This window comes from Berryella intestinalis (assembly GCF_000814825.1).
Lineage (GTDB): Bacteria > Actinomycetota > Coriobacteriia > Coriobacteriales > Eggerthellaceae > Berryella > Berryella intestinalis.
This window is the reverse complement of sequence record NZ_CP009302.1, coordinates 345,515-403,185: the sequence shown is the minus strand read 5'-3', so window position 1 is coordinate 403,185 and position 57,671 is coordinate 345,515. Positions and strand designations below refer to the sequence as shown.

Below are 57,671 nucleotides of genomic sequence, written 5' to 3'. Positions count from 1 at the left end.
GATGCGCCCATCGCCGTCCCGAATGCCGCCGCAGCGGCGATGCCGGCGGCGCAGAGGAGGCGCGTCGCACGGGTACTCAGGTCGTTCACCATAGAAGTCTGACCTCTTTCGCCTTCGTTTCAAGCGTCCTCGGACGCTTCTCCCTTTGTCGAAGTTGCAGCCAATAACCTACCACGAATGAAATGAAACGACAAAACGGGAGGTCAATGCGACCTCCCGTTTCCAGCGAACCGATCTAGCGGTACTGCGATTCATGCTTGCGGAAGAAATCGAAGCGCGGAGGCAGCTCGCGCACGCGATGGGCGCCCGCCTCGCACTCGTCTTCGCCGCACAGCTCGGCCAAGCTTTCGAAGCGATGGTTCCAGCTGAAGAACGCCTCGGGGTCGAACTGCAGGTAATCGCAGATCAGCTCACAGCCGACAGGGACAATGGGGTGCATCAGCAGCGTGGACACCCACAGCTGGTACGCGCAGTCGGCCAGCACCTGGCGGCGCGGTTCGTCCGACGCGCCCTGGTCGAGAGCCTCGACCCTTTTGATGCCGTCCGCCCAGCGTTTGTTCGCCACGCGCAGGAAGCCGTCCATCAGCGACATGATCGAGTGGAGCTCCGCTTTCTCCATGAGAAGATCGTACTCGGCCATGACGGCATGGCACTCTTCGACGGCCTTCGCACTGGGGGCGCACAGCGGGACGGTGCCCCCGAAGCTTTTCTTCGCCTCGTACAGGCAGCTGCGGCCGAGACGGTTGAACACGTTGGTGAGCAGGGCTCCCTCTTTCAAGACGGGATCGGCGACGCGCGGGTCGTCCCTTTCCTGCTCGGTCGCCGTGAAGGGCTTGGGCTTGAACCCCACCGATTTCTGATCGAGGCCCAGCGCCAGGAAATGCGCGCGCAGCTGCTCGGCCGTGTAGTGCTCCAGAAGCTCGTCGGCGGTGGGGGGCTTGACGGAGCTCGACGAAGAGGCCTTCTTGTTTCCCAGCAGGACGTGATGGTTGGCCACGAGGGTCGTTTGGCGCAGAGGGACGCGCGGGTCGTCGGCGCCGAAAATGTCGCGATCGCGCAGCGCCTCCCACAGCGCGGGCTGGACCACGCCGTAGAAATACAGGTTGTCCTGCCCGATGAACTGGTACACCTTCGCATCGTCTGAGCACCAGAAGTCGCGCCAGCTGCCCTCGGGCAAACCGGCCTCGTCGTTGGCCGCAGCCGTGAACGAGATGGGCGCCCAGAGGCTCTCGGGCCAGCACCACACCGTGAGGCCCTCCACCCCGTCGATGACGGGGGCGGCGACGCCCCATTCGATATTGCCCGTGATGCGGAAGGGAACGAGCGCCTTGCCGGTGCGGAACCGCAAGCCCGCCTGCCGCATGAGGTCGCGCGCGCGGTCGCGGTCCTCGATGCACGAGAATTCGACCTCGAAGCTCTGCTTGCCGCGCTCGGCCTCCCGCAGCTCGAAAGACGGCAGCTCGTCGGCGACCGCGTCGAACTGGGCGCGCTCGTCGTTCTTCACGTAGATGATGGGAGCCCCTAGAAACTCCTTGATGGTCTGGGGGACGATCGCGCGGATGCGGTCGTCGGCCTCCAGCTCGGCCACGTGCTCGCGCAGGAAACGGGTGAACGCGGGCAGATCGAAATACCAGTTGTCCACCGGGCGCATCTCGGGCACCACGCCGGTCAGAGACGACCGCGGGTTGATGAGCTCTTCGGGAGAATAGCTGTGGCCCAGATCGCATTCGTCGGCATAGGCATGCTCTGATTTGCAGCCCTGAACGGGGCAGCGACCGACCACCTGGCGGCCGTTGAGGAACGTGTCGGCCTGGGGATCGAAGAACTGCAGCGTCGAGCGGCGCTGCAGAAAGCCCGCCTCGTGAAGGCGTCGGATGATGTTGTCGGTGAGGTCGCGGTGAACCTCTCCCGCGTGTCCGATTCCGCTGCCCTCGTAGATGGACGGCTCGACGTCGTAGGCCTTGAGCGTCGCCTTCTGCTTATCGTGGTTCATCTGCACGTACTCGTCGATCGTACCGTCGAACTCCCCCGCTTCGACCAGCTTGCGGTACCCCTCGTTGATAGGGGAGCCGAAGCAGTCCGTGCCGCTGACGAAGCGCACGTTGCGCTCGCCGATACGGTCTTTGAGAAAGCGCGCGTACGCATCGGCGGGAACGAACACGCCGGCGATATGCCCGAAGTGCAGCGGCTTGTTGCCGTAGGGCATGCCCGCGGTGACCACCGCGCGCTTCGGCCATACGACCTGGGTGAAAGGCGGATTGCCGTTATCGAGCGATGGTGCCATTGGTTGTCTGCTCCTCAAGAATAGTCGTCAGATCGCGCGCGGACAGATCGTAGCTGCCCGTCAGCAGGGACAGCAGGCTGGCCCTCGACGGGGGAACCTCGAGGTCGACCACCTGGTAGTCGCCCGATATCCCGGCCATGTCGGCTGCGTAGTCCTCGGCGTCCTCGAGCGTCCCGATCTCGTCGGCCACGCCGTTTTCAACCGCGGTCGTGCCGGCGAAGGGCAGCCCGGTTGCAAGCGATCGGGCATAGTCGAGCGAAAGCCCGCGTCCCTCCGCCACATTCTGGATGAACGTAGCGTTGATCTCGTCGACGAGCGCCTGATAGTACGCTTTTTCCTCATCGGTCAGCGGACGGAACCCGTAGCTGGAATCCTTGCTGGGAGCCGACTTGATGGAGTCGATCGAGATGCCCAGCTTGTCCATGACTTCAGACAGGTCGGTCACCTGCATGACCGTGCCGATGGCTCCGATCTCGGTCGTCTTCGCCACGAAGATGTAGTCGGACATCGCCGAGAGCTCGTAGGCGGCGCTCGCGTTTATGGCGGCGCTGGAAACGACGATGGGCTTGCTGAACTCCTTGACGTACTGCGCCATCTCCTCGCCCGCCGTGGCCGTGCCGCCGCCGGAGTTCACGCGCAGCACGACGGCCTTGATGCGGTCGTCTTCCTCGGCGCGGTCGAGCAGCGACTTGAGACCCTCGGGGCTTGAAGACGTGCCGTCGTAGCCGATGGCCCCGTCGATGTTGATGACGGCGACCGCGTCGCCCGAGATCGAATCGGCGGACCCGAACACGTGGGCGAACAGGCCGATTCCCACGGCGACGAGCACGACGAGCAGCGCAGCGACGATCGCCGCCGTGCGTCCGCGGCCCTTGCGCGGGGCGGCCTGGTACGGTGCGGATCCCTGCGCTCCGGGGTAGCCGTACGGCGAAGCGGCGTGGGGGGAGGCGAAGGGAGGAGCGGGAGGACAGCCCGCATCGGGGGATGTCCCGGAATATCCGTGCGGAGGCCGGGGGGCGAAACCTTCGGTCATGATCTCTCTTTCGGCGATGTTCGGCGTTCGTTTTCTGATCGCTTCATGTTACTACACCCGCACAAACGAGAGGCGCCCGGAAAAAACCGGGCGCCCCATCCGCATCGGGATCGCTTTCGAAGCCCCGAGGCCGAACTCAGCCAGCCGAAGCCGATGAAACCCTACCGAACGCATCCTCGGACACCGCCGCCGAGCCCCCGAACACGTAGGCCCTGCGGATATCTGCGGCCCGCTCCCTCACGAAAGAGCCCACCGAACCCGCCTCGGCGTCGTTCACCAGCGCGAGCACGGCGTTGTTCTTCCCGCACAGAGCGGCGCCGGCCAGCGCGTCCCAGTAACCGCCCGTCGTGGCCACGCCCATTCGGTCGGCCGTCATCCCCTCCGACAGCGCATGCTTCGCAACGAGGAGCGACGTTTCCACCGCCGTGGCGCCGGCGAAACGCTTCTCGACCGAGATTCCCGCAGACCGGATGCGATCGCACACCCGCTCGTCGATCGCCGCCGTGCCGCCCGCGACGTAAACGCTTCTGATGCCGCCCTCCCTCATCGCGGAGAGCGTCTCGTCGGAAATGTCGAAGGCGCCCTCGGTTAAGAAGATGGGGATATGCCGGGCATACGCGTAGGGAGCCGCCGCGAGGGCGTCCCAGTACCCGCCGTTGGTGGCGACGATGGCCCGGTCGCCCGCCACAGCACCGACCGAGCGCGCCTCCTCGAACACCTTGCAGGCGGTGCCGGTGGCCGTGTCGCCCGCCAAGCGCCGGGGACGCACGTTCGCGATGGAGGCTATCTGCCCCTCGACCTCATCGGACACGGCCGCCGTGCCGCCCGCGATGTAGATCTTGGAGGGCTTCAGCATCTTGATGAGGTCGGACGCCTGGGACGACAGGCTCGCGCCGTCGGTCATGACGACCGGCGCGCCCGATGCGCCCGCGATGCCGGCGGCCGTGAGGGCGTCCCAGTACCCGCCGTTGGTGGCGACGACCACGGTGCCTCCCGTCTGCCCGGACCAACCGTTCTCGACCACGGCCCTCATCGTCTCCATGGCGTCGATTCCCGCCAAGCGCTCCCATGCCGTCTGGTCGGGGACGATCGGATCGGGGTCGTCCAACGCGCCCTCGGTCGCGGTGACCGACACCAGCGCGGCGTCGCGCACCTCGCAGCGGATCGATCCGCCCTGCGCGGGAACCTCCCAGCCGTACGTCGCCGACGAAGACCACGAGCCCTGCTTCGCCACCGATCCGTCGGCGGCTATCTCGGTGAAGCGGTACTCGTAGGATTCCCCCGCACCGAAGCGGCCCTTCGCCGTCACAGACACCGTCGATCCCGGCTGGGGAGACGCATTGAAAGCGAAGCGGCCTTCGAGGGGCTTATAGGCCTTGAGGTGGGCCGAGAGAACCTCGGCGTCCGAAACGTCGTACCCGGCATCCCTCAGGGCCGAGACGGCCGCATTCCACCCGACCGAGTTCTTGGGCGCGTAGATCACAGGGCCGCGCGCACCGGGGAACTCTCCGGCGTTTCTGAGGGAAAGCTCGGAGAGCGTGGACGGAACCACCAGGACCGCAGGCGGCGCAACATCGTATATGCCGAAATCGGCCTTCACCATGCCCTCTCCCAGATACACGCTCTTGAGGGGCTGCTTGTCCGGCCCCGACTCGCTGGAAGAGGCGTAGGTGCCGTTTTTCCCGCCGCGCACGATGAGATGGGCGGGGTTGTGTCCGGAAAACGCCGTGCGCTTGATCTCGACGATATTCGACCCGAACTCCGCCACCTCGATCAGGCTGTTCGGAATGCCGTTCACGCGCTCCAAGCTGTCGGGGAAGTCGACGCGGGCCAGCGCCCTGCATCCGTTGAACGCCCCCGCTTCGATCTCCTTCAGCCCCTCGGGAAGCTTCACCGACGTCAGCGCGGCGTTGTTCTTGAACGCGCCCTTGTCGATGCGCACGGTCCCCTCCTTCACGGCGTACTCGGAAAACCCGTTGGACGACGGCGAGAATATCAGGTGCAGCCCATCGTCGAGCATGCGGTACAAGACGTTGCCCTCGACCGAGTACGCGGGGTTCGCATCCGACACGGCTATCTTCTCGATGCGGTCGCTTCCCTTGAAGGCGTCGGCGAACGAGCCCGTCATGGACGCCCCGAGGCGGACCGAGGTCAGGCGGTCGTTGTCCGCGAACGCCCCCTCGCCGACCGAGGCGACGGAATCGGGCAGATCAACGCTGGTCAGAGCGGAATTCGGAGCGAATGCGGAGGCGCCGATGCTGGAAAGGCGGCCAAGATCGCCCCTGAGGTCGACCGAGGCCAGCTGCGGGCAGTCCGCGAAGGCGGAATCCCCGATGCGCTCGGCTCCCCCGATATCCGCGCCTTCGATCGGCGTGCGGGCGAAGGCGGAGGCGCCTATGGACTCGAAGTCTTTCCCCAGCGCGATCTTCCCGGCTACGCGGCTGCCCAGAAACGCCGAGTCCCCGATAACGCGCAGCGATTCGGGGAAGGCGGCCGATGTGATCGACGCGCTCTCGAAGGCCCGATCACCGACGGATTCCACCCCGTCGGGAATCCTATAGGATCCGACGCGCCCTTCGGGGAAGGCGATGAGGCGCTTTTTATCCGCACTGAACAGCACCCCGTCGTCCGATGCCGTCTGCGCGGATCCCGCGCTCGCATCGATCCGCGTCAGCGCCGTATCGCCGGAAAACGCCCCCACAAGGCCGTCTGCGGCCACGTTCGCGCCGACGCGCACTTCGCGCAGCTTCGGCATGCCCGAAACCGCCCCCGACCCCAGATCCGTCACCGAGTCGGGAATGACCAGCTTGGATATGGACGACCCGGAAAACGCCTCGGCGCCGATGCGGACAACGCCGCCCAGCTCCAGCTCGGAAAGCCCCGCATTCCTGAACGCGCGCGGAGAGATCTCGGCCACGCTGGCGGGAAGCCCCTTCCCGGAGCCGTGCACGACCGTCTTCAGGCGATCGCAGCCCGAAAACGCCTCGGCTCCGATGACGCGCACGCCTTCGGCGATATCGACCTGCTTTATCTTGGAGCCGGCAAACGCCCGCTCGGGAACCTCGGCGAGCGAGGCGGGCAGCACGGCGCGCTCGATGCCCGATTCCGCAAACGCCTCGGCGCCCACCGAGGACACCTTCGAGGGAAGCTTCAGCTCGAAAGACCCCGTTCCCGCAAACGCGCGCGAACCGATGGAAGAGAGCTTGGCGGGCTCCTGCGGGCTATCCTCGAACCTCACCGAGGCAAGCGATGCGCAGCCCGAAAACGCGTTGTCGCCGATGGATTCGACCGATGCGGGAATCACCACGCTTTGCACCGCGCTTCCCTGGAACGCCCCGGCGCCGATGGATGTCACGGTCGAGGGAATGGAGACGACCGTGCTCGAACCGACGTAGGCGGTGAGCGCGCCGGTCTTCCCGTCGATGACGAACCCGTCTGCATCGGCGGCGCCGGGGGTTTGCGAGGCGTTGACCTGCTCGCTGTGGTTCAGACCGTAATCCCAGGCGAACAGGGGCACCGCTGCGGGGAATCGGTCGGCTCCCAAGCCGGCCGACTTCCATTCGCGCTTGAGATCTGCCACGGGGATGGAGAACGCGTAGGTGCGCACCCCGTCTTTCCGGCTTTCGATCTGGGAATCGTCGGCCAGCTTGCGGTAGAAGTACTTCCCGGTGGCCGGGTCGTGGAAGTCGATTCCCGCAAGGTAGGTGGCGTCGGTCGCCTTGAACGTGACGATTGCGGCATCCCCCTCCCCTTCGACCTTGTAATCGCTGATGACCGGAGGAGTGGTGTCATAGCTGAACGAGAACTCCTGAACCTGCTGCGCAGGACGGGGACCCGACGTAGTGGCCGTCTGCACCAGGCGGTAGGTTCCGTCCGCAAGCCGTTTCCCGTCCGAGTCGGTCCCGTTGAACGAGGGTATCTCGCCCATCTCCTCCTCGGCCGACGTCGCCCGCCCGTGCGCCGACGAGAACGACGACTTGGGAACGTAGCGCAGCGTCGTGCTCTTGACCGTCTTGCCGCCGGCGTCCACGTAGTCGTACACCAGCTGATCGACGCCGCGCAGAAGCCCGGTGGACGGGCAGAGCGCGTTGGGGGACGCGGGCACCGTCTTGTCGCCGACGATGTTCTGGCTGGACACGACCACGCGATCCAGGTCGATCAGGCTGTAATCGCCCTTCTTCGCCTTCGCCTGGGCTCGCTCGTCCAGAGGATTCACCCCCAGCGGATAAGAGGTCGGGCCGCTCATGAGGCGCGTGGCGAGCATGGCCGCCGAGGCGCTTCGGTCGCCCGCCTTGGCGTCGAACACCGGGGGCTTCGACCAGGTTCCGTAGAATCCCAGGAAGGGGACGGAAAGCGACGGGGCGTCGCCGGTGGGCTTCAGGAACGTGAACCCGTCGACGAACGTGCCGTTCACAGCCGGAGCCACCGCCTCCTTGAAGGCCTGCCCGCACGCGATGCGAACCTCGAGCGTGGCGGTAGAGCCGCCCTGAACCGTGATCGTCTTGTCAGACGCGCGATAGTCTCCCCCGTACGAGACGTCGATTCCCCGGCCCGCGTAGTTCACGGGGATCTGCGCGAAATTCCCATCTTTGATCTGGTCGGAAAGCGCCGCAGTGTCGGGTGCGTAGGTTCGGGGCTCGGTGCCGACGTTATGCAGCACCACCTTGAAGCTCCAAACGCCCTCGGCGCTTTCGCCCAGATCGGCCTTCGGACGCTGATCGTCGGAGGATTCGACCGCGAGGTACACGTCCGACTTCTCGGCGGCGGCGATATCGACCATGCCGGATCCCTGTTGGCGCGGCGAGTAGTAGCTGTCGGAGCCGTAGGGCACCGGGACCGCCGTGCTCATCATGAGCTGCATGGCCAGAGCCGATCGGGCGCGCTCGTCCATTCCCGCATACCGGCCGGACGCCTCGATATGCTGCCTGAGCACCGCCATGAGCCCCGCCACGTACGGAGCCGACATCGAGGTTCCTGACTTCACCCCGTAACGGCCGCCCGGGATAGACGAGTAGATGTTGCCGCCCGGAGCCAGGATCTCGGGCTTGAGGGACAGATCGGGCGTCGGTCCCCAGCTGGAGAAGTCGGTGACCGAGTACGTTGCGGGGGGATCGAGGGTCTTGCCCTTCTGAACCGTGACGGTCTTGACGGCCGCATCGCTCATCTTGCGGCCGTCCGCCTGCCCGACGCAGATCACGGGCATAGTGGCGTCGAGGCCCACCGTAAGCGAGCGAGCCTCGCCCTCCTTCGCCACCATGATGATGGCGGCGGGATCCAAAGCGGCAACCGCCTTCACGCGGGCCGAGGTCTTGAACTTGCCGCCCGCTTCGTCGAGGTCGCCGTCCCTCACGAGGGCGATCCTGCCCGCAAGGCTTGCGCCGAAGGTATCCCGGACGGCCTTCAGATCCCCTGGGTAGGCGTTTGCGCAATCGACGAACTCGCAGGTCCCGGACACCACCGCATCGAACCGCCTGCCGGTCGCCCCCAGGATGGTCTCGCCCTGGACGAACGGGACGACGGAGCCGTCGGCCAAGGTGACGTAGCTTTTCCCGATCGCATTGTTCGCCGCGGCGACGGAATAGGCGGATGCCAGGGTGGAGGGGTTCGACGCGATGCCGCTGTCGGGATTGGCGAGCGCGGGCAAGCCCGTTCCGTTGCTGTCCTGGGCCGCCGAGGAGTAGGAGTTGCCCTCGGAGACGCTTAGGACGGCCCCCTTGGCCCGCAGCGCTGAAAACGCGTCGCTGTACGTGCTGGAAGCCGCGGCCGAGAAGCCCCCGTTCGATCCCAGCGACATGTTCACGACGTCGGGATCGAGGGCCGCCGCGTCGTCGAGGGCGGCCAGAACCGCCGAATCGGATATGGAGTCATCGGTGTCGGAAGCCACCTTCATGGCCGCTATCTGGGCGTGGGGCGCCGTGCCGCGCACCTCTCCCGCATTGGCGGCCGCGATGCCGGCGACGTGCGTACCGTGATCGAGGTTGGAGCTTGTGGGCGTCGCGTTCGCGTCCTTGTCGGCGTAATCGTAGGCAAACGGGATCTTCTCGCTGACGTAGGTCGCATTGCGCCCGCCCGACACCATCGACGATCGAACGTCCCTCACCGTCTTCTCGGTGTATCTGAGCTTCGAATCGTCGAGGTCGCCCCTGAACGCGGGGTGGGCCGTCTCGACCCCGGTGTCTATGACGGCGATCAGCATGCCGTCGCCCTTCTCGTCCACCTTGTCGGCCCCCGACATCCTAAGGGCGGACCGGTTGTTCACCGATTGCTCGGGATCGCCCGCGTCCTGCTGCCCGAGGGGCGCCGCGGTCGGAAGCTCGGATGAATCGTCATCGGAGCCCTCGGCCGCAACCCGGTACGTCCTTTCCACGAATGCGTTTTTCACGCCCTCGATCGAGCGGATGGACGAAAGCAGCGAACGAGGGGCCTTGATGGTGAAGCCCTCGATGGCATGGCGGTACTCGACGAGGCCATCCTCTTCCCCGGTGCGTTCCTGCATGAGCAAAAGCCCGTCGGAAAGCCGCGGACTCGGATGGGGCACCGAAACCTGCGCGCCCGCATCGGACGCCGCATCGATAATCGCGCGCTTCACGCGATCGCGCGCCGACGTCTCGATGCTCAGAAACGAGAGCACCCCGGGCGGCTCGGCCGAGGAACCCTCCTCGAGCTGCACGACGATCGTCACCGCGTCGTCGTTCGAAAGAGGTGCCCCGTCCGAGGCCGGCGCGGCGGGTTCGTCAGCGGACCCGAGCTCGGCCGCCTCCCCTTCGCCCGCTTCCGAGGTCTCTCCCGCATACGTGAGCAGCTGCTCCGCGGAAAACGGGGCGTCCTGCACGACGGACCCGCCCCCCGACTCCTCGGCGACACCGGTTCCCGGAGGGAAGGCGAGCGCCGCTGCCGCAAGCGCTGCCACCCCGTTTCTTACACAGCCCTTGATCCTGTTCGAACGCACTGATGATCCCTTCTAAGACGAGAAAACTACCGTTGAAACCATGGACGCGAAAACGTTACGCACCCCGATCCGACCCCTTCAGCAGCGCGAGCACCGCATCGGAAACGGCCGCGGAGCCGCCGAACACGTACCCCGTGCGCATAGAGCCCGCATGGCTCCCGACAAACGTCGACACCTGAGCGGCCTCGCCGTCGTTGACCAGCGCGAGAACCGATCCGTTCTTACCGCACAGAGCAGCTCCGGTCAGGGCGTCCCAATAGCCGCCCGTCGTGGCCACGCCCATGCGGTCCGCCGTCATGCCCTGCGCTATCGCGTATTCCGCAACGAGCAGGGACGTCCCCACTGCGGTTTCTCCCGCGAAACGCTTTTCGATCGCGATCCCCGCCGCAGCCAGCTTCGCTTCGACCGCAGGGGAGACGGCGGCTTGGCCTCCGGCGATGAGGACCCTGTCGATACCGCTCTCCTTAAGGGTGAAGACGGTTTCGTCGGATATATCGGAACGCCCCTCTGTCAACATGATGGGTAGATGGCCATGATAGGAAAGAGGGGCCGCCGCAAGGGCATCCCAATAACCGTCGTTCGTCGCGATGATGGCCGTCGAACCCCAGGCCGATCCGTATGCGCTCATCCCTTCTCTGAAAATCGCACAGGCCGTGCCCGTAGCGGTTTCTCCGTACAGGCGAACGGGAGCCGCGCCGGTTACGGCGCGCACTTCGGATGCCACGTTCTCAGATACCGCGGCCGGGCCCCCGGCGAGATACACCTTCGATGGAGCGAGCCTTGAGAGCAGCGATCGCGTCTCATCGGACAGAGACGAGGGATCGGTCATGAGCACCGGAGCGTCCGACAGCCCCGCCAAACCCGAGGCGGTCAGAGCATCCCAGTAGCCGGCGTTCGTGGCTATGACGACGGTCGAGCCCGTCTGTCCCTTCCAGCCCTCTTCGACGATGGAGCTCATGGTGCCCATGGCGTCGTCGCCCGCCTTGCGCTGCCATGCGACCGGGCCGATCGGATCGTGCTCGCCGGGGTCGGCGCCATGAGCGTCCAGAGACGCCGAGGCCGTGAGCATGGTCGCATCGCGCACTTCGCATCGGATCACCGATCCGTCGGAGGGATCCGCCCAGTTGTACTCAGGCGACGTGGTCCATTCCCCCGAAGCCAGAAGCCTCCCGTCGCTCGCGATGACCGAGAAGCGGTACTCGTACCCTCCCTCGACGCCGCCGGCGGCCCGAGCCCGCACCGAAACCGACGAGGAGGCCCCCGGATCGCCCAGACGCTCCAACGCCACCGAGAGAGGGGCGTACTCTTTCAGATGGTCCGCCGCAACGCGGGCGTTTCCCATATCGATGCCGGCCTTGGAGAGCGCCTCTGCAGCCGCGTTCCACCCGGGCGTGCCCTTAGGGGCGTACACCGCAATATCGGCCGCACCCTGGAACTTCGTCGGATCGTACAGCTTCAGGTCGACCATGGTCGAAGGAACCACGACGATCCTGGGGGGCGCCTGCCTGCTGTACGTGAAGTTCGCCGACACCATCCCCTCGCCGAAATACGCCGTATCCGTGGGCCGCACGTTCGCGCTCGACTCGGCCGAATTCGCAAACGTCCCCTGCTTGCCGCCGCGCACGACCAGGTGCTTCGGGCTGTGGCCCGAGAATGCGTTTCCCTTGATCTCGACGATGTTCGAGCCGAAGTCCGCAACCTCGATCGCGGTGTTCAGGAACCCGTTCACTCTTTCGAGGCTGTCGGGAAACGACACCTCGCAAAGAGCGCTGCACCCGTTGAACGCGCCGGCCTCGACGGCTTTCAGCCCCTCGGGCAGCACGAGGCTTCGCAGCTGCTTGTTGTTCTTGAATGCGCTGCGGTCGATCTGAACCGTTCCCTTCTTCACCGTGTATTCGCGAAGCCCGTTGGCCGCAAGCGACGCGACGAGGTGCATCCCGTCAGGTTCGTTGCGGTACAGCACGCCGCTTTCCGCCAAATAGTACGGGCTTCCTTCCGAAACCGAGATCTCCCGAATCCCGCCGCAACCTGCAAACGCCTCGGTGAAGGACGCGGAAACGCCCTTGCCCAGATGCACCGAAGCCAAGGCGCTGTTGTTCGAGAATGCCGCAGGTCCGATCTCGACCGTGGAGTCGGGCAGCTTCACGGATCGAAGGGGGACGCTTGGGTTGAATGCCGAGTCTTTAACGGACTCGAGCCTGTTCAGATCGATGCGGAAATCGACGGAGACAAGGGAGGTGCAGCTTCCGAACGCCCGCTGCCCCACCGTTCTCGCACCGCCCAGGTCGACGCTTTCGAGGTCCGTGCCCTCGAAAGCGCGGGCGCCGATGGAATCGAGTTTCGCCGGAAGCTCCAGCTGTCCGGAAAGGGAGCTCTCGGCAAATGCGCCGTCACCCACCTGCACGACAGATTCGGGGAACTTCACCGACGAGAGCGCGCATCTCGCAAAAGCGCTGCGCGCGATATCCCGCGTACCCTCGGGAACGGCATAGGTTCCCGCGACGCCGCCCGGATAGGCGATGAGCCGCTTGCCGTCTTTCGAGAACAGAACCCCGTCTCGCGAAGATACCTCGGACGCATCGGGCGCGGCCGATATGGACTTCAGCGCACCGTCACCCGAAAACGCACCCTCAAGATCGGCGGCCGCAACGCCTCTGCCCAATTCGACGGAGCGAAGGCGAGGCATGGCGGAAAACGCATCCGAGCCTATGGACTTCACGCCGTCGGGAACGACAAGAGAGGTCAGAGCCGATCCGGAAAACGCCTTCGCCCCTATCGATTCGAGGCCCCGACCGAGATCGAGGGATGCGATCCCCGCATCGAGAAACGCCCTCGCCCCTATCGAGGACACGCTGTCGGGAAGCCCCGCCGACGTCCCTCCCGAAGAAGACCGGGTCACGCTGCGCAGGTTCGCACAGCCGGAGAACGCCTCCTCTCCGATGCTCTTCACTCCCTCCGCAAGCACCACCGTCTTCACCGACGAGTCTGCGAACGCACGGGTCGGAACATCGGCAAGCGACGACGGAATGCTCACCGACTGAACCGACGACCCGGAAAACGCCTCGATGCCGAGGGAGGACACGTTGCGCGGAAGCACTACGTCGGCCTCCCCCACCTTGGCAAAGGCCCGATCGCCGACAGACGTCAGCTGACTGGGATGGGCGGCGTCGTCTTCGAAGGAAACGCTGGCCAAAGCCGAGCACGACGAAAACGCATCCGCCCCGATGCTCCGGACCGTAGCGGGAATGATCACCGCTTCGATGGGCAGGCCTCGGAAAGCGCCCGCGGCTATGGAGGTGATTCCGGAAGGAACGGACACTACCGAGGCCGTGCCCGCATAACCGACAACCTCGTTGCTTTCCTCCCTGATCAGCAAGCCATCCTTTTCCACGACGCCCTCCTGGACCTGGGAGGGGGTCTTCAGGCTGTAGTTCAATCCGTAGTCCCAGGCGCACAGGGGCGCATCGGCGCGGAACTTATCGGATCCGAGCCCTGCCGCCTCCCACGCAGACCTCAGATCGGCCAGACTCACCTCGAACCTATAGGTGCGACCTCCCGCAGGGTCCTCGGTCTCGATCGCGTCGGTCGCGTACATTCGGTGGAAGTACCTCCCCGTAGCCGGATCATGGAAGTCGACCCCGGCGACGAAGGTTGCATCGGTCACCTTGAACGAAACCACCTCGCTTCCGGCATCCCCCGAAACCTCGTACTGGGAAACGACCGGAGGGGTCGTGTCGTAGTAGAAGCCGAACTCCCGAGTCTGCGAAGCGGGGTTCGGACCAGACGTTGTCGCGGTCAGCCTCAAGGTCATCTTCCCATCGGCCGTCTGCCTGCCGTCGTCGCCGATTCCGTTGAACGTAGCCGACCCAGAGCGCAGATCGTCCTCGGCAGCCGAGAACCGCCCCTTGCTGGGAACCCAAGCGGATTTCGACACGAAGCTGCGCCCGTATCGCTTAACCGCCTCTCCGGATGCGTTGCAGTACGCGTAGTCGAGCTTCGATGCGCCCCGCAACAGACCCGTCGAGGGAACGACGGCGCTCGGCGAGGCGGGAACAGCCGCTTTCTTCGAGACGATCTGGTTCGATATCACCAGCTTGTCGGCGTTTACCACGGAAAGGTCGCCCGCAGCCGCCTTGCGGAAGGCATCCGGATCGAGGGGGTTGATCCCCAAAGGATACGTTCCGCCCGGCATGTTCAGACGCGTGGCGTAACCGCTCGCCGCACCCGTTCCCTCGTAAATCGACCCATCGAACACCGGGGCCTTCGACCAGCTGCCGTAAAAGCCCATGAACGGAATCGAAAGCTCGACGCCGTCGGCCTCGACGGGCTTCAGAAAAACGAACCCGTCGACGAACGCGCCGTTCACGGCGGAGGCCATCGCGTCCCGATACTCCTGAGCGCAAGCCACCTCCACATCAAGCTCGACGCTGGATCCGGCGGGAACCGAGACGGTCCGGGACGAAGCATCGAAAGCGCTCCCCGAAAACCGAACGTCGATACCCCGCCCGGCGTAGTTCACCGGCTGCTGAGCGAACAGCTCCTCGGTGATCCTCTCTCCCAGAGCAGCTGCGGAAACCTCGAAGGAACGGGACCCCTCGCCCACGTTATGCAGCGAAAACGAGAAGGTCCAGAGCCCTTCGGGGCTTTCCCCCAACTCGGCCTTGGGACGCGAGCCCTCGGTGCCCTTCGCCGTCAAGTACACGTCGGTGCGGCGAGCCTCGGATGCGCTCACCATTCCGCTGCCCTGCTGTCGGGGCGAGTAGTACGCGTCAGTCGATGCGTACGCAACCGGTTTCGCCGTGCTCATCATAAGCTGCATGACCACGTCGTCGCGATCCGCCCGACCGACCGAGGAGAATTTCGGCGATGACGCGACGTACTGCTCCAACGAAGCCGAAACCCCCGCAACGTAGGGGGCGGCCATCGATGTGCCCGACTTGTATCCGTAGGCTCCTTTCAGAACCGACGAGTATATGTTCCCGCCAGGTGCCAGGATCTCGGGTTTCATGGAAAGCTCGGGGGTCGGTCCCCAGCTCGAGAAATCATTGACGGCATAGGACGTCGATGCCGGAAGCGCAGCCCCCGCGCGGTACGTCAGAGTCTTGTCGGAAGCGGAGAGCATCTTGCGCCCGTCGGCATCCGACACGCACACGCATGCGACGAGCGACATCGCCCCCACATTCAGCGGAGTCAGGTCGGCGTGCGCATCCGAGAACACGACGATGGCGGCAGGCCTCAGGTCGGCCATGTTCGACACGCGGCCCGCCGTGAGGAGGATCTTCCCCTGGTTGTCCGTCGTTCCGTCTTGGAATACGATGACCTTGTCCGAAAAACCGCCCGGCGTTTCGGCTTTCAGTCGCACGGCGTCCTCCGACGTTCCCCGTCCCCCGTCCACGTAGACGTGCTTCCCCTCGGATAGCGCGGCATCGAGCCTCTTGGCCACCGTATCGCTCATGGTCTCGCCCGCAACATACGCCACTTCGCTTCCATCCGACAAAGTGAAGTAGGCCTTTCCAACGGAATTCTCGGCGCTGGCCGCCGAGAGGGGACCCGCCAAAGAACCCGGCGTGGACGAGATCCCCGTATCGGGGGACCCGACGGGAGAAAGCCCCTTTCCCGAAGAATTGTGAGCTGCCGAAGAGCCCGAATTCCCCTCTGACGCACTGACGATGCAGCCCTGGGAGCGCAGCGTCGAAAACGCATCGTCGAACGTGCTGGAAGACTCCGAGGAGAAACCCCCGTTCGATCCGAGGGACACGTTCACCACATCGGGTCCGAGCACGGCGGCATCCTCCAGCGCGTCGAGGATCGCCGTTTCGGGGATCGCCCCGGTTAGATCGCGTGCGACTTTCATAACCAGCAATTGCGCATGGGGCGCCGTGCCGCGCACCTCGCCCGCATTGGCCGCTGCGATCCCGGCAACATGGGTGCCGTGGCTCAGCCCCACATTCGCGGGGGTTGCATCCGCATCTTTGTCCGCATAATCGTAGGAGAAGGGGATCTTCGAGCTCACGAAGGCCGCGTTCCTGCCTCCCCCGACCATATCGACTCTCTTATGGGCAACCGCCTGCTCGGTGAAAGCGAGCGAGACGCCGTCCATGCTCCCCGAGAACGCCGCATGGGACGTGTCGACTCCCGAGTCGATCACGGCGATGGACATGCCGTCGCCTTTCTCCGGAAGGGAATCGATCCCCGACATGGCCAGGGCCGCGCGATTGTCGATGGACTGGACCGGCCCCGCAGATCCTCTGGGCAGAGACTGGGTTGGCAGGGCCGCTCCGCCCTCGCCGGCATCCGTGACGGACGATTCGGAGTCGGTCTGGTCGAACCGATACTCGCGCTCGACGAACGCGTTTCTCACACCGGGAATCCCCTTGATGACATCGACCAGGCGAGCCGGGGCCCTCATAGTGAAACCCTGGATCGCATGCGTGTATTCGACCAGATCGTCGTCACGCGATTCCTGGGGGAAGAGATTCCATCCGTTCGAAGGCGCGGGGGATGCCGCAGGCATCGACACGGAAACGCCCTTGTCCGCCGCCGCATCGCCGATGGACGCCTTCACGCGGTCGCGCAAAGACGTTTCGAGACCCAGGAACCTCAGGACCCCATGCGGTTCGACCTCCTCTTCCTCGAGCTGGACGACGATCGTCACCGGATCGTCCGCCTCGGAGCCGTCGCCCTCGGACGCGAATCCGCCCTCCTCCGAGGAAGCGCCGTCGAAGGCGTCGGCCTCGTCTCCTTCCGAAGAATCCCCTCCCGCATACGTCAGAAGGTCGTCGATCGAATACGGGGAAGCCCCGTTTTCACCGCCGAGCGAGGCGGAAGGGCCCTCCGATCCCTCTCGAGACGTGACGGAGGGTTCGTCGGCCGACGCCGACATCGGGAGACAGGACAGGCAGAGCGCAACGGCCAGGAATGCCACCAGACCCCTTCTCGAACAAGCACGAATGCCCAACATTGACACGGGAAACCCCTTCACGATCGCGAAGCCGAACAAGGCCTCGAAGCTGAAAAGGGCCGACGATCGGCGTCGTCGGCCCGAAAACATCACGCGGAAGCGCTTAGCGGCCGACCGCCCTGTTCAGGGCGTCGAGCGTCTGAGCGGGAACGGCGGCGGTACCGCCGAACACGTACCCCGAGCGGATGGACGGGGCATTTGAGCGCACGAAGCCGTCGATGCAGTAGGGATCGTAGGAGAACCAGTCGCCTTCCGAGGTCGTGCCGGTATGGGGCACGAGCACGAGGGCCGCGCCGTTCCTCCCGCACAGAGCCGCGCCTGCAAGCGCGTCCCAGTAGCCGTTGCCGTCCGCCACTCCCATCTTGTCGGCGCTCATGCCGTTTTGCACAGCGAAATCGGCAATGGCCTGGGAGGTTCTCCAAGCGTCATCGCCCGCGAGCCGCTTGACGGCCGAGTTTGCGTCCACCTTCATAGCCAGCGCCAGAGCACTTTCAGTCGAACCGGAAACCGCGGCGGTGCCGCCGACGATGATCGCCTTGTCGAATCCCGCCGAAGCGATCTGGCTCAACGTCGAATCGGACAAGGTTCCCGAAGGATCGGTCAGAAACACCGGGGCCTTCTGGCCGTAGGCGAACGATGCGACCGAGAGCGCGTCGTAGTACCCGTTGATGGTCGCAATGACGCAGGTCTTCGATGCAGACGCGCTGCCTTTGGATCGAGACGAGACCTCTTGGGCGATAGCCCGAGCCGTAGCGGGCGCATCCGGACCGGCCAGGCGCTCGACGCGACCCGCAAGCCCTTCCATACCCTCGATGGAAGACCGGACGCTTTCCGATACGGCAGCGGATCCGCCGACGATGTAGACCTTCTTCGGTTTGAGGCGCGCGATCTCCGTCCTGGTCTGATCGGACAGCTCGCTTCCGTCGGTCAGGAGGATGGGGGCGCCGTCCAACCCGGCGAGCGCCGAAGAAGAAAGCGCATCCCAATAGCCCCCCATCGTCGCGACGATGACCGACTCCGGGACGCACCCGTCCGACCAACCTTCTCGGGAGATGGACGCCATGGTATCGAGAGCCGTGTCGCCTGCGAGGCGTTTCCAAACCTCCGAACCTTCGGGAGATTTTTCAACCACGCGCTTGGCCGCATCGAACGCCGCAACCGCGCCGTTCACTGCTTCGGCTGTCTTGCCGATCGACTCGGCAGTCGCCTCGTCAGAGCCCAGCACCTCGCGAGCCTTGGCGATGACGGCATCCAGGCGATCGACGTCTCCCTGCATCACCCAGACAGCACCCGGTTCCAAGCCGTTTCCATCGACTGAAACCACCGCGCCCTTGCGGGCGGCTTCCGCCTTGCCGATAGCCTCGACAAGCGGGGTCCGATCGAGCGTGAACACCAGCAATCCGTCGTTCGAACCGCGTGCGATGTTCTTCAGATCGCCGTCGGTGGAGTTGCTGGACGCAAGAATGACCAGCTGCCTTTCATTCAGCTGCTTAACCTGGCAGGCGTCGTCGGACTTGGATCCGCCCAGGTTGCGCAGAGACGTGCGCGCGCCTTCCTTGGTGAATTCGGCCACGAACGCGTCGTCGGCGCCGCGCGCCTTGTTCGCGAAATCGAAATCCGATCCGCTCGAGGTTCCCACCACGGTGTATCCCGCAGCCGTTTCAACCAGAGCGCTCGCCCCATTCGCCGCACTCGACTTCAGGGTGGAGACCCATTCGACCGCGCCTGTCGGTGCGCACTTCGCCACGAAGGAGTTCTCGTACTCGTTATCCTTGAGCGAGAACATCCCATCTTTGGACTTCGTGCTGCCCACGAACGCGAAGCCCCCGTCGGAAGTGGGGATGGCTGCGCTGAACGAATCGTCCTTCGATCCGCCGTAAGTCGTCACCGAAGTTACCTTGCCCTCGGCGCTCAGCCGGGCGCTGAACAGATCGAAGGTCCCGCCGAAGAACTCCTTGCCGGCAAAGTCGCCGTCGGACGCCGAATGCTGGCCGACTACCAGGTAAGTTCCATCGGCCAGGCAGCACAGGCCCGAGCCGGCATCGTTGACGCCGGCGCCGCCGACGATCGTGTGCCATTGCTCCGTTCCCTGGGCGTCGTATTTGACTACTGCGATGTTCACGACGCCCTTGAGATCGTCTTTGAACGACCCCTCGTAGGCGCCGCCCGAACCCAGCATGACCGTCGCAAGCGCAATGCATCCGCCATCATTCGTTGCCTTCACCTGCTGATACTGCATGGTGCCCGAGCCCTGCAGGCCTCTCATCCACACCAAGTTGCGCCCGGCGTCGTACTTGGCGGCAAAAGCGTTCCTACCGCCGTAGGAATTCCCCGGAGCGAGCGAGGAGAAGTCGTTGGCAGGAGGCGTGTTGTCCGGATCCTGATAGTAGCCGGATACGAAATAGCTGCCGTCATCGGCTCCATCGACGGAAAGGACCGAAGCACGGCTCGCACTCGAGAGCGTCTTGCTGTACATGAGCTCGCCCTCGGAGTTGTACTCGGCGATAAAGCCGCTTTGCTTCACGTCAGCGCGGTCGGAGGCGAAATCCCCCTCTTTCGACGTCGTGGACCCGACGGTCATGATATTACCGTTGGCGAGAACGTCCATATCGGAGGGGACGTCGCTACCCGCACCGCCGACGACAACCTTAAGGGAAGCAGGATAATCGGAAGCGGTCGCCTCGACCTCGGGGAACGTGGGCTCGACACCTTCGGTCATCGAGTCGTAGTCGAATTTGAGTCGGATGCCGCCGCCCATCATGCCCTGCATGTTGAACTTGAGCGGCGTGCGCAACTGGTCCTCGGTGAGCGTCATGGTAACCGTTTTCACCTGGGTTTTCGAGTCGTACGTGTCGCTGTCTGCCGCCACAAGGACCCCGTCGCCGTTGCGATCGTACAAACTAGAACCCAATGAGCCGGCGTATACGCGGTTGCCGGCAACATCGGCGTTGACGAAGTACACCGCGACCTTGTAGGCATTCCCCACCTTCTCAACGTAGGCGGTGTTGAACAGCAGGTTGTGCATCATGGATTCTCGGTCGAGCGTGAGGTGATAGGCCTGCACGGGAATGGTATAAGACGCTTGCGCCTGATGCAGGACATCGTCGTCGGAAAGTCCCGCAATGAAGCCCTGCGCTTTTCCATCAAGAGCGACCCCTTCGAAGTTCGAGCTCTTGAAGTGCCCGAACAAAAGGTGGGTCCCCTTGGTTCCAGCTGCTATGCCGCGTGCGGAATCGTCGGCATCGCCCCCGAACGCGGCTATCTTCTGAACGGTCCCGTCGAGGGCGAGCGAGGCCGTGTAGACGTCCTGGCCCCCGGAAGAAACCACCCGAGAGAAATCGCCCGTCGATCCCTTGAACTCGCCCGCTACCACGTACCCCTTCGGGGTTGCGCGAACGCTTTCGGCTGCGCTTCCCTCATCGGCCGAAAGCACCGTGGAGAACACCTTCTCGCCAGAAGCGTCGATGCGCATGACGAACGCCTTGTCCTTTCCCGTTTCCGACGAACCCTGGAAATCGCCGTCGCAGGATTTGGTACGGCCCGCAAGAACATAACCGTGGGCAGAATCGCCCGCAGCCGAGTCGCTTGAGATGGAGGCGAACTCGTCGGCAAGCGTTCCCCCGTAGGTCTTAAGCCACTGGCGAGCCCCGTCATGGGAGAACTTCGCGACCACGGCATCGCGCTTTCCCTTGCCAAGACCCGACAAATCGCCGTCATCCGCATCCGAGTAACCGGCAACCACCAACCCGTCGGGAGCAAGAACGACCGAAACGAAGTCTTCGAAGGTTCGATCGACGTTATGGGATCCCCCCACCGTCTTCTTCCATTCCACCTCCAAATCGGCGTTGAACTTCACGACCAGGGAGTCGCGATCGTCGGTCGACTTCACGCCCGACAAGTCTCGATCGGTCGAACCGGTATAGCCGACCGCGACGAAGCCCCCGTCCGGCGTTTCGATGACATCGCGGAAAGCCTCTTTGCCCGAACCTCCGAAATCTACCGTTTTGACCAAAGATCCGTTTGCGTCGAATTTGCACAGCAGCCCGTCGAAGTCGGCTTTGCCTGATTTCGCATGCCCTTCGAGATCTCCGTCGCTCGACGCCGTCATACCGACGGCGACGTACCCTCCCGTACTCACGGGCACGACCGCATTGAAAGAGTCGTTCCCCGACCCGCCGACAAGCGTTTGGGACTTTATCTTATGATCCGCTCCAAGCAGGATCAGCGCGGCATCGTTGCCGCCTTTGACTCCGCTTGCACCATCCACTCCCTTGGCATCGAACAGGCCCGCCGCGACGATCCCGCCATCGGCGAGCTGAAACGCATCGTTAACGCTGTCGACCGTAGAAAGCGTCTGCGTATCGACGCTGTTGGTTCCTCCCGAGCCGAAACCGACCGCCCAAATCGGTTCCGGAGACGCCGATTCGACGGCAAGGGCCGACAAAGGCGCCGAACACGCAAGCGCAAGCGCGACGGCGCAAGCCGCCCCGACCGCCGACGAAACCGAAGCGAAGCCGAGTCTGGGCAGGCTGCGCCCAACGGCGCCCTCACCCGAAGCGAAGCCGTTGCTTCTCTGCATACGATCCTCCCTTGAATGCCATGGAAACCCGGCGGCGACTCCCTTTCTCCCAAAAAAGGTCGGCGCCTATCGATGTTCGGCGAACCCTCAAGCCGGCCCTTGCTGCAAAGCCATAGCTAACAAGGTTCAACATCAAATAGTTAACCATGTTGAATATTGAATAGGGGCGATGATAGCGCAGAAAGTTACCAATGGCAAACGATTGTGCCCGAAGTTCTCTGTCTCCCTCGGGTACGGCGGGCGATACCCGAGCGCCGGGCAGCGCGCGTGCCGCGAAACCCGGCTGCAAGAGAGTCCCGAAACGAAGGCCGTAAACATCCGCGCCGAACGGAAAGATAGTTCCGAAAAAGAGAAAACCCCGGTGAGCATCGGGAAATCCTCGATGATCACCGGGGTGGGAAGCGCATCCGTTCGATCGGATGCAAAGCGGCAACGGCTTACAGCGACGAGACCTCGCCCTTCGACTGCTGCGCCTTGCGCGCGGTACGGAGCAGGAACTCCTGATTGGTGTCCGTCTGCTTGATGGATTTGATGAGGGTGTCCATAGCCCTCTCGGTGTTGTTCATGTTCGCGAGGATGCGGCGCACCGCCCACACCAAGGGAGCGACCTGCTGATCCATCAGCAGCTCCTCTTTGCGCGTGCCGCTGGCCACGGCATCGATCGCGGGGAAGATACGGCGGTCGGCCAGATAGCGGTCCAGCTTGAGCTCCATGTTGCCGGTCCCCTTGAATTCCTCGAAGATGACCTCGTCCATCTTCGATCCGGTTTCGACCAGGGCGGATGCAAGGATGGTCAGGCTGCCGCCGCCTTCGATGTTGCGGGCGGCGCCCAGGAAGCGCTTGGGAGGATACAACGCCGTGGAGTCGACGCCGCCGGACAGCACGCGCCCGGACGCCGGTTGCGCGAGGTTGTAGGCGCGCGCGAGGCGCGTGATGGAGTCGAGGAGGATGACCACGTCGGCGCCCAGCTCGACCATGCGCTTCGCACGCTCGATGACCATCTCGGCGCAGGCGATATGGTTCTCGGCCGGCATATCGAACGTCGACGAGATGACCTCGCCCCTGATGGAGCGCTGCATGTCGGTGACCTCTTCGGGACGTTCGTCCACCAGCAGGCACATGAGATGCACTTCGGGGTTGTTCGCCGTGATGGAGGCCGCGATATCCTTGAGGATAGTGGTTTTGCCGGCCTTGGGCGGCGATACGATCAAACCGCGCTGGCCTTTGCCGATGGGTGCGACCAAATCGATCACGCGAGCCGTATACGTGTGCGCCCCATGCTCCATGATCAGGCGCTCCTGGGGATACACGGGAGTCAGGTCGGCGAAGCGGGGACGCGATCCCAGCTGTTCGAGCGGGGTTCCGTTCACGGAGATGACCTTCTGGACGGCCGCGAACTTGTCGTTGGGGCGAGCAGGGCGGGTCTGGCCCACCAGCAGGTCGCCCTTGCGCAGGTGGTTGCGCTTGATGAGCGAGGCGCTGACATAGCAGTCTCCCTCGCCGGGGAGGTAGCCCGACGTGCGCAGGAAGCCGTACCCGTCGGACAGCACATCGAGGATGCCGGTGACTTCGAGGAACCCTTCGGCCTTCACGCTGGCCGCGAACACCAGTTCCACCAGCTCGGCTTTCTTCACTCCTGTCGCTTCGACGCCCAGCTCGGCGGCCTTCGCGCGCAGCTCCGCCACTTTGAGCTCGGCCAGCTCCTCGCGCGTCACGCTGGGAGCGATCTCACGGTCGTTGCGCTGGTGGCGGCGGTTGTTCTTCTGGTTGTTCGGGCGGTTCTGCCCGTTGTTCTGGCGATCGGAGCGGTCCTTGCGCTGGCCGTTTCGCTGGTTGGAGTCGCTCCCCCCGTTCGATTGGTTGCGCATGCCGCTTGACAGCGCTCCGGGACGGCGGCCCTTCTGCGACGTGTCCCGACGGTTGCGGCGATCGGCCGCCTCGGGCGCGAGATCGCTTCCCGTACCTTCGCGCGGATCAGCGCCCTGAGCGGCGGCGTCATCGGAGGGCTTATCCGATATCTTCGCGCGCGTCGTTCGACGGGGAAGGCGCGGGCGCTCGCTTTCGGCGGAAACGTCTTCGCTCGAACGCGCAGGGGCGAGCAGGGAATCGGCGATGCGGGAAACCGCGTCCGCTTCGGAAGCGCGGGTCGATGCGAGAAGGTCTCCTTCGGAAACGGTCTTCTTCACCACGGGCAGGCTGAGGTCGTCAGCCGCAGCCGAACGCCCTGACGGCGCTGCGGCAGTCTGCGGCGCATCCGCAACCGCGGTTTTGCGGGGGCGGCCTCGACGGCGCTTCGGGGCCTCGGCATCGGTCGGAGCCGCGGGCGCAGAGGCGGCTTTGTCACCCGCAGCCGAAACGGACGGCGCCTCGACACCGGTCGGCTCGGATCCAGCGGGCGCCTTCTTCGCGCGGGAAGCACGGGGTTTCTTGGCGGGAGCCTCGGTTGCGATCGGCTCGCTCTCGGAAGCGTCGCTCTTAGCTGCGGCGCGGCGACGGGGGCGCGGCGACGGGGAATCGGCGGCTTGCTCGTTTACGATCTCGTCGCTCATGCGTTCTGAACCTTCTCCCAGTCCTTAAGGAACGTTTCGAGGCCCCGGTCGGTCAGCGGGTGCTGCACCATCTTCTTCAGAACGGAGAACGGAACGGTGGCGATGTCGGCCCCCATAAGCGCCGCCTGCGTAACGTGGTTGGCGCTGCGAACCGACGCGGCAATGATCTCGATCTGCTCGCCGTTGACCGTAGACGGGGTGAAATCGTAGTTCCCGATCGCGGTGACCACGTTTTCCAGCTGGTCGAGGCCGTCTTCCGAAATATCGTCGAAACGGCCGATGAAGGGGCTGATGTAGCGAGCGCCGGCACGGGCGGCCAGAAGCGCCTGGGGAACCGAGAAGCACAGCGTCATGTTCACGGGAATGCCCTCGTCCGCCAGGATGCGCGTGGCGGCCAGCCCTTCGACCATCGTGGGGATCTTCACCACGACGTTGGGGGCGATGGCTGCCAGCTCGCGGCCATCGCGCACGATCTCGTCGCGCGTCATGGCGACGGACTCGGCGGAAACCGGGCCGTCGACGATGTCGCAGATGCGCTTGATATGGTTCTGGAAATCGGAAACCTTACCGCCGATCTTGGCATACAGCGACGGGTTGGTGGTAACGCCCGCAAGCGCCCCCCAGCTGGCCGCCTCTTCGATCTCGTTCAGATCGGCCGTGTCCAGGAAAAACTTCACATGTCCTCCTTCGGGATGCGTTGTTGTCAAAACCGGGTGCGCCCGGCATCGATACTGAAATGGAATAAGCCCGCAGACCAGGCGAAATCAACAAGGATGCTTGGGGATGACGTTCGGAGATGCAAGCCTATCTCGCGCACATGCGCCTCGCTTATGCATGCGGCACATAACGGTTGTTCATGGGATTTGGACGGGGCTATGGTAGCCCAAACGGAATCGTTGCGCAAGAAGGCTTCACGAACCGCACGCAGCGGCCTTGCTGCGACGGCGCTTATACGAGGGGCATCTCGGGGTTCTCGGCCCTGATGATCGTCTTAGCCGAGATGTCGGCGCCCAAATACCGCTCGACCAAGCCGACCAGCTCGTCGAGGGCGCGTTCCAAATCGTCGATACGCTCGGGATCGACGCATTCGATGACCAGGAAGGCGTTGCGCGATTCGTCGGACAGCGCGGTCCGCACTCCGTCGCGCCAATTCCAGCAGCGGCAGATCGCGCCGGCTTCGTCGCGATAGCACAGCTCTCCGGGCAGGGTCGGATCGTCTGCGTCTTCGCCCAACGCTCGAAACGCATCGCCCCCCTCGGTCAATCCGAGGCAGACATCTCCGACGAACGAGTCGAGGTCCTCTCCCCCTACCGGCAAGGCGTATTTGAGGGAGATCGCATTGTAGATATCGACCGAAGGAGAGATGCTGCCCACAGGGTTGCCCTTTGACACGCGCTTGATCAGGTTTTCGATCGAGCAGCGGGCACCCTTCTTCGTCTTGAACCTGCGATACGCCTCGCGCCAAACCGCCACCACCCGGTTTTCCGAGACAACATCGCTTTCCAAGTGGCCCTTGGCCGCCTCGTTGGCGTCATCGAGCAATCGGGCTATGGATGCGGCGGCATCGGCGGAAACCTCGTCAGCGGTTTTCATCCCGCGCACAACCGCCACGCCGATGGCGGAATCGGGGAACAGCCCCCAGAACGACTCTTCGGCCACGAACCTCTGCATCGCTGCGCCCCCTTTTTTTCGAACGGATCGTCTCCCCCACGATACAGCAAGGACCGGCGCATGGGAACGCCGGCCCTCATCAAACCACATATGTCGGTGCGAACCGATCGCGGTTACATCATGTTGGAGAAGTTCGCTCCGCCATACGCTGCGCTCACCAGCGCGTTGAGGCTGTCGTTGTCGATATTCCACACGTTATCGGTCTTGGTGAGCTTGATCGTCAGATCGCTGGAGACCGTCTCGGAAGTGGCGTCCAGCTTGCTGTAGAACGCCTCGAAATACTTGGCCATCAGCGCCTTCTCGCCGCCCTCCGTGTAGATGCGCGCAAGCTCTTCCTGACCCAGCGCCTCGAACTCGGTCATGGTGTCTTTCATGGCGGTCTGAACGTCGACGTTGGTCAGCGAGATCTCGGCGGTGGCGGTGTTGCCGTTCACGCTCACCTTGCCGATCGAGTAATCGAACTTGCTGAAGCAGTGGCCCAAGAACTCGTAGATATCGATGCCGTATGCCTCGATCTGCTTGAAGTCGGCGCTGCTGACCTGGTTCACATAGGTTTCCAAGGACTCCTTAGTGGGGTTCTTGAAGGCGCCGAGCTCTGTGTTGATGCCGTCTTTGATGGCCTTCTCGTCGTTAGCCGAGCACGCGGTCAGGCCGACCATCAGCGCACCGGCCAAAACGGCGGCGCACATCAGGGATGCTGCTTTGCAAACCTTGCTTGCGATGGACATGATCTCCTCCTTGCAGACTGCTTGTCTTCCCTTGGCGGGCGATCGCTCCCACGCCAATCCCTTGCGCACCGATCTCTCGATGGTCCGCCTGGTGAAACGATATAAGAAGCCCTTTCGCTTAGTCAATAATCAACTAGCAAGCGGATCGACAAAAGAAACGGGCGGCTCGATGTGAACCGCCCGTTTTCCGAAGCCGCCAACCTGGGCTTCGGGTGCAGCTTACTCTTCTCGCCTGCGGTACGCGGCCGCACCGCCAAGAGCAGCGAATCCCGCGATCGCCGCAACAGCCGCGGCGACTCCGCCGGCGCTATCGCCCGTGCGCGGCATCACGGAGACGACCTTGGGCGTCTCCGGGGGCACCACGGTGTTGGTCACCGTAAACCCGGAGGCTGCGTCGCCGGATACCTCGGAGGTGTATCCCTCCACGGCATCTTCGGTCACGGTATAGACGATCTCTTTGCCTTCGGCGAACTTAGGCAGGTCGGAGAAAGAGCCCTTCCAGCCCTCATCCTTTCCGAGGACGAGCTTCTTGCCCGTATCCACGCCGTTTGCCAGCAGGTGGATGGTGACAGGGGCACCCTCGCCGCCTACCCACTTCTTGACGACGGGGATGGAAACGGTCTCGGGAACGTGGGCGTTCGTCAGAGTGAAGCCGGTCGTCGCATCACCGGCGATGGAGACCTCGTATCCGCGGGGAACGTCGACCTCCTTAACGCTGTACACGATGTCCTTGCCGTTCTCCTTCTGGAAAAGACCGGTCCACGTGTGGGTCCAGCTGTTGCCCTCGTTCAGCTCGACGGGGGCGCCCAAAGCGGCATCGTTCGCGTAGAGCTGGACTTTGATGGAAGAGGGGCGGATGCCGTCTTGGTTGTTGACGTCGCTCCATGCCTTCGTTACCGTGAGGGACGTCTTTCCGGGGGTGTGAGAATTCTTGATGGCGGTCCCGTTGATCTCGGTCGCGTAATTCGCAACCGCCTCCTCGGTCACCGTGTACTTGTACTCGTGCCCATCGGCGGGATCGTACTTCGCCAAGCCGGTGAAACTGTAGTCCCAGTTGCCCGCGACGTCGGCCATGACGACCGCAGAGTCGGCCTTAATGCCATCGCGCATCAGGTTCACGGTAATGGACGTCGGCCGGTCTCCGTCGCGGTTGTTGTCGTCGTCCCAGGTTTTAGCGCCGAAGACATCGACTTTCTCCGTGTTCGTGTTGGTGATGGTGAACCCGGCAGCCGCATCGCCCGAAACGGCGGTAGAGTACTTACCGGCGTCGACACCCGACACCTGGGCCTCGGTCACCGTGTAGACGATCTCAGATCCGTCGGCCTTGTACTTGGGGAGGTCCTCGAACAAGCCGGACCAGCCGTTATCCTCTCTGAGCGTGAGCTCCTTGCCCGCATCGGTTCCATCGGCCAACAGCTTGACCACGACCTCGGAACCCTTGGGGCCCACCCACTTCTTGGAGACGGGGACCTTCACGGTTTCCGTGTTGGTGTTGGTGATGGTGTAGCCATTCGCTGCGCTGCCCTCGACGGCGGTGGAGTACTTGTCCGTATCCACGCCCGCAACCTGGGCTTCGGTCACCGTATAGACGATCTCGGACCCGTCAGCCTTGTACTTGGGCAGGTCGGAGAACTCGCCCTTCCAGCCGTTGCCCTCGTTGAGCTTCAGCTCCTGGCCGGGGACCTCGGTGCCGTCGGCCAGCAGCTTCACGGTGACTTCCGAACCCTTGGGGCCAATCCACTTCTTCTCCACCGGAACCTTGACAGCCTCGCCGTTGGTGTTGGTGATGGTGTAGCCGGAAGCGGCATCACCTGCGACGACGGTGGTGTATTTGCCGGCCTCGACGCCCGACACCTGGGCCTCGGTAACGGTGTACTTGATTTCCGCACCATCATCTTCTTTGTACTTGGGAAGGTTGGAGAACTCGCCCTTCCAGCCGTTGCCCTCGTTGAGCTTCAGCTCCTGGCCGGGAACCTCGGTGCCGTCGGCCAGCAGCTTCACCGTGACCTCGGTGCCCTTGGGACCCACCCACTTCTTCTCCACGGGGACTTTCACGGTCTCGGTGTTCTTATTGGTGATGGTGTAGCCGGAAGCAGCGCTGCCGGAGATGTTGGTTGCGTACTTGCTTGCATCGACGCCCGAAACCTGGGCCTCGGTAACGGTGTACTTGATTTCCGCGCCATCGGCTTTGTACTTGGGCAGGTTGGAGAACTCGCCCTTCCAGCCGTTGCCCTCGTTGAGCTTCAGCTCCTGGCCGGGAGCTTCGACCCCGTCGGCCAGCAGCTTCACGGTGACTTCCGAGCCCTTGGGGCCGATCCACTTCTTGGTGACGGGGATCTTCACGGTTTCGGTGTTCTTATTGGTGATAGTGAACCCGGCAGCCGCGTCGCCCGAAACGGCGGTGGAGTACTTGTTCGTATCGACGCCCGACACCTGGGCCTCGGTAACGGTGTACTTGATTTCGCTACCGTCGGGCTTGCACTTGCGCAGATCGGTGAACGTACCCGTCCAGCCGCCCGCCGCGTCAAGCACGACCGTTTTGCCGGTGTCGTTACCATCGGCCAGCAGACGCACCGTAACGGAAGAGCCAACAGGACCAACCCATTTCTTGTTCACGTTGACGGTGATCTTGATCGGCTTGTCGGTAATGGTCTTGAGCGCACCGCCCGTGGACGTCACCTCAAGCGTGTATTCCTCGTCGTTCAGCTCGTAACCCGCAGGCGGGGTCTTCTCTTTCACCTTGTAGGTGCCCTGCTCGAGTTTCTCGGAGGTGACCGTACCATCCGCGCCAGTCGTCAGCTCGAACGTCGATCCATTCGGTCTGGTCACTGTGAACACGGCGTTCTTCAGCGGAGTGACGTTATCGTCTGCATCGACCTTGGTCAGCTTGATCTTGCTGGCGAGGTCACCACCTGCGCTACCGCCCGAGTTAGCAGATTGGTATGACGCATCGCTTACCCAAGCCTTGCTCCCCGACTCAAGGCGCAAGTGATTGAGGAGCTTGGTGCCAGGCGTGTACGTAGACTTGTAGCGCAAGTAATACTGCTCGTTCGTTGTCCCAAGATCCAAGGTGAACGACGCGTTGTCGGGAGCAAACACCAACTTGCCGCTTGCAACCAACTCGTCTCCCGTTTTGGCTTCAAGCTCCTGAGAGACTTCTCCGTACGCATCGAAGACAACCCTATACAGCCTGAAAGAAGAGGGGATATAGGTCATACCCGAGCTTCCGAGCGTATCGGTAACCTTGGCGTTGGTCAGGTTCCCTTTGACGTGGTTCACGCGAGCAACCCACTGCGCCTGTTGCTTATCATCGGGAACGCTCTGACCCCATTTGATCAGGGATTCATCTTTGAGAGGCTTCGATCCAGTGACAACGACACCCGTCTCTTTGGTGCTCGTATGCCCTGCAACGTTTCCGTTGACCGTAATGGAGAATTTGTTCTCTTGATCGACAGTAATCTTACTCTCGTTGAACCGAGCGGCGAGGTACATGGTCCCCTTGACGTTGTATTTGTTCTCGACTGCTTTGGTAAACACAACGTGCACAGTCCCACCCGCATCGCCCGTACCAGGCGTCACGTGAGCCTTTGCGATGACATTGCCATCTGAGTCTGCGAGGTCGAAATCGCTCGCCGTCGTACCTGAGGGAAACTTCATGTTATCGGGAAGGGTGACATCGAAATAGTCCCCCTCATGAATATCATGCCCGCTTGAGCCGGCATCCCAATCCATAGCAATATAGAAAGTATCAGAATGAAAGAATTCGGTTTGGGTTTTGTGGCTTAAGTTCTGAATCTCGAACTTGGTAATGCTGACATCTACGACTTTAGATTCAGCGAATGCACGCGCCCCCCCCCCCGCAACTACGATCCCCACTGCGAGCAGAAGCGCGAGCAGGGGCGCTAAAATATAGCGCGGCTTATTCAGCAACATGATTGTTTCCTTCCCCTTCCTTTACGGGTATGAATATCCACTATTTAAAATACCCCCGACCAAAGCAAAGCGCAACCATCAATAAATGGCACGCTGCAGCAATCTCAGCCAACGGATCGGAAAAAACAGCTGTGCGCGCCGGTATGGCAGGCCGGCCCCGCCGCCTCGACCAACGCGAGCAGGGTGTCGGCGTCGCAGTCGAAACGCAGCTCAATCAGCCGCTGGGTGTTTCCCGAAGTCGCCCCCTTATGCCACAGCTCGGATCGGCTGCGCGACCAAAACCACGTGGAGCCGGTTTCCAAGGTGAGCTTCAGCGATTCCTCGTTCATCCAAGCCATCATCAGCACCAACCCGGTCGACTCCTCCTGGACGATGCACGGAACCAGCCCCGCGCCGTCGAAGCGAACCTGGGCGAGGAAATCCTCAACCGGCACGCTCTCATCTGCGGCTTCCATACTTGCGCATCCTTTCTTCCAGCTCCCCTAGAGGCGCACGGGAATTCCCTGCTTGCTTAGGTACTCTTTCACCTGGCGGATGGTCAGCTCGCCTTTATGGAACACGCTGGCGGCCAAAACGGCGTCGGCCTCGCCTTCGATGATGCCCTCGGCAAAATGCTCGAGCTCGCCCACACCGCCCGACGCGATGACCGGGATGTTCACCGCCCGTGCAACCGCCCGCGTCAAAGCACAGTCGAACCCCTCGCGCGTGCCGTCGCGATCCATGCTGGTGAGCAGGATTTCGCCGGCGCCTCGCCGCGCCGCCTCGCGGGCCCATTCCACCGCATCGAGCCCCGTGGCCTTGCGCCCGCCCGCCACGAACACCTCCCACTTGTTGGGAGAGCAGCGGCGCGCATCGATCGCGCATACGACGGCCTGCGACCCGAACGCTGCCGCAGCCTGGGAAATCAGCTGCGGGTCGGCGATGGCGGCCGAGTTCACCGAGACCTTGTCCGCTCCGACCGCGATCATAGCCCGCATATCGGCCACCGTGCGAAAACCCCCGCCCACGCAGTAGGGCAACCGCAGATGCTCGCTTGCCCGACTAGCCAGATCGATGGTGGTTGCACGATCCTCGTGCGTAGCCGCGATGTCCAAAAACACAACCTCGTCGGCCTTCTGCCGATCGTAGCGCTGCGCGAGCTCGATGGGATCCCCCACGTCGGAGAGCCCCACGAAGTTCACGCCCTTCACGACCCGGCCCGCTTTCACGTCCATGCAGGGAATGACCCGTTTCGTCAACATCAGCGCTCCTTGCCGTACTGCGCGATCTCCCGACACGCCTCCGCAAGATCGAGCGAGCCTTCGTACAAGGCGCGCCCCGCGATAACGCCTTCGATCGCATCTCCCAAGCCCAGCATCGCCCGGATGTCGTCCAACCCCGCGACTCCCCCCGATGCGACGACCGGGCGCCCGAACGCGGCCGCCATCGAGCGGTACGCCTCGGGATCGAGGCCGGTTCGCATGCCGTCGCGAGAGATATCGGTGTACACCAGGTGCCCATACCCCAAATCGGCCATAGATCGGGCCAGTTCGTGCGCCGAAACGCCCGAACCTTCCTCCCAGCCCGAAACGGCCGCTTCCCCGCCCTTCGCGTCGATCCCCGCCGCCAGCGCGTCGCCGTAGCGATCCACGGCTGCGGCGGCGAACCCAGGATCGCGCACGAGGGCGGTTCCCAGTACCACCCTCGACGCACCCGCCGAGATCAGCCGCTCGATCGCCTCAAGCGAACGCACTCCACCTCCCACCTGGGCTTTAAGAGACGTCGAGGCAACGATGCGCTCGATGATCGCGGCATTGGACGACACGCCGGTGCGGGCGCCGTCCAAATCAACGATATGAATCCAAGCCGCCCCGGCCCGTTCGAACCGCAGGGCCTGTTCGACGGGGTCGTCGTTGTATCGGGTCACCCGGCTGTAATCCCCCTTGGCAAGGCGGACGGCCTTGCCGTCGAGGATATCGATCGCTGGAAGAAGGTACATGGCTGCTCCTTGCCGGCCTACGAGGCGCTTCGGACGAATCGGACGAAATTGCCCATGAACGCAGCTCCCGCATCCGAGCTCTTCTCGGGATGGAACTGAACGCCGAACACATGCGGAAGCGGGTTCACCGCAGCGGGAAACGAAACGCTGTGCAAGGTGGTCGCGCAGGTGAACGGAGAGTCGGGTGCGACGTAGCTGTGCGTGAAGTAGAAGTTCTCCCCCGATTCGATGCCGTCGAACAGCATCGGGCGCCCATCGTCGAACAGCACCTGGTTCCAACCCACGTGGGGGACCTTGAACATGCGGCCGTCCTCCCCGCGATCAGGCATGCGCAAAACCGCGCCCGGGACGATGCCCAGCCCGCGCTCCATGAGATCGAACCGCCCTTCCGGAGCATCGGTTCCCTCGATGCCGTATTGGAACAGCAGGTGGAGCCCCAGGCAGATCCCCAGGAAGGGAACGCCCTGGCCGATGCGCTCTTTCAGAACCTCCATCTGGCCCGATGCGCGCATCTCCCGCGCCGCGTCGGCAAACGCCCCCACGCCCGGCAAGACGATGGCCTCGGCGTCGGCGATGCGGGCGCAATCGGAGGTGATGAGGGCATCGGCACCCGCTGCGGCGAGGGCCCGCTGCACGCTGGCCACGTTGCCCTTGCGGTAATCGACGACGGCTATCACAGCGTTCCCTTCGTCGAGGGCAGCGCCCCGCGTTCGCGCGGGTCGATTGCCACCGCCTCGCGCAGCGCGCGAGCTGCCGCCTTGAACGCCGCCTCCGCGATATGGTGGGCGTTCTCGCCCGCAATTTGCCGGATATGCAGCGTGACCCCGGCGTTGGCGGAAAACGCCGTGAAGAACTCCTTGACCAGCGACGAATCGAACGCGCCCAACATGATGAGCGGCATGTCCACGTCCCAATACAGAGCTCCGCGGCCGGAAACGTCGCAGGTCGCGGCGATCAGGGCCTCATCCATGGGGATCGTCTTGTCTCCGAAGCGCGCGATACCGCGCTTGTCCCCCACGGCTTGGGCGAAGGCCCGGCCCAGCACGATCCCGCAATCCTCGACGGTGTGGTGCCCGTCAACCTCCAGGTCGCCTTTCGCCGAAATCCGCAGGTCGAATAGGCCGTGACGTGCGAAAGCCGTCAGCATGTGGTCGAAGAACCCGATTCCCGTGGCGCATTCGACCGCGCCCGTTCCATCGAGGGTCAGCTCGACGGCGATCGCGGTCTCGTTCGTGCTGCGCTCGATTCGCGCCGTGCGAATCCCCCCGGCGTTTTCTCCCATTCCCGCCAGCTCCTTTCCCTACCGAGCCCGCCTCGATGCGGCGATATCGGCCAGCGTCTGCAAAAAACGGTCGTTTTCCTGCGGCGTTCCAACAGATACGCGCAGGCAGCCCTCCAAGTAACGGGTTCGGGAAAAGTCGCGCACCAAAACCCCGCGCGCCAGCAGCTCCCGCCACGCGTCGGACGCCCCCTCCATGCGCAAGAGGATGAAGTTGGACTCGGACGGAAACGCCTCGATGCCGTCCATCTGCCCCAACCGTTCGAACATGCGCTCGCGCTCGGACACGATCCGCTCGATTCCGAACACGAACTTCGAGCGGTTCTCGTACACCGTGCTGGCAACCACCTGAGAGATCGCGTCCACCGAATAGGGCTGGCGCACCTTCTTGTACTCGGACAGCACCCGTTCGCTTCCCAGAAGATAGCCCACGCGCACTCCGGCCAACGAGAACGCCTTCGAAAACGTCCTCAGTATCACCAGGTTCTCGTAGTTTTCCAACAGGGGACGGACCGTTTTCCGAGAAAACTCGAAGTACGCCTCGTCGACCACCACCAGCGCGTCGCTCGCCTCCAGAACCCGTCGGACGAAGCTTTCGGAAACCGCATCTCCCGTGGGATTGTTCGGGCTGGTCACGATGGTGAAATCGACGTCTCCTCGGGACAAGCGCGCAACCACCGCCTCCTCGTCCACCCGAAAGTTGGCACGACGCGGCACTTCGACCACCGAAGTGCCGGTAAGCAGGGCATTGTTCTCGTACACGCTGAACGTGGGGGGCATGTTCAGGAAGACGCGCCCCGGACCGCCCCACGCGAGCGCCGTGTCGAACAGAAGCTCGTCGCCGCCGTTTCCGATCAGAACCTGATCGCGGTCGAGGCCGTTCGCCTCGGCGATGAGGTCGCGCAGCCCGTTCGCAAGCGGATCGGGGTAGCGGTTGAGAGCAACGCGCCTGATGGCGCGCATGATGTCGGTACGCAGGCTTTCGGGAACGTCGTCGGGGTTCTCGTTGGCCGAAACCATCACCTCGGCGGGAATGTACTTCGGATCGTACGGCACCAGATCGCGCAGGTGGGCCGCCGGCTCCCTCACGCTGCGAGCTCCGGCGCAACGCCGCAGGTCGCCGCTCGAACCTTCCCTATCGACCGAATCGCGCATCGTAGGCCTCTTTCCTCAACTCGACGCTGCGCGCGTGGGCCCACAGCCCTTCGTGATGGGCGATGGTCGTCACCGCTTCGGCATCGAAGGCCAGCGCGTCGGGCGAGTACTGTATGATGCTCGACTTCTTGACGAACTCTTCGACCGCCAAAGGCGACGAGAACCGAGCCGTCCCTCCCGTGGGAAGCGTGTGGTTCGGACCCGCCACGTAGTCTCCCACCGCCTCAGGCGTCCATTCGCCCAAGAATATCGCGCCCGCGTGCTTGATGGCTCCCAGCGAATCCATGGGGTTCGCGATATGCAGCTCGAGGTGCTCGGGCGCGATGACGTTGGTCGCCTCCAGCGCCTGGGCCAGCGTCCGGCAGATCACCACGAGCCCCTGATCGTTCAGGGACGCCGAGGTTATCTCGGCGCGGGTGGACTCCTTCATGTGCTCGGCGATCGCGCCTTCGACGCGGTCGGCGTACTCCTCCGAAAACGTCACCAGGTAGCAGGTCGCCAGCGGGTCGTGCTCGGCCTGGGCCATAAGGTCGATGGCCACCAGCCGTGGATCGGCCGTCTCGTCGGCCACCACCAGCACTTCCGACGGGCCCGCCACCATGTCGATGCCCACATCGCCCGACACCAGCTGCTTGGCTGCCGCGACGAAGGCGTTGCCCGGCCCGGTGATCTTGTCGACCGGGGCGATGGACTCGGTTCCATAGGCGAGCGCGGCCACCGCCTGCGCCCCTCCCACCGAGTAGATCTCGGTGATACCCGCCAGCCTGCATGCCTCGAGGATGGCCGGATCGAGCGAGCCATCTTTGGTTGGCGGTGTAACCGCCACGATACGTTCCACACCCGCAACCGAGGCCGGAATCGCGTTCATCAGCAGCGTGGAGGGGTACAGGGCACGGCCTCCCGGCACGTAGATGCCCACCGAATCCAGCGGGGTTACCTTCGCCCCCACGATCGCTCCATCAGGCCGCGTGGAAAACCAGCTCTGCTCGACCTGGCGCTCGTGGAACTCCCTGATCTGCGCGGCGGCATGCTGCAGCGCGGCGGATATTTTCGGATCGACCGAGGCCAGCGCCGTATCGATAGCACGCTGGGGCACACGGAACGATTCGAGGGCCACCCCGTCGAACCGCTCGGTGTATTCGGCGAGGGCCGCGTCGCCGCGCTCCCTCACATCCTCCACGATCGCAGTGGCCGCAGCCATGGCCTGCGCGTTGAACGCGCTCTTCCTTTTCAGGTGCTTGTTTGAAAACTCCTCGTCGGCGGCAAGGACGATTCGACGCATGCTACTCACCTTTCCTCACATCGGTTGATCCGGCGGTCACGCCGAGTTCCCGCGCAGAAGCAGCTCGGGACAGCTCGGCTGCAAGCTCCCTTACGCGCGGGTCGGTGCGAAACGCCCCGTCGTTGGCGAAGAACCGCGCGGTCGACGAGAGCACCTCGTCGACTACGACCAGGTTGTTCTCCCTAAGCGTCGCCCCGGTCGCCGTGATGTCGACGATGCATTCCGACAATCCCGTCAAAGGGCCCAGCTCGATGTTGCCATGCAGCTTGACGATCTCGACCTGCGTTCCCGCTCGGGCGAAATGCGCCGCGGCGATGCCCGGGTACTTCGTGGCCACGCGCAAAGAGCCGTGCCGACGATACCGGGCGGCCACCGCCTCGGCGGAATCCGCCAGCTGCGCGACGACGAACCGGCAGCTCCCGAACCGCAGGTCGGCCAACTTCACCACGTTCGCCTCCGACTCGATGAGCGAATCGGCTCCGCAGATACCGCAGTCGGCGGCCCCCAGCTCGACGAACACAGGGGCGTCGGTGGGCCGCACGATAACGTATTCCACGCCGGGGTTTCTCACGATCAGCGACCGGCCCGGATCGTCGAGGCCCGTCACGTCCAAACCGGCACGGCCGAGCGCGGCCACCGCCTCCTCGTACAGCGAGCCTTTGGGAACCGCGATCCTCAGCGGGCGCTCGCCCGGCACGGCCGGCTCGGAAGCGGCCAGCGCATCTTCCAGGAAGAACGCGAAACCGGCCGCGGGGCGCGCATCGCCGTATATCGCCAGCAGGTCGTCGTAGCGGCCGCCCCCTCCCAAAGACGCCCCGAGGTTCGGGCAGAACGCCTCGAACACCGCGCCCGTGTAGTAGTCGAACGCGCTCATCACCGAGAAGTCCACCACCAGAAGCGGCCCCAGACCGGCCTCGGCCAGAAGGTCGAAGGTGTCGCGCAGGTCGTCGAGGCCGTCCGCGCAGCCCAAGGGCTCTGCCAAGGCCCTCACCGCATCGATGGCCTCGCGACCTCCGCGGATCGACGCGAGCTTCCCGATGGCCTGGGCGAACACCGGTGCGACCTCGGAAGGGTCCGCGGAAGCCGTAAGCTGGTCTATGGCCACGAAATCGGACAGGTGGAAGGCCTCCAGGACCCGATCGATCCAGGTTTGGGGAGCCCTGCTGCTTGCGAGCATGGCCCTCAGCACCGATACGGTGGCGAGCGATATCTTGAAATCGGAAACGCCCGAGGCTTCGAGAGACCGGGCGAACAGCTCGATCACCTCGGCATCGGCCCGCGGGCCGCTCTCGCCGATGCACTCGACGCCCACCTGTGTGCGCTCGCGCTCGGCAGCAGACGAGATGCCCCCGGTTTCCCGGAAGATCCTCTGCGAATAGCGGAACCTGAACGGCCCGGGCTGGCCTTTCAGCCTGGTGGCACAGATGCGCGCGACCTGCAGCGTCACGTCGGGCCGCATGGTGACCAAGGTGCCGCCCCCGTCGAAGAACTTGAACGACGAAAGCTCCATGCGAGCACCCATTTGCATGACCTGCGCGTTTTCGAGCGTAGGGGTCTCGATGAGCTCGTAGCCGCGCGCGGCGAAGCCATCTTGGACGCTGCGCAGGACCCGCTCGCGCTTCGACGCCTCGTCCATGAGCACGTCACGGAACCCCGAAGGTGTGACGACTTCCATTGAGAACCCCTTTCGATCGCGCTTTATGCGATTACTTTAGCACGATATAGTAATAAAGCGTCGGATGCGACAAGGCTCCGCAGCTTCCACACAACAGGTTCGAGCTCGGGACTCAAAGGCACCGAGGGTCGGAACGAGCGGTCAGAGGTGCACCAAGGATCAGGCCAAACGTTCAGACGATCATGCCGGGCCGAAGCATGGGGTTGTCAAAGTCGCCCCGTCGGCGAACGCGACGGCCGGCAGCGATCATGCCGGGCTGGAGCATGGGGTTGTCAAAGGTTGTCAAAAAACGGCCGGTTTGCATTGCCGTGCGCATCGTCGGGTATCTGGCGCAAAAAAACCGACGGTTTGCATACGCTTGCACCCCGAACCCCCGGTTTTCATCCAACCTGATCGCAAGACATTTCGTTTAGTTTTGCGAAACACCAGATCAACAGCATATTAGAACGTCTTAGACCGATACGGGGCCTGGATAGCCGATACAAACCAGCCGTTTTCTGACAAAAGCGGCCTGTTCTCGTGCACGGCAATGCAAACCGGCCGTTTTTTGGCAGAACGCAGCTTTTGGCGGAATGCAGCTTTCGGCAGAGCGCAGCCTTCGGTTGGATGCGACCTTCGGCAGAACGCAGACTCCGGCTGGATACAGCTTTCGGCAGAGTGCGGATTTCCGGCGGGACATGGGTTTCGGCAGTGCGCAGACGAGGGGACGAAGCACACGCGATCCGTCGGGCGGCCGCAAAAGCGCAGCTTGGCAACGCGTGATCCGCCAGGCGACCTCAGACAAGCGACCGAGCCCGGCGAAGATGGGCAAACGCCGCTGGGCGATCGAAAAAAACGAGCGGAGGGGCGCCCCGAAGCGACCCCTCCGCCCGACGAAGAACCGTCGAGATCGGCCTACCCCAGCTTGGAGGCAAGAATCTCGTTGATGAGCTTAGGGTTTCCCTGCCCCTTCATGGCCTTCATGCACTGCCCGACGAAAAAGCCCATGAGTCCGGTCTTCCCGCCGCGGTACTGCTCGACCTTGTCGGGATTGGCGGAAAGGACCTGGTCGATGACGGCCTCGATGGCCCCGGTGTCGGACACCTGCTTCATACCGCGCTCTTCGACGATGGCCGCGGGATCCTTGTCCTCTTCGATGACGGCGGAAAACACCTCTTTGGCCTGCTTGGACGAGATCGCGTTCGACGCCACCAGTTCGACCAGCTGCACCGCGCGCTGGGGGGTGAGAAGGTGCATCGGGGAATCGGCTCCGGCGTTCACCAGCGCGGTCACGTCGTTCAGCGCCAGGTTGGCAAGCGGTTTCGCCAGCTGGGCCGCCTTGTCGCCCGCTGCCGCGATCGCACCTTCGAAGAACTCGACCGTGAAGTCGTTTTCCACCACATGGCGCGCATCGTAGGCCGACAGCCCGTATTCGCGCTCGAAGCGAGCCGCCTTCTGATCGGGCAGCTCGGGCAGCTTCCTGCGAACGTTCTCGATGAACTCGTCGGAAAGGTCGTAGGGAGCCAGGTCGGGCTCGGGGAACAGGCGGTAGTCGTCGGCGGTTTCCTTCGTGCGCATCACGATGGTGCGCTTGAGCGACGGATCCCAATGGCGCGTCTCCTGGTAGATCTGCCCCCCCTCTTCAAGCACCTCGGCCTGGCGGCAGATCTCGTACAGAAGCCCGTCGTGCAGCGATTTGAAGCTGTTCAGGTTCTTCAGCTCGGTTTTCGTGCCGAATTCCCGGGCGCCGCGCCTCCGCAGCGAGATGTTGCCGTCGCAGCGCAGCGAGCCCTCCTCCATCGAGCAGTCCGAAATGCCGATAGCCAGGTAGATCTGGCGCAGCTTCTGCATGAACAGGCGCGCTTCCTCGGGCGTGCGCAGGTCGGGCTCGGTTACCAGCTCGATCAGCGGCGTACCGGCGCGGTTGTAGTCCACCAGGGAGTGGGTGGCGCCCGCGATGCGCCCCTCGCCGCCGCCGATGTGGTTCATCTTCCCGGCGTCTTCCTCCATATGGATGCGCGTGATGCCCACGTGGGCCACGTACCCGTCGGCCGTTCGGCGGATGTTCTCGACCTCGTCCCCTTCGGCGAGGCGGTCCAGATGGTAGCGCTCGCCCGCCGCCTTCCCATCGACCTGCAAGTCGAGGTGACCGCGCATGCAGAACGCCACGGGGCCCTGCGTGGTCTGGAAGTTCTTGGCCATGTCGGGGTACATGTAGTTCTTGCGGTAGAACATCGAGCGCTTCTCGATATCGCAGTTGGTGGCGAGGCCCGCCAACACGATGGACTCGATGGCCGCTTTGTTGGGCACGGGAAGCGCCCCGGGCAGGCCCAGGCACACCGGGCAGGTATGCGTGTTCGGATCGGCCCCGAACTCCAGCTTGCATCCGCAGAACATCTTGGTGGTCAGCGTGGTCAGCTCGGCATGGACCTCCAGTCCGATGACCGCCTCCCAGTCCTCCAGGACCTCTTCGAGCTTCTTCACTGCTACTCGCCTGCCCTTCCGACGAAATCCGGCGCCGTGCCGACAACCGGGTAGACGGTTTCCAACGCCGCTGCCACGCGCAGCATATTCTCGTCTTTGAACTGGGGGGATATGATCTGGATTCCCACCGGCATCCCCTCGTTGCGCGTGAGCGGAAGCGGGAAGCTCATGCCGCCCGTGCCCGCGATGTTCACGGAGATGGTGAACATGTCGGTGAGGTACATCGAAGTGGGATCGCTCAGCTCGCCCAGCTTGAAGGCGGTCTTCGGAGCGACGGGCGCGACGATGACGTCCACCTTCTCGTAGGCGCGGCGGTAATCCTGCGTGATGAGGGTGCGCACCTGCTGGGCAGGATAGTAGTACTTGTCGTACACGCCGGCCGAAAGCAGGTAGCTGCCCAGCATGATGCGCCGGCGCGCCTCGGGGCCGAAGCCCGTGGCGCGGCTGGCCTCGTACTGCGAGCCGAGGTCGCGGTGGCCCGGATCGCAGTAGCCGTAGCGCACCGAGTCGAACCGCGCGAGGTTCGAATACGCCTCGCAGGGCCCCAGCACGTAGTAAGCGCTCATCGCGGCCTGGGCGTTGGGCAGCTCGACCTCGACGATCTCGGCGCCGAGGTTCTCCAGCTCGCGAACCGCATCCTCGATGCGCTCTTTCACCAAAGGATCGAGCCCTTGGGCCTCCATGAACGCGGGAACGACCCCCACCTTCATGCCGCTCACGCCCTCATCGAGGTTCGCCGTGAAGTCGGTAGTTATGTTCTGGCTGGTCACGTCGAGGCGATCGCGGCCCGAGATGGCGTTCAGCACAAGCGCCGCGTCGCGCACGCTGCGCGCGAAAGGGCCCACCTGATCGAGCGAGCTGCCGAACGCGACCACGCCGTAACGCGAGACCACGCCGTACGAGGGCTTCACGGCCACGGTTCCCGTGAAGCTGCCCGGCTGGCGAATGGACCCGCCGGTGTCAGAACCCAGCGCGACCACCGCCATGCCCGCGGCGACCGCGGCGGCCGAGCCGCCCGACGATCCTCCCGGAACGCATTCGAGGTTCCAGGGGTTGCGCGTCGGGCCGAAAGCCGAGGACTCGGTGGTCGACCCGAAGGCGAACTCGTCCATGTTCAGCTTGCCCAAGGGGATCGAGCCCGCGTCGAGCGCGCGCTGCACGCATGTGGCGGTATAGGGCGACACGTAGTTTTCCAGCATGCGGCTCGCGCAGGTGGTGCGGGTGCCCAGAAGGTTCAGGTTGTCCTTGAACGCGATGGGCACGCCGGCCAGAACGCCCATCTGGTCGAAACGGCCCTCGGCGATGGCGGCGTCCACCTCCGCGGCCTTCTCGTAGGCCTTGTCCTCGGTCAGCTCCAGGAACGCATGAACCTTCGGATCGCAATGCGCGATATGGGAAAACGCCGCATCGGTCAGCTCCTTCGCGCTGAACTCCCCGGACGAGAGACCCGCTTTGACATCCGAGATGCCCATGATCTCGAAACGGCTCATCAGCGATCGCCCCCTTCGCCCAGAATCGACGGTATGAGGAAGCACCCGTCAAGCTGCTTGGGCGCGTTCGACAGCGCTTCCTCCTGCGTGAACCCCGCCTCTTCCACGTCGTCGCGCATGACGTTGGAAAGCCCCCCTATGGGGTGGAACGTCGGCTCGACGCCTTCCAAATCGTACTCGGTGATGGGATGAAGGCTGTCGATGATGCTGTTCAGATCCTCCGTCATCGGAAGGATCTCGTCGTCGGTCAAACGGATGCGTGCGTATTCCGCGATCGCGCGCACATCATGCTCGGACACGTGCTGCGTCATGGATGCGAACCTGCTTTCGTCATGCGGAGAAGCGCCGGGCGACCTCTGCTTCGGCCCGACGGCGCCCGCCCGCTCCCTCTTGGATCATCGGCCTATGATAGCAAAAGCCGCGCGACGCGGCCGCGCGCGCCGCCCCGGTTGGGAAAAAGCGCCAACTTCGCAGCACGTTTCACCGCTCATCAGCCAAAAGACCCCGCAGCTTCGTGGCGCACACCACGGCGAGGACCACGTTCGCAGATGCCTTGACCACATTGAACGGCAGCAGCGCCGGAACGACGAGGGAGGCGACTTCCTCGTAGGAGACCCCCAGGTACAGCGGCGTGATCACGAAGTTCATGCACACCGACACCGTCACGGCCGCCGCGACCGCGACGACGCAGCCCAGCGCGACGCCGCCGAAGGAGCGGTCGGGGCGGTACCAAGCCGCCATGACCGCCACCAGGGGCAGGGCGGCAAGCACGTTCATGAGCGCGCCGAACGGATCGGAGGCGAACCGCGGGATCCACGAGACCACCGCCACCAGGACCCCGACACCTGAACCGTACAGCATTCCCGAGAACACCGCGACCATGCCCGACGCATCGTATTTCAACCAAGGAGCGCCAGGGATCAGCGGGAACTCGACGAAGCTGAGCACCATATCCATCAATATGAGCAGCACGATGGCGGCTATCTGCCTCGACGAGCGCTTCGAACGTTGTTCCTGCATGGGGCCGGCCTCCTCTTCCCCGCCCATTGTCGCACGAATGGCCCACCCGCGCCGCATCGGCCCGCAGAAAAGCTCCCTCGGTCGAAAAACGAAGACGGGATGCGGGCGACGATCGCCCGCATCCCGTCAGTCGAATGCCTCGCCCCCGAACCTTCAGGGCAGGTGCGCGAAGCAGGCGAGGTCGATCGGACCTCGAGAATGCTACTTGGTAGCCTTCAGCGCCTCGACGGCCACCTTCGCGTACCCGGCCACATCGACCAAGGTCGCGCCGGACACCGTGTCGGTGGTGACCTTCTCGGCCTCGTCGGCCTTCATGCCCACCAGGGAGTCCTCGGTGGACTCGATGGACGTGAGCCACGGAACGGTCGAGCCGGCCTTCTCCTTCATAAGGGCGCTGTACAGCTCGGAGTTGACCGACTTGGAAGCCAGGACCTTGCCCTCGGCGTACCCGGCGGCCAAACCGGCGTCGGAGTTGGGGACGGGAACCAGGCCGTCCGTAGAGGCGTCCATGAACTGGAACTCGTCGATGCTGGCTGCGGCGATGAGGCCCGACTGGGCGACGACGACCGCGCTCGCGAAGGCCTTTTCGCCGTGGGCCTTGCCGTTCACCCGACCGATGGTGACCGCGGAGTCGTCGAACAGAGCGCCTTCGGCGATGATCTGGCCCTTCGTGGCCGCATCCACGATAAGGCCGACGTACTTGGCGGTATCGACCAGCGTCGCGCCGGAAACGGCGTCGGTAGCCGAGACCTTCTCGGCCTTCTTGCCCACCACGCTCTTCGTCACGGCGTCGATGGACGCGCCCCAGGTCTGGGTGGCATTGTTCTTCGCCTTCATGTTGGCGGAGTACGCGTCGTTGTTGTCGAGCTTGGAGATGAGCATCTTTCCGCTCGCGTACCCTTCGGCGAATGCGGCGTCGGAGTTGGGAACGCCCACGAACCCTTCGGCCGACGCATCCACGAACTCGTACTCGTCGACGCTTGCGCCGATGATGGTGCCGTCCTCGGACAGCGCCACGACGGCCTGGCCGAAGCTGTTATCGCGATGAGCCGGGGCGTAGTAGCGCACGAGCTTCACGGCGCCGGCGGTGGCGGCAGCCTTCTCGGGAGCGGTCTCGGCGGCCTTCGTCTCCGAAGGCTCCTTCTTCTGGGGAGTGCAGCCGGCCATCCCGTACGCACCGGCCACGCCGGCCGCCACGACGATGCTTCCCTTCAGGAAGTTGCGGCGAGAAAAACCTTGTTCCATTTCGTTTCCTTTCCCTTCGGCACGCCATCTAACGTGAGGGAAAAGGTACGCGACCATCGATGGCCGAACCATCGTCAAAACGCGTGAAATAGTGCTCGCACGCCGGCGGGGCGCTCTGGACGAAAAGGGTGAGACGCCCTATTCTGCCTGATCAAACCTATCGAGAAGCTCGAACAGCTGCTCGCGGGACCCAACTTCTAATTTCCGGTAGATGTTCTTGCGATGGCTGCGCGCCGTGGACTCCGAGATCACCAGGCGCTCGGCGACGAACGCCGAAGTGTGCCCGCGACCGAGCAGAACCAGCACCTCGGCTTCGCGCGGAGTGAGCTCGAACGCGGCGGCCACGGCCTCGCAGCGATCCAGATACGACCGATGCGCGACGGCCGCATCAGAGCGCTCGTCGATGCCGTCGAGCAGCACGTGCCACAACCGAGAGCCGGGCGTGATGATGAGCAGCACCGCCGCGGCCACGAACAGGGAGAGGAACAGAAGGTAGTTCACGTCGGTGGCCTCGGCGAACGGGAAGCGTACGAACGCGATCTGGTCGATCAGGCAGGCGACGACCACGAGCAGGCCCGCCACCGGCACGGAAAGGGAGCGCATGCGGCCCGACATCGTGAGCAGCATCGCGGTCATGGACAGGGCGTACGCCGTCAGGAACGCGAACCCTCCCACCATGAGAACCAGCCGCTCGACCGATTCCGGGACGAACGCGGCCGCAGCGAACGAGGCGAACGCCACCAGCGGTACGAAGAACCGAAACGAGAAGTTCAGCAGCATGCGGTCGCGCTTGACGCGAAGCAGGAGAAGGGCGCAGAGCAGGGCTATGATCCCGCCGATGACGACGGGCGACAGAAGAAACGGCATCCGCGCGAGCAGAAGCCGATCGGCCGCGAACAGCGCGATCATGACGAGCGGGGCGACGATGAAGAACAGGCCCCGCGCCCGCGGCGTCTGGATGTCCTCGGCCTCGTCCAGAAAGGAAACGTCGAGTCCACCGAACACCGCCCACCAGTCGCCGCCTTCCGCAGACGGCTGCTCGATCGGCTCCTGGGCGCGAAGCGAGTGCGCAAACGCCAGCGCCGACACCGCCGCCAGCGCCGCATATACGGGAAACACGAGATGGGCCGGAACGGCACGGGCCACCACCGACGACACCAGGGTCAAAGCCGCAGCCGCCAGAACCGCTCGGAAAGCCTCCTTGAATCCCTCGGGCGCGACCACGGAGATCCAATGCAGCGCCAGCAAGGCGCCGCCCGCCCCCAAGGCGCCCCCGGCCGCCGACAAAACCATCAAGGGGACGGAAAACGGGAAGGACGAGCAAACCGCGACGGCGCAGTAACCGGCCGCGTACAGTCCGGCCGCCGCCAGCTCGACGCGGCGCCCGAGCCGCAACGGCCTGCCTCCCACCAGGCTGGCGAACAGAACCGCCAGCGCCACGAACAGGGCTGCGAGAACCAGGGGGTTCGCAAACGCGACGGCTTCGGGAGGAAACCCCTCCAACGTATCGACCAAAGGCCAGGCCGCCGCGGTTATGGAATCGAGCAAGGGGAGCAGCAGGGGCGCCGTCAGGCAGAACGAAACGAACGAAACGGCGCTCGACGCAGACGGCGGGGCGCCGGGAGCGGATGCTTGCCGGGATCCGGCCTCGGGCGAATCGGACATGCGCCCCCTTTCCCTCGTCGATGCGTGCGGAATCGCTGCGCAGCGGATCCGCACGGTGCGCGTTTTCCCTCGAACGTCTAGGATAATGGGAAAGCGGCGGCACCGCCGCTGGATTCGAGAAATAACAGGGATAGGAGCCGTCCGGTGGAAACGTTTCAGTTCCCGCTTTACAACACGTACAACCTCATCCAGTCGGATCTGCCGGCCGATGCGCTGGCGTCGTCTCTTGATCTGGCGAAACGATACGAGCTCCTGTTCTCGCGAACCGACCCCGCAAGCGAGCTTTTCCGCGTGAACGCCCAGGCGGGATCGACCGTCGCCGTCAGCCCGCAGCTCGCCGAGCTCACCTCGTCGGCGCTTGGGTACTGCGGGGAATCGGGCGGACTGTTCGACATCACGATGGGCGCCGCAGTGCGCCTGTGGGACTTCAACACGGGAACCGTACCCGACCCCGAATCGCTCGCCTCGGTTCTGCGTCATGTCGATTATCGAGCGGTGACCTGCTCCGATGCAACAATCCGCCTCGAGGATCCCGAGGCGTCGATCGATCTTGGCGGAATCGCGAAGGGATATATCGCCGACGGGCTGCTGGACTGGCTCGAACGCGCGGGCGGGCGACACAGCCTGGTCAACCTCGGGGGAAACGTCGCGGTGCGCGGGGGGAAGGATGACGGCTCCCCTTGGAAGATCGGCCTCAGGAGGCCCGCCTCGTCCCTGGAAAGCCCCTCTCAAAGCTCGTTCGCCGTCATCGAGGTCGACTCCGGGTCGGTGGTCACAAGCGGCGTGTACGAGCGCGCGTTCGAGCGCGGCGGGCGCGTGTACCACCACATCCTCGACCCGCGCGACGGCATGCCCGCCCGAACCGACGTGGTGAGCGCCAGCGTGGTGTCGAGGCGCTCGCTCGACGGCGACGGGTATTCGACGGCGCTGATCCTGATGGGGGCCGATCGCGCCCTGCAGTTCGCCGAAGCCCACCCCCGCATCGAAGCGGTGCTGGTCACCGACGAGGGCGACGTGCTGGCCACGTCGGGCATCGGGCGGGACTACGCGTTCAGGATGCTGTAGGAGACCCCGCCCGCCGAAAGCGCCGCCCGAAGGGCGCCCCGGCGCCCGGTGCGCCCGCACGCCGGCGCGAAGGTGCGCGGGCTACGCCCGAGACGCGAACTCTTCGATGGCGCCCAGGAAATCGGATCCGTATCGGGCCAGCTTGGCCTGCCCGACGCCGGCCACTTCCAGCATCTCGTCTTCGCTGCGCGGCATGCGCTCGCACATATCCCGCAACGTCGAATCGCTGAACACCACGTACGGCGGGACCCCTTGCCGGGAAGCCAGCTCTTTGCGCAGGGCCCGCAGGCGCTCGAACAGCACCGCCTGCCGCCCCGAAAGCGCCCTTGCCGACGACGAGCGCGAGCGCCCCGCCGGCAAGGGCGCGCTCACGCGCTTCATCTCCAGCCTGAAACCCTCTTCGGACGCCTCGCGAAAACGCTCGCCCAAACCGACCAGCGGGTACTTCCCCTCGCTGACCTCCAGATAGCGCGCCGAAGCCAGAAGCTCGATCACCTCTTTGACCGTGCTGGCGGAATCCTGGACGCTGCCGTAGGTGAAGCAGTGGTCGAGCCCCGCAGTACGGATCTTCTGGCTGCGCGAGCCGGTGACGACGTCGGCGACCATGCCCTTGCCGTACTGGCCGCGAAGCTCGTGGACGCAGCGCATGACCGCCCGCGCGGTCGCGGTCACGTCCACCGTCGAGAACCCGCCCGCACAGTTCGAGCAGTTCCCGCATCGGTCGCGCTCCGATCGTTCGCCGAAATACCCCAGGATGTATGCGCGAAGGCACTGCGTGGTGGTGCAGTACCCCACCATCGATGCGAGGAGCCGGCGCTGCGTCATGCGCACCCGGTCGGCTTCCTCGGGGGTGAGCCTCTCGTTGCCCGAATCGGCCTCGACGAAGAAACGGCAGGTCGCGATGTCCGAATCGTTCCACAGAAGAATGCATTCGGACGGTTCGCCGTCGCGGCCCGCGCGGCCCGCCTCCTGGTAGTACGCCTCGATGCTGCCGGGCATGTTGTGGTGGACCACGTAGCGCACGTTCGACTTGTCGATGCCCATGCCGAACGCATTGGTGGCCACCATCACCTGGGCGTCGTCGTTGACGAACGCGCGCTGGTTTTCCGTCCGCTCGGAATTGGAGAGGCCGGCGTGGTAGCGCGTCGCAGACACGCCCCTGCCGCGCAGGTCCTCGCACACGCGGTCGACGTCCTTGCGGGTCGAGCAGTACACGATGCCGCTGTCGGCCGGATGCGCCGCCACCTGCTCTGCCACGCGGTCGAGCTTGCGCTTGGTTCCCAGCTGCTCGACGGAGAAGGCGAGGTTGGGGCGGTCGAACCCCGTGACGATCGTGAACGGGTCGCGCAGCCCCAGTATGCGCTCGATATCGCTTCTCACCTGCTGGGTTGCCGTCGCGGTAAACGCCGCGAACACGGGTCGGCGGGGCAGCGACGCCACGAACTCGCCGATCCCCAAGTACGAGGGCCTGAAGTCCTGGCCCCACTGGGATACGCAGTGCGATTCGTCGACGGCGAACAGGGCGATTTCGGCCTGCCGGGAAAACGCCGAGAACCGCGGATCAGACAGGCGCTCGGGCGCGACGTACATGATCTGGTAGGATCCCTCCCGCGCGCGCCTGAGCACGGTGTCTTGCTGGCCGGGGGTCAGCGAGGAGTTCAGATAAGCCGCCCGCACGCCGGCCTCGATGAGGCTGCGCACCTGGTCGCCCATAAGCGACACCAGCGGAGACACCACGATGGTGATGCCGCCCAGAACCACCGCCGGGATCTGGTAGCACACCGATTTTCCCGCTCCCGTGGGCATAACTCCCAAACAGTCGCGCCCCTCCAGAAGGGCGCTCACGATGCGATCCTGCCCGGGGCGGAACCCGTCGTATCCGAAATGCCGTTTGAGCGCTCGGCGCGCCTCGTCGATGGTGGGCATGAAGCGAAACTCCTATCCGCGATGGTCCGCTTCCATGCTACCCGCTGCCGAGAGAAACGGAGCCGAGGTTTTCCCGATCGAGCGCGCTTATCGGGACCTCCACCTCAGAAGCAGGGCGGAATTGACGATGACCAGCACCGATCCGATATTGTGGACCAGCGCTCCCCCCACCGGCCCCAGCGCCCTTGTCGCCGCCAGCGCGGTGGCGGCCACGTTGAGCGCCATGGAAAACGACAGGTTCACCCGGATCGTGCGCAGCGTGCGCCTCGACAGGGCCATCAGATGCGCCAATCCGGACAGGCCGTCGTCCACCAGTACGATGTCGGAGGCGTCGGCAGCCACATCGCTTCCCACCCCTCCCATAGCCACCCCGACCGAGGCGAGTCTGAGCGCGGGGGCATCGTTCACGCCGTCTCCGATCATGCACACCTTCCCGCCCGCCGCCTCGATGCGCTGCACGTAGGCCATCTTGTCTTCGGGAAGGCAGGCCGCATGCACCTCCCCGATACCCGCCTGCGCCGCGATCGTCCGGGCAGTCCGCTCGTTGTCCCCGGTCAAAAGCACGGGGACGAGCCCCATCGACGCAAGGTCGGAAACGACGTGCGCGCTTTCGTCCCTCAACCCGTCGGCCAGCGCGATGGTGCCCGCAAGGCGCCCGTCGCAGGAGACGAACACGGCCGTGCGACCCGCCGCCTCCTCGCGCTGCGCCCGCGCAAGCGCATCCTCGGCCACCTCGACCGATTCCGAGGCCATGAGCTCGGCGTTACCCACCGCCACCCGCCTGCCGGCAACCGTCGCCGTCAGCCCGCGACCCACCAGCACATCGAAGCGCTCGGGATCGGACAGGGCGCACCCGCGGCTTTCGGCTCCCTCGACGATGGCCTTTCCCAAGGGGTGCTCGCTTTTGCGCTCGGCCGATGCGGCCAGCTCGAGCATGCTGCGAGGATCGAAGGGGGAAACGGCTTCGAGGCTTGCGATCGTGGGGACGCCCGTGGTCAGCGTGCCCGTTTTGTCGAACACGACGTGGGTGGTCCTTGCAAGCGACTCCATCGCGCTTCCCTCCCGCGTGAGGAACCCCCGCTTGGAGGCGTTGCCTATCGCGGCCATGATCGCGGTGGGCGTGGCGAGGACCAGCGCGCAGGGGCAGAAGACGACGAGCACGGTAACCGCACGGATCACCTCGCCGGTTGCCACCCAGGTGAACACGGCGATCAGCAGCGCGGCCGCCACGATAACCGTGGCCCATCGATCGGCCGTCCGGACAACGGGCGACTTCCCGGCGTCGGCGGAGCGCACCAACCGCACCATGCGCTGGATCGAGCCGTCGTCGCCCGCGCGGTCGGCGCGCACGTCGATCGATCCCAGCTGGTTCAGCGTGCCGCTGTACACGACGTCGCCTGCGCGCACGTCCACCGGCATGGATTCGCCCGTCACCACCGACTGGTCGACCGAGGTCTCGCCCGAAAGCACCGTCCCGTCGACCGGGATCGACTCCCCGGGAAGCACGCGCACCACCTGGCCTGCGACAACCCGCTCCGCCGCCACCAGCTGCTCGGCCCCCTCCCCTACGAGCCGCGCCGTTCGGGGAGTGAGCCCCACCAATCGCTCGATCCCCGCACGCGCGCGCCTGACGGTGGCCTCCTCGAGGAAGCTCCCGATCTGCATGATGAACGCCACGATGCCGGCCGCATCGTATTCGCCGATGACGATGGAGGCGACGATGGCAAGAGACACCAGGACGTCGGCCTTCACGTCGAACTCGGTGACGAGGGCGATCGCCGCTCCGACGACGATGGGAAGCCCGCATAGGACGATGGCGACCCACGCCGGGTCGAACGGGAGAGACGATCTGAAAAAGAAGCTCGCCACCAGAGAAAGAGCCGAAATCACCAGGAAGGCGGCGTCTTTTCCGGCGCCGCCCAGCTCCATCGCGCCCTCGATCCTGCGAAGCGCCGCCTTCGCGCCGCGCTCGCCCGCTTCATCGCATCCGTGCATGGAAATCCCTTCCTCCAGAGATACCGAACACGATGTACGATACAATCTTCTATGTTAGCAATTGAATAGTCAGTTCGGTCCCGATGAGCGATAGCGAACCGCTCGACGCGCATCGGCCGATACCGAACAGGTTGCGGGCGAATGTACGGCGGGAGGACCCATGGATCGCAGGCAGCGCAAAACGAGGCAGTCCATCTACACGGCGTTCGAGTCCCTGATGTCCAAAAGCCGTTATCGGGACATCACCGTCGCCCAGATCATCGACGAGGCCGATATCGGGAGGTCAACCTTCTACGCCCACTTCGAAACGAAGGACGACCTTCTGAAGGAGATGTGCACCGAGATGTTCGACCACGTGTTCGAGGGCGTGGACTCGCACTGCATCACGCACGCGTCGCTCGAAACGCCCAACCTCGAAGGGCGCCTCGCGCATCTGCTGTACCACCTGCGCGACACGCACGGCGCCATCTGCGGGAGCCTCCTCGAACAGGGCGAGCCCCATTTCACCGCCTACTTCAACGGAAGGCTGAGGGAGCTGGTGGCGCTGGGCCGCCCCGAAGCGCCCTGCGGGATGCCCGGCGATCTGCACAGCGACCTGGTGGTGGATTCGATCGACCGGGCCGTCGTCTGGTGGTTCTCGCACAGCACCCCCTGCGGCCCCGAAGAGCTGGCCCGCTGGATGATGGGATTCATCGAGCCGTCGGGCGCGGGAGCTAGACGTTGAACTTGAAGTGCATGACGTCGCCGTCTTTCACGACGTACTCCTTGCCCTCCTGACGGAGCTTGCCGGCGGCGCGGCACCCCGCCTCGCCGTCGTAGGCGACGTAGTCCTCGTAGGACGCGGTTTCCGCCTTGATGAAGCCGCGCTCGAAATCGGTGTGGATGACGCCGGCCGCCTGGGGGGCCTTGGCTCCGATGGGGATGGTCCACGCGCGCGTTTCCTGCACGCCGCTGGTGAAGTACGACTGCAGCCCCAGAAGCGCGTAGGCCTCGCGCGCCAGGCGGGCCAGGCCGCTTTCCTCCAACCCCAGCTCCTCCAAGAACAGCGCCGCGTCCTCGGGATCGAGCTCGGCGAGGTCGGATTCGACCTTCGCGCTGATGGGAACGGGCTTGCAGCCGTCGATCTCGGCGAGGTCGGCCGTCACCTGGTCCTCGTCCACGTTCGCCACGTACAAGACGGGCTTCATCGTAAGCAGGTGCAGATCGCGGATGGATGCGCGCTGCTCGTCCGAAAGCTCGAGCGTGCGGGCGCGATGGCCCTCGCCGAGGTGCTCGGCCAGCTTGCGGGCGGTCTCCAGCTTGAGCGCCAGCGCCTTGTCGCGCTTCGCGTCCTTCTCCAGGCGGGGCAGGGCCTTCTCGACCGTCGCCAAGTCGGCCAGGATGAGCTCGGTGTTGATGGTCTCGACGTCGCTGGAAGGGTTCACCTTCCCATCGACGTGCACGACGTCGGGATCGCTGAAATAGCGCACGACCTGGCAGATCGCATCGGTTTCGCGGATGTTGGCCAGGAACTGGTTACCCAGGCCCTCCCCCTTCGACGCCCCCGCAACCAAACCGGCGATGTCGACGAACTCGACCGTGGCGGGAATGATGCGGGCGGCCCCGTCGATGGCGGCCAGCTTCTCCAGGCGCCCGTCGGGCACGGGCACCACGCCCACGTTGGGCTCGATGGTGGCGAACGGGTAGTTCGCCGCAAGCGCTTCATTGCTGGTCAGCGCATTGAACAGGGTCGATTTCCCCACGTTGGGCAACCCGACGATTCCGATTGATAAGGCCATGTGACTCCTAAACCCGATGAATACACAGAAACGCGCAGCAACATACTATGCTGCTGCGCGCTCGCTCGCAACTGCGGTGCGGGGCCGCCCTTCGGGCCTGCGCCCGCACCTGCAATCCGTTTAGAACTTGAAGATGCCGAACTGGGCACCCACGTACGCGATGAGGATCACCGTCACCAGGACGGGCGCCACGTACTTGATCATAACCGTCCACGCACTCTTCAGCTTGAAGGGGCCGGTGAGCTCGACTTCGTCGATAAGCGTCTGGGGCTTGAGGATCCAGCCGACGAACACGCAGGTGAGCAGCGCGACGATGGGCATGATCACCGAGTTCGAGATGAAGTCGAACAGATCGAGGATCGACGAGCCCTCGCCCAGCGGCTGGACGAAGCTGAGGCCGTTGTAGCCGAGGTTGATGAAGATGCCCGCCACGACCACGACGATGATGGTGGTGACGAACGACTTCTTGCGCGACCAGCCAGCACCGTCCTGGATGATGGACACGCACGTCTCGACCAGGGAGATCGCGCTGGTGAGGGCTGCGAACAGAACCAGCAGGAAGAACAGGAAGCCCAAAACGGCGGCGATGCCCCCCATGCTCTCGAACACCGAGGGCAGGGTGATGAACATCAGCGAGGGGCCGGACTTCGCGGCAACCGCCTCGCCCGAGCCCATGGCCACGAAGGCCGCCGGGACGATCATAAGGCCGGCGAGAATGGAAACGCCCAGGTCGAACATGCCGATCTGGCTCACGCTGGACGTGAGGCTGGACTTCTTGTCCAGGTACGATCCGTACGTGATCATGATGCCCATGGCCAAAGACAGGCTGTAGAACATCTGGCCCAAAGCGCCGATGAACAGCTCGGGGGACAGCTTGGCGAAGTCGGGCACCAGGTAGTACGCAACGCCGTCGAGCGCGCCGGGCATGGTCATGGTGTAGATGGCGATGCCGATGGCCATGATGATCAGCGCGGGCATCATGAACATGTTCGTCTTCTCGATGCCGCCCTCGACGCCGAGGCCGACCACGACGAACACGATGGCCATGAAGATGCCCATCCACAGGAAGCTCTCGACCGGGCTGGTGATGAAGCCGACGAAGAAGTTGCCGCCGTCAGCGAGGGCGGCGGGGCCGTTCATTAGATATGCCGCTGCGTACTTCGTCACCCAACCGCCGATGATGCTGTAGTACGGGGTGATGATGAAGGGCACAGCGGAAGCCAGAACGCCGATGAATGCGAACTTCTTGCCGAAATGCTTGAATGCGCCGATCGCCGACAGGCCGGTCTTGCGGCCCAGAGCCGTCTCGAGCAGCAGCAGCGACACGCCGAAGGTGAACACCAGCAGCAGGTACGTCAGGATGAACGTTCCACCGCCGTATTTCGCGGCCAGATACGGGAACCGCCACATGTTGCCCAGGCCCACGGCGGAAGCCGCGCCGGCCAACACGAACGCCCACCGCCCTGACCAGGCTGAGCGCACTTCGTTATTTGATGCCATTTCCTCTCCTCTTCTTTTTCCACGCGTTCTACCCGAACGCACCCTTCCATAGGCAATCTGGGAATTTGCACATTATAGCGACTTTGCATAGAGGAAACATCGGCTAATGGTATTCGGCTATCATTAATCCGCTAACGACGAAAACCCACGGAATCCCACGGCAAGGAGAGCGGTCTCATGTGCGGCATCTGCGGCTTTACCGGCGCGACTGAGCAAGACGGGGCGATCCTCGCATCCATGTGCGACATCATGGAGCATCGCGGTCCCGACGGCGAGGGGCGCTACCTCGATGACGGCATCGCGCTCGGGCATCGCAGGCTGTCCCTGATCGACCTCGAAGGGGGCAACCAGCCCATGGTGCGCGCAACCGCCGAGCGCTCCGCGCGCGTCACCTCCCCCGCCCTGCGCGCGGACGGGTCTCCGTGCGCGGACGAGGCTTCGATGAAGGCCAAGGGGGATCTGGCCATCGTCTTCAACGGCGAGATCTACAACTACCGCGACCTGCGCGAAGAGCTGGAGGCCGACGGCTGGGAGTTCTCCACGCACTCGGATACCGAGGTGCTGCTGGTGAGCTACCTCGCCTGGGGGGAGGACATGCTCGAGCGGCTGCGCGGCATGTTCGCCTTCGCCATCTGGGACAGGCGGACCCGCGAGCTGTTCTGCGCACGGGACTTCTTCGGCATCAAGCCCTTCTACTACACCGAGGCCGGCGGGCGCTTCATCTTCGCCTCCGAGATCAAGAGCATCCTCGAGCATCCCGCCTACGAGCGCGAGCTGAACGAAGAGGCCCTCGCCCAGTACCTGTGCTTCCAGTTCTCCGCGCTTGACGAGACGTTCTTCAAGGGCGTCTTCAAACTGCCGCAGGGCCACTGCATGCGCGTGAAGGCGGACGGGGCCCTGGAGATGCGCCGCTGGTGGAGACCCGAGTACCGCTTCGACGGCGAACGCAGCGAGGCCGATACGGTCGAGGCGATCGACCGCGCCATGCGCGAGTCGGTGCGCTACCATAATGTGGCCGACGTCGAAGTCGGATCGTTCCTTTCGAGCGGCATCGATTCCAGCTACATGGCAGCCTGCCTGGCCAAGGAAAACCCCGCCATCAAGACCTTCACCGTCGGGTTCGCCGAGTACGAGGGCGAGCGCGACGAGATCACCTGGGCCCGCGAGCTTGCCGACGAGCTCCATATCGCCAACACCTCCAAGCACATCGGGGAGGACGAGTACTGGGCCAGCCTGCCGCGCGTCCAGTGGCACATGGACGAACCGTCGGCCGACCCCAGCGCCGTGGCGCTGTACTTCGTCGACCAGATCGCCGCGACCCAGGTGAAGGCCGTCCTTTCCGGGGAAGGCGCCGACGAGTTCTTCGGCGGATACCGCATCTACCAGGCCCCCTTCTCGAACAGGAAGCTCGCATGGTGCCCGAAGCCGGTGCTGCGCGGCGCGTCGAAGCTCATGCGCGCGCTGGGCGTCCGCGGCGCGAACTACCTCGAGCGCGCGTCGCAGACCGCCGAGGACTGGTACTACACCAACGCGAACGGCGTGGCGTTCTCGCCCGCCGAGCGCGCCGCGATCCTGAAAAGCGTTCCCGACGTGCCCTCGCCCCAGTCCCTGTGCGCCCCCTCGTATGCGGAAGTCGCCGAGCTGGACGAGGTGACCAGAATGCAGTACGTCGATCTGCAGTTCTGGCTGGTGGGAGACATCCTGCTGAAAACCGACAAGATGTCGATGGCCCATTCGCTCGAATCGCGCGTGCCCTTCCTCGACCGCGAGGTCTTCCGGGTAAGCGCCACCATCCCCACCGAGCAGAAGGTGAGCGACACCCAGACCAAACTCACGCTGCGCCAGGCCGCCGAACGCGCGATCCCGCGCGACTGGGCGCAGAAAGAGAAGCTGGGATTCCCCGTCCCCGTGGTGGGATGGCTGCGCCAAGAGCGCTACTACCAGCAGATCAAAGACTGCTTCACCAGCGAAGAGGCCGCTCGGTTCTTCAACGTGGACTCGATCGTGAAGCTGCTGAACGAGCACCGCGAGGGCGCAAAGGACAACACGCGCAAGATCTGGATCGTCTACATGTTCCTCGTGTGGTACCGCATCTACTTCGTGGACCGTACCGTCCCCGCCAAGCCCGCAGCCCGCTAGGCGTACCCGACGCGCGAGCCGCTCTGCGAAATGCAGCGGCCGCGCGTTTCTTTTTCCCCTACATTATCCTTGTTTGTATATTATTCTTATATAAATCTATTTTGATGGAGAGCTAATGCAAAGACAGACGGAGCCTTCCCCGACATGCGCGGCGAAATCGGCGGCCAGCAGGCGAGCCGACCTCGTCATCGTCGCTTTAGCCCTGATCGGCATCGTCATCGTCTCCGTCTCCCTTCTTCTGGGCCGCTACCCCATCGACCCGGCGCAGGCCCTCGCCATGCTCGCAAGCCGCGTCGTTGCGCTCGATCCCTCCTGGACCGACCAGCAGCAAACGCTGTTCTTCAACGTCCGCCTTCCGCGCATCCTGCTCGCGCTTATGGTGGGCTGCTGCCTGTCCGCCGCAGGCGCGGCATACCAGGGCACGTTTCAAAACCCCCTGGTTTCCCCCGATATCCTGGGAGCAAGCCAAGGGGCGGCGTTCGGAGCCGCAGTCGCGATCCTTTCCGGATTCACCGGCGCCATGGTGTCGGTGTCCGCCTTCTGCTTCTCGATCCTCACCGTGTTCCTCGTGCTGACCGTAAGCGCGCGGGCGAGGGGCAACCATATGATGGTGGTCGTGCTGGCGGGAATCATGGTGAGCTCCCTGTTCTCGGCCGGGGTATCCTATGCGAAGCTGGTGGCAGATCCGACCGACGAGTTGGCCGACATCACCTACTGGCTGATGGGCAGCCTCACCGGCGCGAAAATGACGCAGGTGGCGACGGTGGCGCCCATCCTCCTTGCAGGCCTTGCGACCCTGTTCGTCCTTCGATGGCGCATCAACATCCTGGTCATGGGCGACGACGAGGCTGCCACTATGGGCGTGAACGCCCGCCTCGTCCGGCTCGTCATCATCGTTGCGGCCACGTTCCTCACCGCGGCCTGCGTCTCGGTTACCGGCATGATCGGCTGGGTCGGCCTCGTCATCCCGCACCTGTGCCGCATGCTGGTGGGAGCCGACTACCGCAAGCTCATCCCCGCCTCCATGCTGATGGGATCGGGATTTCTCCTCGCGGTCGACGATATCGCCCGCCTGGCGACCACCGCCGAGATCCCGATCGGCATCCTCACGGCGTTTGCAGGGGCGCCCTTCTTCCTATATCTCATAACGAGAAAGAAGAAGCTATGAGCATACGCGTCGAACACCTGGGATTCTCGTATGGCAACCGAGAGATCCTGCACGACCTCAGCTTCGAGGTCCCCGACGGCTGCCTCGTGAACGTGCTCGGGCCGAACGGCGTGGGGAAGTCGACGCTGTTCCGCTGCATCCTGGGACTCAACCAACGCTAC

The 57,671-nt window shown here is 64.2% G+C and carries 34 protein-coding genes (2 of these 34 running past the window's edge); 5 read left to right on the top strand and 29 right to left on the bottom strand.

What is annotated here, in order from left to right:
* The 25 genes from JI75_RS01625 to JI75_RS01505 all read right to left on the bottom strand — a co-directional run.
* Positions 1–92, bottom strand: partial view of a coiled-coil domain-containing protein gene (locus tag JI75_RS01625; RefSeq protein ID WP_039688232.1) — the start only. It extends 1,018 nt beyond the left edge of the window; only the first 92 of its 1,110 coding nucleotides appear in the window; the start codon lies at positions 90–92; the stop codon falls past the left edge of the window.
* 143 nt (positions 93–235) lie between these two features.
* A complete protein-coding gene (locus JI75_RS01620; protein WP_039688230.1) occupies positions 236–2,284 on the bottom strand; it encodes a class I tRNA ligase family protein in 2,049 nt (682 codons plus the stop codon).
* Positions 2,265–3,317: a signal peptide peptidase SppA gene (sppA, locus tag JI75_RS01615; RefSeq protein WP_082019703.1), complete on the bottom strand. Its 1,053-nt coding sequence runs from the start codon at positions 3,315–3,317 to the stop codon at positions 2,265–2,267. Before sppA ends, JI75_RS01620 begins: the two co-directional genes overlap by 20 nt.
* A 136-nt stretch (positions 3,318–3,453) precedes the next feature.
* Entirely contained in the window at positions 3,454–10,266 is a 6,813-nt protein-coding gene (locus tag JI75_RS01610; protein ID WP_144299250.1) for a leucine-rich repeat protein, read from the bottom strand.
* 55 nt (positions 10,267–10,321) lie between these two features.
* On the bottom strand, positions 10,322–17,191 hold the full coding sequence (locus tag JI75_RS01605) for a leucine-rich repeat protein (protein ID WP_039688226.1): 6,870 nt from the start codon (positions 17,189–17,191) through the stop codon (positions 10,322–10,324).
* A 139-nt stretch (positions 17,192–17,330) separates the two neighbouring features.
* Entirely contained in the window at positions 17,331–21,806 is a 4,476-nt protein-coding gene (locus tag JI75_RS01600; protein WP_039688224.1) for a cell wall-binding repeat-containing protein, read from the bottom strand.
* A 437-nt stretch (positions 21,807–22,243) separates the two neighbouring features.
* Positions 22,244–24,355, bottom strand: a complete 2,112-nt coding sequence (rho, locus tag JI75_RS08895; RefSeq protein ID WP_082019701.1) for a transcription termination factor Rho — start codon at positions 24,353–24,355, stop codon at positions 22,244–22,246.
* Positions 24,352–25,032 carry a fructose-6-phosphate aldolase gene (gene fsa / locus JI75_RS01590; protein ID WP_039688222.1) on the bottom strand — a complete coding sequence of 227 codons (681 nt, stop codon included), beginning with the start codon at positions 25,030–25,032 and terminating at the stop codon, positions 24,352–24,354. The genes rho and fsa overlap by 4 nt, the downstream gene beginning before the upstream one ends.
* Before the next feature lie 271 nt (positions 25,033–25,303).
* On the bottom strand, positions 25,304–26,026 hold the full coding sequence (locus tag JI75_RS01585; protein ID WP_039688220.1) for a B3/B4 domain-containing protein: 723 nt from the start codon (positions 26,024–26,026) through the stop codon (positions 25,304–25,306).
* 113 nt (positions 26,027–26,139) lie between these two features.
* Complete coding sequence (locus JI75_RS01580; protein WP_039688218.1) at positions 26,140–26,754, bottom strand: hypothetical protein; 615 nt, start codon at positions 26,752–26,754, stop codon at positions 26,140–26,142.
* A 219-nt stretch (positions 26,755–26,973) separates the two neighbouring features.
* Positions 26,974–30,687 carry a Cna B-type domain-containing protein gene (locus JI75_RS01575; protein WP_082019700.1) on the bottom strand — a complete coding sequence of 1,238 codons (3,714 nt, stop codon included), beginning with the start codon at positions 30,685–30,687 and terminating at the stop codon, positions 26,974–26,976.
* A 104-nt stretch (positions 30,688–30,791) separates the two neighbouring features.
* Positions 30,792–31,142 (bottom strand): phosphoribosyl-AMP cyclohydrolase, encoded by a 351-nt coding sequence (gene hisI / locus JI75_RS01570; RefSeq protein ID WP_052241504.1) that lies wholly within the window; start codon positions 31,140–31,142, stop codon positions 30,792–30,794.
* A gap of 27 nt (positions 31,143–31,169) precedes the next feature.
* On the bottom strand, positions 31,170–31,928 hold the full coding sequence (gene hisF, locus JI75_RS01565; RefSeq protein ID WP_039688216.1) for an imidazole glycerol phosphate synthase subunit HisF: 759 nt from the start codon (positions 31,926–31,928) through the stop codon (positions 31,170–31,172).
* On the bottom strand, positions 31,928–32,665 hold the full coding sequence (hisA, locus tag JI75_RS01560; protein ID WP_039688213.1) for a 1-(5-phosphoribosyl)-5-[(5-phosphoribosylamino)methylideneamino]imidazole-4-carboxamide isomerase: 738 nt from the start codon (positions 32,663–32,665) through the stop codon (positions 31,928–31,930). The genes hisF and hisA overlap by 1 nt, the downstream gene beginning before the upstream one ends.
* 17 nt (positions 32,666–32,682) lie before the next feature.
* Positions 32,683–33,342 (bottom strand): imidazole glycerol phosphate synthase subunit HisH, encoded by a 660-nt coding sequence (hisH, locus tag JI75_RS01555; RefSeq protein WP_039688211.1) that lies wholly within the window; start codon positions 33,340–33,342, stop codon positions 32,683–32,685.
* Positions 33,339–33,947 (bottom strand): imidazoleglycerol-phosphate dehydratase HisB, encoded by a 609-nt coding sequence (gene hisB / locus JI75_RS01550; RefSeq protein ID WP_039688208.1) that lies wholly within the window; start codon positions 33,945–33,947, stop codon positions 33,339–33,341. The genes hisH and hisB overlap by 4 nt, the downstream gene beginning before the upstream one ends.
* Before the next feature lie 18 nt (positions 33,948–33,965).
* Entirely contained in the window at positions 33,966–35,099 is a 1,134-nt protein-coding gene (gene hisC / locus JI75_RS01545; protein WP_052241503.1) for a histidinol-phosphate transaminase, read from the bottom strand.
* Positions 35,080–36,381 (bottom strand): histidinol dehydrogenase, encoded by a 1,302-nt coding sequence (gene hisD / locus JI75_RS01540; protein WP_052241502.1) that lies wholly within the window; start codon positions 36,379–36,381, stop codon positions 35,080–35,082. Before hisD ends, hisC begins: the two co-directional genes overlap by 20 nt.
* 1 nt (position 36,382) lies before the next feature.
* Positions 36,383–38,056: an ATP phosphoribosyltransferase gene (gene hisG / locus JI75_RS01535; protein WP_052241501.1), complete on the bottom strand. Its 1,674-nt coding sequence runs from the start codon at positions 38,054–38,056 to the stop codon at positions 36,383–36,385.
* Positions 38,057–38,950: 894 nt separating this feature from the next.
* A complete protein-coding gene (gene gatB / locus JI75_RS01530) occupies positions 38,951–40,519 on the bottom strand; it encodes an Asp-tRNA(Asn)/Glu-tRNA(Gln) amidotransferase subunit GatB (protein WP_039688206.1) in 1,569 nt (522 codons plus the stop codon).
* Positions 40,520–40,521: 2 nt separating this feature from the next.
* Complete coding sequence (gene gatA, locus JI75_RS01525) at positions 40,522–42,009, bottom strand: Asp-tRNA(Asn)/Glu-tRNA(Gln) amidotransferase subunit GatA (protein ID WP_039688204.1); 1,488 nt, start codon at positions 42,007–42,009, stop codon at positions 40,522–40,524.
* Positions 42,009–42,320 carry an Asp-tRNA(Asn)/Glu-tRNA(Gln) amidotransferase subunit GatC gene (gatC, locus tag JI75_RS01520; RefSeq protein WP_039688203.1) on the bottom strand — a complete coding sequence of 104 codons (312 nt, stop codon included), beginning with the start codon at positions 42,318–42,320 and terminating at the stop codon, positions 42,009–42,011. The genes gatA and gatC overlap by 1 nt, the downstream gene beginning before the upstream one ends.
* Positions 42,321–42,489: 169 nt before the next feature.
* Entirely contained in the window at positions 42,490–43,029 is a 540-nt protein-coding gene (locus JI75_RS01515; protein ID WP_039688201.1) for an ECF transporter S component, read from the bottom strand.
* A 201-nt stretch (positions 43,030–43,230) separates the two neighbouring features.
* A complete protein-coding gene (locus tag JI75_RS01510; RefSeq protein WP_039688199.1) occupies positions 43,231–44,274 on the bottom strand; it encodes a twin-arginine translocation signal domain-containing protein in 1,044 nt (347 codons plus the stop codon).
* A gap of 138 nt (positions 44,275–44,412) precedes the next feature.
* Positions 44,413–45,939 carry a helix-turn-helix transcriptional regulator gene (locus tag JI75_RS01505; protein WP_082019699.1) on the bottom strand — a complete coding sequence of 509 codons (1,527 nt, stop codon included), beginning with the start codon at positions 45,937–45,939 and terminating at the stop codon, positions 44,413–44,415.
* A 144-nt stretch (positions 45,940–46,083) separates the two neighbouring features.
* Here JI75_RS01505 and JI75_RS01500 point away from each other — a divergent pair, with 144 nt between their 5' ends.
* Entirely contained in the window at positions 46,084–47,004 is a 921-nt protein-coding gene (locus JI75_RS01500) for an FAD:protein FMN transferase (protein WP_039688197.1), read from the top strand.
* A gap of 81 nt (positions 47,005–47,085) precedes the next feature.
* Here the strand turns inward: JI75_RS01500 and recQ are convergent, their stop codons facing one another.
* Positions 47,086–48,930 carry a DNA helicase RecQ gene (gene recQ / locus JI75_RS01495; protein ID WP_039688195.1) on the bottom strand — a complete coding sequence of 615 codons (1,845 nt, stop codon included), beginning with the start codon at positions 48,928–48,930 and terminating at the stop codon, positions 47,086–47,088.
* 87 nt (positions 48,931–49,017) lie between these two features.
* On the bottom strand, positions 49,018–50,925 hold the full coding sequence (locus JI75_RS01490; RefSeq protein ID WP_173405176.1) for a heavy metal translocating P-type ATPase: 1,908 nt from the start codon (positions 50,923–50,925) through the stop codon (positions 49,018–49,020).
* Positions 50,926–51,085: 160 nt separating this feature from the next.
* On the opposite strand from JI75_RS01490, the gene JI75_RS08670 reads away from it, so the two are divergent.
* Positions 51,086–51,649 carry a TetR/AcrR family transcriptional regulator gene (locus JI75_RS08670; RefSeq protein ID WP_052241500.1) on the top strand — a complete coding sequence of 188 codons (564 nt, stop codon included), beginning with the start codon at positions 51,086–51,088 and terminating at the stop codon, positions 51,647–51,649.
* On the opposite strand, the gene ychF is transcribed toward JI75_RS08670, so the two are convergent.
* Both ychF and JI75_RS01475 read right to left on the bottom strand, forming a co-directional pair.
* Positions 51,639–52,703 (bottom strand): redox-regulated ATPase YchF, encoded by a 1,065-nt coding sequence (gene ychF / locus JI75_RS01480; protein ID WP_039688193.1) that lies wholly within the window; start codon positions 52,701–52,703, stop codon positions 51,639–51,641. The two genes, JI75_RS08670 and ychF, sit on opposite strands and share 11 nt — an antisense overlap.
* Before the next feature lie 120 nt (positions 52,704–52,823).
* A complete protein-coding gene (locus tag JI75_RS01475) occupies positions 52,824–54,203 on the bottom strand; it encodes a sodium-dependent transporter (protein ID WP_039688191.1) in 1,380 nt (459 codons plus the stop codon).
* Between the two features lie 177 nt (positions 54,204–54,380).
* Between JI75_RS01475 and asnB the strand changes: the two genes are divergently transcribed.
* From asnB to JI75_RS01460, 3 genes are all read left to right on the top strand, one after another.
* Positions 54,381–56,342: an asparagine synthase (glutamine-hydrolyzing) gene (gene asnB / locus JI75_RS01470; RefSeq protein WP_039688189.1), complete on the top strand. Its 1,962-nt coding sequence runs from the start codon at positions 54,381–54,383 to the stop codon at positions 56,340–56,342.
* A 115-nt stretch (positions 56,343–56,457) separates the two neighbouring features.
* On the top strand, positions 56,458–57,510 hold the full coding sequence (locus JI75_RS01465) for a FecCD family ABC transporter permease (protein ID WP_082019698.1): 1,053 nt from the start codon (positions 56,458–56,460) through the stop codon (positions 57,508–57,510).
* Positions 57,507–57,671, top strand: the start of a protein-coding gene (locus JI75_RS01460; RefSeq protein ID WP_039688187.1) for an ABC transporter ATP-binding protein. Its footprint extends 651 nt past the window's final position; 165 of the gene's 816 nt are visible here — the first part of the coding sequence; its start codon is at positions 57,507–57,509; its stop codon lies off the right edge, out of view. The genes JI75_RS01465 and JI75_RS01460 overlap by 4 nt, the downstream gene beginning before the upstream one ends.

Bases quoted from the DNA above. Each gene is read 5' to 3' on its own strand.
- JI75_RS01620 (WP_039688230.1), bottom strand. From the start codon at position 2,284: ATGGCACCATCGCTCGATAACGGCAATCCGCCTTTCACCCAGGTCGTA.
- sppA (WP_082019703.1), bottom strand. From the start codon at position 3,317: ATGACCGAAGGTTTCGCCCCCCGGCCTCCGCACGGATATTCCGGGACA.
- JI75_RS01600 (WP_039688224.1), bottom strand. From the start codon at position 21,806: ATGCAGAGAAGCAACGGCTTCGCTTCGGGTGAGGGCGCCGTTGGGCGC.
- rho (WP_082019701.1), bottom strand. From the start codon at position 24,355: ATGAGCGACGAGATCGTAAACGAGCAAGCCGCCGATTCCCCGTCGCCG.
- JI75_RS01585 (WP_039688220.1), bottom strand. From the start codon at position 26,026: ATGCAGAGGTTCGTGGCCGAAGAGTCGTTCTGGGGGCTGTTCCCCGAT.
- JI75_RS01580 (WP_039688218.1), bottom strand. From the start codon at position 26,754: ATGTCCATCGCAAGCAAGGTTTGCAAAGCAGCATCCCTGATGTGCGCC.
- JI75_RS01575 (WP_082019700.1), bottom strand. From the start codon at position 30,687: ATGTTGCTGAATAAGCCGCGCTATATTTTAGCGCCCCTGCTCGCGCTT.
- hisI (WP_052241504.1), bottom strand. From the start codon at position 31,142: ATGGAAGCCGCAGATGAGAGCGTGCCGGTTGAGGATTTCCTCGCCCAG.
- hisF (WP_039688216.1), bottom strand. From the start codon at position 31,928: ATGTTGACGAAACGGGTCATTCCCTGCATGGACGTGAAAGCGGGCCGG.
- hisA (WP_039688213.1), bottom strand. From the start codon at position 32,665: ATGTACCTTCTTCCAGCGATCGATATCCTCGACGGCAAGGCCGTCCGC.
- hisB (WP_039688208.1), bottom strand. From the start codon at position 33,947: ATGGGAGAAAACGCCGGGGGGATTCGCACGGCGCGAATCGAGCGCAGC.
- hisC (WP_052241503.1), bottom strand. From the start codon at position 35,099: ATGCGCGATTCGGTCGATAGGGAAGGTTCGAGCGGCGACCTGCGGCGT.
- hisD (WP_052241502.1), bottom strand. From the start codon at position 36,381: ATGCGTCGAATCGTCCTTGCCGCCGACGAGGAGTTTTCAAACAAGCAC.
- hisG (WP_052241501.1), bottom strand. From the start codon at position 38,056: ATGGAAGTCGTCACACCTTCGGGGTTCCGTGACGTGCTCATGGACGAG.
- gatA (WP_039688204.1), bottom strand. From the start codon at position 42,009: ATGAGCCGTTTCGAGATCATGGGCATCTCGGATGTCAAAGCGGGTCTC.
- gatC (WP_039688203.1), bottom strand. From the start codon at position 42,320: ATGACGCAGCACGTGTCCGAGCATGATGTGCGCGCGATCGCGGAATAC.
- JI75_RS01515 (WP_039688201.1), bottom strand. From the start codon at position 43,029: ATGCAGGAACAACGTTCGAAGCGCTCGTCGAGGCAGATAGCCGCCATC.
- JI75_RS01510 (WP_039688199.1), bottom strand. From the start codon at position 44,274: ATGGAACAAGGTTTTTCTCGCCGCAACTTCCTGAAGGGAAGCATCGTC.
- JI75_RS01505 (WP_082019699.1), bottom strand. From the start codon at position 45,939: ATGTCCGATTCGCCCGAGGCCGGATCCCGGCAAGCATCCGCTCCCGGC.
- recQ (WP_039688195.1), bottom strand. From the start codon at position 48,930: ATGCCCACCATCGACGAGGCGCGCCGAGCGCTCAAACGGCATTTCGGA.
- JI75_RS01490 (WP_173405176.1), bottom strand. From the start codon at position 50,925: ATGCACGGATGCGATGAAGCGGGCGAGCGCGGCGCGAAGGCGGCGCTT.
- JI75_RS08670 (WP_052241500.1), top strand. From the start codon at position 51,086: ATGGATCGCAGGCAGCGCAAAACGAGGCAGTCCATCTACACGGCGTTC.
- ychF (WP_039688193.1), bottom strand. From the start codon at position 52,703: ATGGCCTTATCAATCGGAATCGTCGGGTTGCCCAACGTGGGGAAATCG.
- JI75_RS01475 (WP_039688191.1), bottom strand. From the start codon at position 54,203: ATGGCATCAAATAACGAAGTGCGCTCAGCCTGGTCAGGGCGGTGGGCG.
- asnB (WP_039688189.1), top strand. From the start codon at position 54,381: ATGTGCGGCATCTGCGGCTTTACCGGCGCGACTGAGCAAGACGGGGCG.
- JI75_RS01465 (WP_082019698.1), top strand. From the start codon at position 56,458: ATGCAAAGACAGACGGAGCCTTCCCCGACATGCGCGGCGAAATCGGCG.